Here is a 57,671-nt window from a genome sequence, read left to right as displayed (position 1 = left end):
CGTCCAGCACTTCGGGCACAAAATAGGCCCGCTTATCCAGAGGCACATAGCCTACCGCTTCGCCACGCTGTGAGAGTTCGGCACAGGCCGCATGCAGCAAATGGCTGCGTCCCCCACCTTCACGTGACCAGAAATAGATGTAGCTACCATGCTCCTGACGGACTGCGGATTGGATCGCGGCTAATAAGGATGGGTTCTCACCCGGATAAAAACTGGCAAAAGTTTCATCATCGGGTAGATAAAGTGGCAGTGAAAGCTGTGCCGGCGTATTCAGAAAAGCACCTCAACCAAAACTGGCAGGAAAACGCGCCCAGTCTAACACAGAAAGTGACTGCTGTTGAACCCACAGTGAGAACTACGGGCTCGCAGTCAGAGTTTGCATGTTTTTTAATCATATTGCTGTTTGCAAGACCGGCGTGTTCAAAAAATAACCCATCTACCTTGCGGCTACTTAAATACATCTCGGCTACTGGCTTATATATTAAAGAGCAATCATTCACACCTTGAATTTAAAAGTAATCCTATAACACACCCTCCACCTCTTTATTATTAGAAATGCGATCGGCACCCTATTTTTATTTAAATTAGCACCTATAATCGCAGCCAAATAAACATAAATAGAGGGTAACCTGATGTTTGGTTTTAAAAAAGTAATTGCTTTATTAATAACATTTCTTGGCGCAATATCCGTATCCACAGTCAATGCAACCGAATTATCAGCCTGGCCAACAGAACAGGCTAAAATGCTAAATCAGCTGATTACTGAACGTGCCAATAAAGGCGACTTTGCCGTGTTTGATATGGATAACACCACCTATAAAAACGACTTGGAAGAGTCGCTGCTCCCCTACCTGGAAAATAAGGGGCTATTGATGCGGGAAAAAATCGATCCTTCATTAATGCTGATCCCCTTCAATGATAGTCTTGGCGAACCCGAAAGCCTTTACAGCTACTATCATCGCCTGTGCGAGATGGACGATTTGATCTGCTACCCCTGGGCGGCACAGATATTTTCCGGCTTTACCTTAAGGGAGTTAAATCAACATGTTGACGACCTGATGGCGCTGAAAGAGAAAATACCGGCCAACTTTATTCAGGACAATAAACTACACCAGAAGGACGTGGAACCACCACGCCCGCTGCGCGGAATGCAACAGCTGTTTGCCAAACTGCAAGAAAATGGTATTGAAGTCTACATCATGAGTGCCGCACATGAAGAGCTGGTACGCATGATCGCCAGCAACCCGAAATATGGCTACAACGTCAAGCCACAAAATGTAATTGGCGTAAATACCCTGTTGGCAAACCGCAAAACCGGCGAATTGACTACGGCACGCAAGCAAATAAAAGCAGGGAATTACCACCCGGAAAAAAACCTGGACTTGGCGATAACACCTTATATCGTCAACCCAATGACCTGGTTTGAAGGCAAAGCCGGCGGTATTTTAGGCTATATCGACCAGTGGAAAAAACCGATTTTAGTCGGCGGTGATACCCTCTACTCTGACACCTATATGTTATTCAACAGCACCGATACGCAAATCGGCCAACGGCTCTGGATCAGCAGAAATCCGGCAACCTTAAAACAGTTGAAACAACTGCAACAAGATGCTGCCGCCCAGCAGAAAAAAGTGGGCCAGCCAGTTACCGCCGATAAAAACTGGATCGTAGTTAATCAGCAAGATATTGAGTAACGGCTGAGCAGATAGCACAGCGATGGTGGTGAACAATTAGACACCATCAACGATAAAGCGATCTATTTTGTTGTCGGATTTGTCTTATCCCGCCAAGCTGTTCTAAGATCAATCTCACAAACTCTGATGACCGAAAGGAGCTAGACCGTGAAATCGTGGAATAAAGTGCTATTGGCCTCAATGGTGGGCTTACTGCTGGTGGGCTGCGATGATGCCAAGGTTGATTCCCATCTGGATAAGGCCAAAGACAGTGCCGAACAAATGAAAGATGCGGCAGCAAAGAAAGCGGATCAACTGACCGACGATGCCAAAGCCAAAGCGGATGAGATCAAGCAGGCAGCGGCGGCCCAGACGGAACAGCTGAAGGACCAAGCCTCCGCCATTAAAGAGGACGCAGCCAAGCACGCAGATGCCCTTACTGATGATGCCAAGGCCAAGGCCGCAGCGATCAAACAGGATGTAGACAAGCAAAGCCAGCAGCTGATCGACCAAGCCAAAAACATCAAGACCGATGCGATTAACGGAGCTAACGATCTGGCGCAGCAGGCCAAAGCAAAAACCGAACAGCTCAAAAACAGTATGGACAATAAAGCTCAACAGGCCGACGGTAAAACCGAACAACCGGCCCAGCCCGCCAATCAATAAAAAGATTTGCTCTATATGGGCGCGGCACACATGCTGCGCCCTGTTTAGCTACCCGACCGTCATTTCTTTCCGGCCTTCCCACCAGCTTGATTTACCAAAACCGGTGATAAAGTGTCTGATATGCCCACCATCAATTAAGAAAAAATCTCGGAGCTTTAGGCAATAGATAGAAAGATTATTAAAACCACGCCACGACTCGGATTTTATATCCACAAACGTTGAACAGATGGCGGATGAATTTCAATGCACAGAAAATCGAGCATCACTTAATAAACAAGTGAACAATAACCTGCTGAAATCATCAAGAAATGCGAACATCCCCACTCAGTTTGAGAGCTCATCCGGGTAGCATAAGCTACGTTATCTCATGCCGTTTATTATTAGCCTGATCTTCTTATTGGTTTATAGCTAACCGTTAAATAATGACTCTCTCTCACATCAAGATGGAAACTGTATTACTCTCTATAGCTATCCTGATCATTTATCCCCAACTTATGTCAATTCAAGAGAACACGGCAGTAAAGTCGTGTGCCAACGCCCCAAAAAACATAGCGAAAATGGTATGTCGAGTGACACGAAATGCCAAGTTGGCAACAAAAATCTCTGGTAGACCAGAGCGATGCCACACTATTGTACTGTTCCCGCATCTGATACGCAGGCAATATGGAAAACTGGAGTAAGGGTAAACCTCCTCCGCTCCTTTCTACTGCAGCAAAGCTCTGCACCTGAGCGCCTCACGTTACCCGCTTACTCTTAGGCACTATATGGATGTCAAATTAAAGTGGGATAAGACTTTACTTATAATGGGAATAATCCTATCCTTATAAGTGGAATTCATTACTCAGAGGATTGAGATGGTTGGTTACTACTTGATAGATAAAAAGATAATTTTCAATATTGTTGACGGGGAAATTTTCAACCTTAATGAGCCAGAAGTAAAAGTAAAGCTTTCCAACCCGGCGGCTAAATGCTTACAGAAAATCATTGATGCAGATCATGAAATTGTCTCTCCAGATGAATTTATCGATGACATTTGGGGACAAAAAGGCGTCATTGTAGGCACTAATACCCTATATCAGCATATCTATATTCTGAGAAAACACCTTTGCTCACTGGGGTTAGATAAAAACATTATTAAAACAACTCCGCGTTCCGGGTTTAATATCCCGCAAGAATTTATTACTGAGCCATTTCAGTATGAAGTTGAATGCGTAAAGCAAGAAAATCCTCAAGAACAACCCCAAGAGGTGGAAGAAAAACCAGCATTAGTAATCAATGAGTTACCTAAGAAAAATCACAGTTTTCCAAGAAAACGCAGCCTCTATTATTTAGTGATGATTTTCACCCTTATCACTGCCTTATCAATTTATATTTACAACACCAAAAAATCTTTAGAAGTCAATTACACATTAATAGGAAAGTATCAATATTGTAATATCTATAGAGAAGATGGGCAATTCACCCTCTCAGATATCAAATCAAGAATTGATATTCACAACATACAGTGCAATAAAGAAGGGAACCAGTCTTTGTATTACTTTGGAAATCCTACAATTAAAAGAGAATCAATTTTCTTATGTGATAATCGCATTGATAGTGATGCTAGAAGCAATTGTAAATCATATCATTGGACTGGCTATGAAAACTAAAGTCATCATTCCATTAGTAATGTTAATATGTGCTATTCTAGCCGTAGCGTATTACTTTTTTTACGCAGAAAATAAAACGAAAACTATCTCTTGCGAATCTAAGCTTTACTTTAAATTTTTCGTACCAAAACCTGAGGTGGTTGCCAATTACAATATAATAGTAAACTTAAAAGGCGACAGCGAAAAAAATGATGGAAGAGGTAAATTCTCAATAACTGCAAACTTCTATGATGGGAAGAACACGTACTATATCAGGCGTGATATCATTGTAAGCTACGAAGTTGATGATAATGGGTTATATTTCTTTAAAACCCTCTATATCAATAAATATGCCAGAGATACCATCCCTGAAATTATTGAAAAACGCCTTGTGCCAGATGTTTTTTCCAAAATAAACAGCTTGTCAGGCTACACCATACGCCCAGCAGGTAAGCAAGGGTACTTTATCTATGAAACCGATATTCCGGTCTTTTACTGTAATCGGTTATAATCAGGCAACCTTTGGCAGATGCACTACCCTGTTGCCCAATTATCCGTGCCAACAACCCGCTATCAAGGCGCAGAAAGCAGGCGATAGCGGGCCAAGAGACATCACCTGGCCATAAAGCCAATATTCCCATCGTTAAGGTGGACAATATTGGCACAATAATGACCAGCAGGCTAACGGGCCTTTGCCGGCTATTTATGGTCCAGTCGCTCTTCTGGCACATCGATCACTTCTTCTTCCTTGCGGTACAGGCTGATCAGTTTGAACAGCAGGCTCAGGCCGATACCGACGATGGTCGCCAATGCCATACCTTTCAGCTCCGCCGCACCGATATGCACTTTCGCGCCGCTAACGCCGATAATCAGGATCACCGAAGTCAGGATCAGGTTCTGCGCCTTGTTGTAATCCACCTTGGATTCGATCAATACGCGGATCCCCGAAGCGCCAATGACACCATACAGCAACAGGGAAACGCCGCCCATCACCGGCACCGGCACCACCTGGATCGCCGCCGCCAGCTTGCCTACGCAGGAAAGCAGAATGGCCAGAATAGCCGCTCCACCGATCACCCAGGTGCTGTAAACCTTGGTGATGGCCATGACACCGATGTTCTCACCATAGGTGGTGTTAGGTGTAGAGCCAAAGAAGCCGGAGATCACGGTAGAAATCCCGTTGGCAAACATTGAGCGGTGCAGACCGGGGTCGCGCAACAGGTCTTTCTTAACGATGTTCGCCGTGACGACCAAATGGCCAACGTGTTCGGCAATCACCACCAATGCCGCCGGCAGAATAGTGAAAATGGCAAACCACTCAAAGCGTGGCGTGTAGAAGGTCGGCAAGGCAAACCAGTGTGCTTCACGGATAGGCGTCAGATCCACCACGCCCATAAAGAACGACAGCGCATAACCTACCAACACCCCGATCAGGATCGGGATAATCGCCAGGAAACCACGGAACAGCACCGAACCCAATACGGTAACGCCCAACGTCACCAGTGAAATAGTGATGGTTGTGCTGTCTGCGGAGGAGCCTTCCGCCGGTAACAGCCCGGCCATGTTGGCCGCCACGCCCGCCAGTTCCAAACCGATGACGGCAACGATTGCGCCCATCGCCGCAGGCGGAAACATCACGTCCAGCCAGCCGGTTCCAGCCTTCTTGACGATCAGCGCTACCAGGCAGAACAGCACGCCACACATGATAAAGCCACCCAGTGCGACCTCATACCCCAGCGGCAACAACAGCAACACCGGTGAAATAAACGCAAAGCTGGAACCCAGATAGGCGGGTATCTTGCCCTTACAGATAAAGAGATACAGCAATGTCCCCACGCCGTTGAACAGCAGCACCGTCGCCGGGTTTATCTTGAACAGGATCGGCACCAGCACGGTGGCCCCGAACATGGCAAACAGATGCTGGAAGCTGAGTGGGATGGTCTGGAACAGCGGTGGGCGTTCACTAACGCCGATGGCGCGACGGGTCATGGGGTGTTTTTCCTCTGAGTTAGTATCAGTTGTGTTGGCTTGGTGATAAATGCTCAATGGATTGCCAGGCTTGGCAGTACAAAGGGCATTAAAAAGCCGACTCTCAGGTCGGCTTATTTATTATTTGGTACCAAATATCTTATCGCCTGCATCACCCAGGCCAGGCACGATGTACCCTTTGTCATTCAGACATTGATCGATCGAAGCGGTATACAGCTCAACATCCGGATGCGCTTTCTCCAGCGCGGCGATCCCTTCAGGCGCAGCGACCAGCACCAGCACCTTGATGCTGCTGCAACCGGCCTTCTTCAGCAGGTCGATAGTGGCGATCATCGAACCACCGGTAGCCAGCATTGGGTCAACCACCAGCGCCATGCGCTCGTCAATGTTGGAAACCAGTTTCTGGAAATAAGGCACCGGCTCCAGGGTTTCTTCATCACGATAAACACCAACCACGCTGATACGAGCGCTCGGCACGTGCTCCAGCACTCCTTCCATCATGCCCAGACCGGCACGCAGGATTGGCACTACGGTAATTTTTTTCCCTTTAATCTGCTCAACTTCAACCGGCCCACACCAGCCTTCGATGGTGACTTTCTCTGTCACCAGATCGGCGGTCGCTTCATAGGTCAGCAAACTACCCACTTCAGAAGCCAGCTCACGAAAGCGTTTGGTGCTGATATCGTGTTCGCGCATCAGACCAAGCTTGTGCTTAACCAGCGGGTGCTTCACCTCAACGATCTTCATCATTTTTCTCCTATTAAGGTGGTTGACGGCCAAAAAAATCGCCGGATTATACCGCCTTTTTCTCCCGACGCCACTACCAATAGCCGGATCGAGATCAACAAAAGAGTGATCAACAGTATAGAAGACGAAAAGTTCGAGTGGGTTCACATGGTTCTCGCAAACGTTTGCTTGCGCTGTTAGAATTGCCGCGCCTGGTTCCGGCATCACCGCCGGAAGCACCGTTCTCAAACCGCAAACCGTCGTGGGGATCGCGCAGTGACCGACAAAACCTCTCTCAGCTATAAAGACGCAGGTGTCGATATCGATGCTGGCAACGCATTGGTAGACCGCATCAAAGGTGTAGTGAAACAGACCCGCCGCCCGGAAGTCATGGGTGGGCTGGGCGGTTTTGGCGCCCTGTGCGCGTTGCCGCAGAAATACCGCGAGCCGATACTGGTTTCCGGCACCGACGGCGTAGGCACCAAGCTGCGTCTGGCGATGGATTTAAAACGCCACGACACCATCGGTATCGATCTGGTGGCGATGTGTGTTAACGATCTGGTGGTTCAGGGCGCTGAGCCGCTGTTCTTCCTCGATTACTTCGCCACCGGCAAGCTGGATGTGGATACCGCTGCCAGCGTGATCACCGGGATTGCCGAAGGGTGTAAACAGTCCGGCTGTGCGTTAGTGGGTGGTGAGACCGCCGAAATGCCCGGCATGTACCATGGTGAAGACTATGACGTCGCCGGTTTCTGCGTGGGCGTGGTTGAGAAATCAGAAATCATCGACGGCAGCAAAGTACAGTCTGGCGATGCGCTGATCGCACTGGGCGCTTCAGGCCCACACTCCAATGGTTATTCGCTGGTGCGCAAGATCCTGGAAGTGAGCAAGACCGATCCCACAACCACCGACCTGGCAGGCAAACCGCTGGCAGATCACCTGCTCGAGCCGACCAGAATTTATGTCAAATCGGTACTGGAATTGATCGAGAAAGTGGAGGTGCACGCGATTGCTCACCTGACCGGCGGCGGTTTCTGGGAAAATATCCCACGCGTGTTACCAGAAGGGATGCAGGCGGTGATCGACGAGTCGAGCTGGCAGTGGCCTGCCGTGTTTAGTTGGTTGCAGCAGGCAGGCAACGTGAGCCGTCATGAAATGTACCGTACCTTTAACTGCGGTGTCGGTATGGTGATCGCGCTGCCACAGGAGTCGGTAGAAAAAGCCATCGCAATATTGACCGCCGCAGGTGAAAAAGCCTGGCAGATTGGTAAACTGACCGCTTCTTCTGACGAACAACAAGTGGTCATCCAGTGATGAAAAAGATTGTGGTGTTGGTCTCCGGCCAGGGGAGTAATCTCCAGGCGCTGATCGACGCCTGCCAACAGGGCCGGATCGCCGCCACTATCGTGGCGGTATTCAGCAATAACGCGCAGGCTTATGGCCTGCAGCGTGCCGAAGAGGCTGGCATTGCCGCTCAAGCGCTGGATGCCAAAGCCTTTGCCGATCGCGAAGCCTTTGACGCCGCGCTGGCGCAAGCTATCGACCAATACCAACCCGATTTGGTGGTGCTGGCCGGTTATATGCGCATTCTCAGCAACGCCTTTGTGCAGCACTATGCCGGGCGCATGCTGAATATCCACCCTTCCCTGCTGCCGAAATACCCCGGATTGCATACCCATCGTCAGGCTATCGACAACGGCGACGCCGAGCATGGCACTTCGGTGCATTTCGTCACGGAGCAGCTCGACGGTGGCCCGGTGATCCTGCAAGCCAAGGTACCGATCTTCCCCGGTGACGAGGAAGATGAGGTCATTGAGCGGGTGCAAACCCAGGAACACACCATATACCCTCTGGTGGTGAGCTGGTTTATCGAAGGGCGGCTGGCAATGCGCGATAACGCAGCCTGGCTGGATGGTGAACGCCTGCCAGCACAAGGTTATGCCGCCGACTGACCCGCAATTTAACCGCAATCTAAACGGTGCCTTTCACGGTACCGTTTTTTTTCGCCTTCAATCCGCTCCTGAGGTTATACTTTTGCCAGATTAATGATCTCGAGGAGAATGTATGTCGAGCACCACCAACGTCAGACTACGCCCGCTGGAACGGGAAGATCTGGCGTTTGTTCACCAGATGGATAACAACGCCAGCGTCATGCGCTACTGGTTCGAAGAACCATATGAAGCCTTTGTCGAGCTTTCCGATCTGTACGATAAACACATTCACGACCAGAGCGAACGGCGTTTTATCATCGAGCATGAAGGGGCCAAGGTCGGGCTGGTTGAACTGGTAGAGATCGACCATATTCACCGCCGCGCCGAATTCCAGATCATCATCGATCCGGCGCATCAGGGCAAAGGCTATGCCAGCACCGCCGCCAAGCTGGCGATGGACTACGGCTTCTCGGTACTTAACCTGTATAAACTGTATCTGATCGTCGATAAAGAAAACCCGAAGGCGATCCATATTTACAGCAAGCTGGGCTTTGAGGTGGAAGGCGAGCTGATTGACGAATTCTTCGTGAGTGGCGCATACCGCACCGTGCTGCGTATGTGCATCTTCCAGCCGCAGTATTTGGCGAAGTTCAAGACTGCCCAGTCTGGCGACAAGCCCCTGGTGAAGTAACTGGAAACCAGGGGGCGATGAATCTCCCCCTGATTACAGATAGGTGAAGATCAACAGGAAATCTTGTCAGTTTGAGCCAGTTAATAGTTTATGCCCAATCGACGCTAATATATTAAAAAAAATCAATTCATTATAGTGAATCATACAAATAATAAATTAATTTCCGCATTGCCATAGACTCGGATTGACCAACCGAGTGGTGAATTAGGCGACAATATTAGGTATCATCATCCGCTTCTACGGATAGCCTACAGGAACCGTCACGCTGGTTGCCGCCTGGCATCCCGCACTTTCGCGGCAAATGGACTTCAAACGGCCTGAAAAACATGCGTAATTACAACTTATTATGGTGTGTCTGGGGATTATGGGCGCTGTCCATCGTTCTCTGGCTGACAGGGATCAGCTTCACCGGTATCTACCTAAAACGCGCACTGCTCACCGCCTTGGTCCTGGCGCTGCTGACAACGCTGGCGTTTATCTACAAAATAACAAGGATGAATCAAATGCTGTCATTCAATAAGAAAAATAAAGCCGTTAATGAGGAAAAAACCCAGGAGCTTATCGATCAGCTCCTGCCTCAGCCGGTTGCTCACTCTGAGCCAAACCTCCTGTCTGAAGTTGCCGACGCCATCAAGCCAATCCGTGCCAAAAAGGACACCTTTATCTCCAATGGTGCGCTATTCACCGGAGTGATCGAAGGCGATGGCAATATCATTGTCGAAGGCCGGGTTGACGGGAACATCAGTTGCAGCCACATGGTGCGCATTGAAACCAGCGGTCATGTCAAAGGCGAGATCCGCGCCCAGCAGATCATAATCAATGGTCCGGTTGAAGGCCGTTGCTTCGCCGACTCACTGTCAATCCAGCCTAAGGGCAGCATGCGCGGGGATATTTTCGCCGACGAAATCTCTATTGAGAAAGGCGGCCTGTTTATTGGCCAGTCGCAGCTGATGCAAAAAACATCTCCTCAGGCCCAGCCCGCTCAAGCAAAAGTGACCGCACTGAAAAAGGTTGAACCTGAACAGCAGGAACAACTGCCCCCACAGCCGCACAAACATAGCAATTAAGCTCCTCGCCCGTTAACCATAGCGGCCAGTAATGTAATCCTCTGTGCGGCGTTGACGTGGCGAAGTAAAAATCGCATCGGTATCGTTATATTCCACCAGCGTCCCCTGGTGGATAAACGCCGTATAGTCGGAAACCCGCGCGGCCTGCTGCATGTTGTGGGTCACCAGTACCACGCTGTAGCGCTGTTTCAGCGCCGAAATCAGCTCCTCGATGGTTAAGGTAGAAATCGGATCCAGCGCAGAGGTCGGCTCATCGAGCAGCAACACCTCCGGTTCAACCGCGATCGCCCGTGCAATCACCAACCGCTGTTGTTGACCGCTGGAAAGGCGGAACGCATTTTCCCTTAGCCGATCTTTCACCTCGTGCCACAGCGCGGCGGCCCGCAAAGACCGCTCCACGGCTTCATCAAGAATACGTCTGTCACGGACTCCCTGTAAGCGCAGGCCGTAAACCACGTTTTCGTAGATCGATTTCGGGAACGGGTTTGGCCGCTGGAATACCATGCCCACGCGCCGCCGCAAAGCGGCAACGTCAATCTGCGGGCCGGAAATGGTTTCGCCATCAAGCTGCAGTTCACCGTCAATCCGGCAGCGATCCACCAGATCGTTCATCCGGTTAAAGCAGCGCAATAGCGTCGACTTGCCGCAGCCGGAAGGGCCGATCAACGCCGTCACCCGGTGCTTGGGAATACGCAGGGAAATATTGTGCAGCACCTGCTTGTCACCGTAAAACAGATCCAGGCCGTTGACCGCCAGCGCGGTATGCTCATCGGCAAGCTGCTGGACATCCAGCCGGGGTAGGCTGCCCGGCGTTATCAGACTCATTTGGCACTCCCTAAAAGATCCAACCTTGTTACTGCGACCATGCTTTATACCGCTCCCTTAGCGAATGCCGAATGCCCATTGCCGTCAGGTTCAGCCCAACGACGATCAGCACCAGCAGGAATGCCGTGGCAAACACCAGGGGCCGCGCCGCTTCTACGCTGGGGCTCTGAAATGCCATATCGTAGATTTGGAAGCTCAGGTGCATGAATTTACGTTCCAGGTGCAAATAGGGGAAAATATCGTCCACCGGCAGCACCGGTACCGATTTCACCACGCCAACCAGCATCAGCGGTGCCGTTTCCCCCGCCGCTCGCGCTACGGCCAGGATCAGGCCGGTCATCATCGCCGGTGCCGCCATCGGCAGCACGATCCGCCAAAGGGTTTCCGCCTGGGTGGCTCCCAGAGCCAACGACCCCTGGCGCAACGAAACGGGAATACGCGACAGCCCTTCTTCAGTGGCAACAATCACCACCGGCAAGGTCAGCAATGCCAGGGTCAATGCGGCCCACAGCACGCCCGGTGTACCGAACGTCGGGTTGGGCAAGGAGTCAGCGTAAAACAGCCGATCGAGCGAGCCACCCACCATATAGACAAAGAATCCCAGACCAAATACGCCGTAGACGATCGACGGCACCCCCGCCAGATTCACTACGGAGATGCGGATCAGCCGTGTCAGCAGATTATTACCGGCATACTCGTGCAGATAGACGGCGGCAATCACGCCAAACGGCATCACGACGATCGACATCAGGATCACCATCAGCACAGTGCCAAAGATCGCCGGGAATACGCCCCCTTCGGTATTGGCTTCCCGTGGGCTGTCGGTCAGGAATTTTTGTATTTGCTTGCTCCAGTGCACCCACTTCTGACCACTGCTCATGTCGTTGGGATACCAGGCATCGCGCACCTGGCTCAGGGCAATGGTGTGAACCTGCCCGTGCATGTCGCGCAGCAGCAAGGCATCACGCTGGCGATCGCGTTCCAACCCTTGCAGTTTGCCTGCAAGCTGGCGGTATTGGCGTTGCAACTCCTGCCGTTCGGCACGGATAGAGGCTTGCCAGCGCGCATCCAGCTTATTCTCACGCTGCAGGCTCTTTTCATGCAGGCGTAAATGTTCAAATTGTTCGTTGATCTGCGCCATATCGCGGAACTGAATATCGCGCGCCTGCCGCGTCAGCGCCGCAATCTGCGGTAAGCGCTGTTGTAACGCCTGGCTCAGATCGCTGCCGGTCAACGGTTGGCCATCTTCCAGTAAACCGGCCAGGTAGCCGTAAGCGGCGCCGTGGCTGTTACGCTCCAACACCAGTAAATCGCGTGGGGTGGTCATTTTACTGACGTCACTGGCCAGCAAAGTACGGAAGTCCTGCCCTTCGTTTTCCCGGTTCCCCACTTTGATCAAATAACGGGTAAAGCTTTGCGCTTCTCCTGGTGGCAATGCCACACCGGCGTCTTGCAGTTGCTGGCGCGAGATCGTCTGCCGTTGATACAGCTCACCCACTAGCGTTACCGGGCCTGCTGCCGTCTGATTCAGTTCGAACTGATAGACCGGGCTGGGCCAGAAATAACGCGTCCCTTGCCCGGCCAACAGCAGTAAAATGCCAATCAGCGCCAGCAGGCTGATGGCCACCGATGCCGCCGTCAACCAAATCCACGGGGAGCCGCTTTTCACCCAGCTTCTCATGGTGTCTCCTGGTTCAGCGTATAGCACTTACGCAGGCGTAAACGTACCGCCTCCGCCAGCGTGTTGAATACAAAGGTAAAGATAAACAGCACCAACGCGGTCAGGAACAGGACCCGATAATGGCTGCTGCCCGTGACGGCCTCTGGCATTTCGATCGCGATATTGGCCGCCATCGCCCGTAAGCCCTGGAACAGGCTGCCGTCAATCAACGGTGTGTTGCCGGTGGCCATCAGCACGATCATGGTTTCCCCCACCGCGCGGCCAAAACCGATCATCAGCGCGGAGAAAATTCCGGCGCTGGCAGAAGGCAACACCACACGCAATACGGTTTGCCATTGGGTGGCCCCCAAGGCCAATGAACCCCGGCTAAGCGAGGCTGGCACGCTGAACAACGCATCCTCTGCCAGCGAAAAGATAATCGGCACCAGTGCGAAGCCCATCGCCACGCCCACCACCAGCGTATTGCGCTGATCGAAATCTTCGCCCAACCAGAAATGCAACGGCTCACCAAACAGCTTAAGTTCCAGCCAAGGTCCTACGGCAAGCGCCAGCCAAACCGTTACCACCACCACCGGTAACAGCAACAGTAAATCCCAACCCGGTGACCAAGGCCGCGCCGTAAATCGGTTAACCAGCCAACTGCATAACAGCACGGCCCCAGCCAACAGGAACGGCAAGGCCAACACGGCCAGCAGATAACGCTCGATCATCGGTGCCAGCCAGATACCTGCCACCAGCCCAATCACCACCGTTGGCAACGCGCCCATCACCTCGACCGCCGGTTTGACGGCCCGTCTTAACCCTGCCGACATAAAGCAGGCGGTATAGATCGCACCGGCCAGCGCCAGCGGGATGGCGAATAACATGGAGTACGCTGCCGCCTTGAAGGTGCCAAAGATCACCGGCATCAGGCTGAATTTAGCCTGGTAGCTATCTTCACCCGAGGTGGATTGCCACACATAGGCCGGTTCAGGGTAGTTCTCATACCACAGGCGTTGCCACAGTGAACGCCAGGTGACGTCTGGATAGAGATTATCCACGGCGTAATGCTGCCAACCCTGGGCAGTCTCCAACAATAGCCCGTCGCCACGTGGGGCAAACGCCATCTGTTGTACATTGACGGGGAGCTTGTCCTTTAGCAACGGCTTGGACTGGATACTGGAAAACAAGGCGAACTCGCCCTGCGGCTGCAAGGTTGCGAATACCCGCCGATACGGCTCGGCGACCAACAACTCCTGCGTGGTAGTCTGATGGGCAAATTGCTGTATCGGTGCCAACTGGTAGCGCTGGTTTTTCTCCACGTCAAACCATTCACGCAGGCTACCGTCGCCAGCCTGGATCAATAATGCGCTCCCCCCAGGCAACGCCGTCAGGCGATAGGGAGGATGTTCACCCAAGGTTCGCGTCTCTCGCAACTGCGGCTGTGCCCCTTCAATCTGATAGCGGGCCAGTTGGTTGCCGGTTAACAGATAAAGCTGGCGGCCATCCGGCGTTAGCAACAATTGTTGTGGCGCGGCGGCCAAAGGGATTTCCGTGGGTTGGCCCTGAAGCGTCGGGCTGAAATGCCCAAACAGCAACCGGTTGTCGTCCGTTACCGCCGCCAGCAGGAAATTACCCTGGCGGGCTTGCGCCAGGCTGAGCAATATCAGTGCATGCCCATGGGGATCAAACGCCAAGGGAGCCTGCCCCAACGGAAAACGCCACTGCGGTTCACCACCGCCCGCCGGGGCAAAATCGGCCTGGGCAACCATCAATCGGCCATCCGCGCGCGCCAGAGCAAACAAGTCACGCTCCCCAACCGCCTGAGCCAATAATGTAGGCTGGCTCAATAGCGTTTGCTGTACAGGGCTATTGTTCGGTGCCAGCAACTGATAAAAATGCCCTTCCCCCTGGCGATCGATGCGATAACCAATACGCTGCTGTACGTCCATCCCGATGGCCAGCGCCGGGGAGCTGTAGCTCATTGGCAATACGCGTGAAGTGCCTAGCGAAGCCGGTTTGAACAGCGGTAAAACCGACAGCAAGAGATAGACAAAGATCAGCATCAGCGTCATCAATACCAGCAGTCCGCTGACGGTCACGGCCCGTTGTACGCCACGGTCAACGTGCGCACGCAGGCGATCCCGGGGATGTTGGTTAAGCGTTGTCTGTGCCATTTGCCTGTCGTCGGTTCCGTTGTCGGGCTTGCACCCAAAGATAACCGGGCATCTTATGTCAGTTTTGTGACGTTTGCATGACAAAGTTGCCGGGTGCCATGCTGGACGAATAACAATTTATCGCGAGTAATGCGGCAGGATAACTCCGCAGATATGTTGGACATTGCTGTCAATCTCTCGCAATAATGAAGCAGGACACTAGAGCGGTATTCGGCGATAAGTCCGATCCTTTTCTAAAATTGAACTGGAGTAGCAATGGGTCAGGAAAAGCTCTACATCGACAAAGAATTAAGCTGGTTATCCTTTAATGAACGCGTGTTGCAGGAAGCCGCAGATAAGAGCAATCCCTTGATTGAGCGCATGCGATTTCTGGGCATTTACTCCAACAACCTGGATGAATTCTATAAAGTCCGCTTTGCCGATCTGAAACGGCGCATCTTGATCAGCGAAGAACAGGGTTCGGGTGGCGCTTCACGTCATTTGCTGAAAAAAATTCAGGCCAAGGTGCTGAAGACCGATCAGGAGTTCGACAGCCTGTACAACGATCTGCTGTTGGAAATGGCGCGCAACCAGATCTTCCTGATCAACGAGCGTCAGGTGTCAGAGAACCAGCAAATCTGGCTGCGGCAATACTTCAAGCATCATTTGCGCCAGCACATCACGCCGATCCTGATCAACCACGACACCAATCTGGTGCAGTTCCTGAAGGACGATTACACCTATCTGGCGGTGGAGATCATTCGCGGTACGCGCATCGATTATGCGTTGCTGGAAATTCCTTCCGACAAAGTGCCCCGCTTCGTCAATCTGCCGCCGGAAGCCCCCCGCCGACGCAAGCCGATGATCCTGTTGGATAACATCCTGCGCTATTGCCTGGACGACATCTTCAAGGGCTTCTTCGACTATGACGCGCTCAACGCCTATTCGATGAAAATGACGCGCGATGCAGAATACGATCTGGTGACCGAAATGGAATCCAGCCTGTTGGAACTGATGTCGTCGAGCCTGAAACAGCGCCTGACCGCCGAGCCGGTACGCTTTGTGTATCAGCGCGATATGCCTAACGAGATGGTGGAGTTGCTACGTAACAAGCTGGGGATATCCAACTACGATTCGGTGATCGCCGGTGGGCGCTACCACAATTTTAAAGACTTCATCAGCTTCCCGAACGTCGGTAAGGCCAATCTGGTCAACCGCCCACTACCGCGCCTGCGGCATATCTGGTTCGATAAATTCCGCAACGGCTTCGATGCCATCCGCGAAAAAGACGTGCTGCTGTACTACCCCTATCACACCTTTGAACACGTACTGGAGCTGCTACGTCAGGCGTCGTTCGATCCCAGCGTGCTGGCGATAAAAATCAATATCTATCGGGTAGCCAAAGACTCGCGCATTATCGAATCGATGATCCATGCGGCGCATAACGGCAAGAAAGTGACCGTGGTGGTGGAGCTACAGGCACGCTTCGACGAAGAGGCCAACATCCACTGGGCCAAGCGTTTGACCGAGGCCGGGGTGCACGTGATCTTCTCCGCGCCGGGGTTGAAAATTCACGCCAAACTATTCCTGATCTCGCGCCGTGAAGGCGACGATATTGTGCGCTATGCTCATATTGGTACCGGCAACTTTAACGAAAAAACCGCCCGTATTTACACCGACTACTCGCTGCTGACCGCCGATTCGCGCATCACTAACGAAGTACGCCGGGTATTCAATTTTATTGAAAATCCGTACCGGCCGGTCTCCTTCGACAACCTGATGGTTTCGCCGCAGAACTCCCGCCGCATGCTGTACGATCTGATCGATCGTGAAATTGCCAACGCATTAGCCGGTGAAAACGCCGCTATTATGTTGAAAATAAATAATCTGGTGGATAAAGGGCTGGTAGATCGGTTATATACCGCTGCCGCTGCCGGCGTGAAAATCCGTCTGTTGGTGCGCGGCATGTGTTCGCTGATCCCCAACCTGCCGGGAATTAGTGACAATATTCAGGTTATCAGCATCGTCGACCGTTATCTGGAACACGATCGGGTGTACGTTTTCGAAAACAAAGGTGACAAACGGGTTTATCTCTCTTCCGCTGACTGGATGACCCGCAACATAGATTACCGCATCGAAGTAGCAGTATCGCTGCTGGATCCGGCGCTCAAGCAGCGCGTTCTGGATATTCTGGAGCTGCTGTTTAGCGATACGGTCAAGGCCCGCTATATCGATAAAGAACTGAGCAACCAGTATGTACCGCGTGGCAATCGCCGTAAGGTACGTGCACAGGTGGCCATTTATGAGTATTTAAAAGCTCTGGAACAACCGGACAACTAGGCCAGCAACTATGCCGCTAAAAAGCACTGCAACCAATAATAAGCCACAGGAAATCGCTGCCATCGATCTTGGCTCGAACAGTTTCCATATGGTGATCGCCCGCGTCGTTAACGGCGCCTTACAGGTGTTAGGCCGTTTAAAGCAGCGGGTACACCTTGCCGATGGATTGGACAGCAAAAACGTGCTCAGTGAAGAAGCCATGGAGCGGGGCTTGGCCTGCCTGGCGCTGTTTGCCGAGCGATTACAGGGGTTCCCTGCGGATAACGTCACCATCGTGGGTACCCACACCCTGCGCCAGGCGGTGAATGCCGAGGTGTTCCTCAAGCGGGCGGAAAAAGTGATCCCTTATCCAATCGAAATCATCGCAGGCCAAGAAGAGGCCCGTCTGATTTTTATGGGGGTCGAACATACTCAGCCGGAAAAAGGCCGCAAGCTGGTGATCGACATCGGCGGTGGCTCTACCGAACTGGTGATCGGGGAGGATTTCGAGCCTCTGCTGGCAGAGAGTCGCCGCATGGGCTGCGTGAGCTTTGCCCACCTGTTCTTCCCAGAAGGTGAGATCAGCAAAACCAACTTTAAACGGGCACGCCTGGCCGCCGCACAAAAGTTGGAAACCCTGGCCTGGCAATACCGCATCCAGGGCTGGCAATATGCCTTGGGAGCCTCTGGCACCATCAAGGCCGCTCACGAAGTTTTGGTGGCCATGGGTGAAAAAGACGGCTTGATTACCCTTGAACGGCTGGAGTTGCTGGTCGAGCAGGTGTTGCAGTTTAAAAACTTCAGCGCCCTGAGCCTGCCTGGCCTGTCGGAAGATCGTCAATCGGTGTTTGTGCCGGGGCTGGCGATCCTGTGTGGGGTATTTGATGCGCTGGCTATTCGCGATCTGCGCCTGTCCGACGGCGCCCTGCGCGAAGGCGTGCTGTATGAAATGGAAGGCCGTTTCCGCCACCAGGATATTCGCAGCCGCACGGCCAAAAGCCTGGCGGATCACTATAATATTGACCGCGAGCAGGCCAAGCGCGTACTCGAAACCACCGAGCTGTTGTACGCCCAGTGGATGGCGCAAAATACCAAGCTGGTGCAGCCACAGTTGGAAGCACTGCTGAAATGGGCTGCCATGCTGCATGAGGTGGGTCTGAGTATCAACCATAGCGGCATGCACCGCCACTCCGCCTATATTCTGCAAAATACCAACCTGCCAGGCTTCAACCAGGAACAGCAGTTGCTGCTGTCGGCGCTGGTGCGTTTCCAGCGTAAAGCGATCAAGCTCGAAGAGTTACCCCGCTTGAACCTGTTCAAGAAGAAGTATTATCTGCCGCTGATCCAGCTGTTACGCCTGAGCACCCTGCTTAACAATCAGCGCCAGGCCACCACCACGCCGGAAACCCTGCGCCTGGCAACCGATGACAATCACTGGACGCTGCGCTTCCCTACGGGCTATCTGACGCAGAACAACCTGGTACAGCTCGATTTCGAGCGTGAACAGGAATACTGGAATGACGTAGTTGGCTGGAAACTGGTGATAGAAGAAGAAGGCGAGCAGGACGCGGACGCAAAACCTGCGGCGTAACCCACACCGTATTCAGTACGTTTTGATTGAGATCCTAATGGAGTAGTACCCAGCCGTTTGTTCCCCCTCATCCCAACCCTCTTCTACGGGGAGAGGGAGCTGACCGGAGTGCTTGGTTAGCCTATGCTGCTCCGGTAAATGCGGAGTAAGAAGAACGCGGATGGAGTATGGCTCAGAAAAATCAGCGAACTCGATCGATCCCCTCTCCCTGTGGGAGAGGGTTAGGGTGAGGGGCCATGCTCTCAGTCAGACTCTTCGTCTTCCGGCAGTGGCACCATCGGCACTAGAGACGACAGCAACTGAGGTTTGCCGATAAAGTAGCCCTGCATATAATCCACGCCCAGGCTTTTCAGCGCATCGCGCTGCTCGGCCGACTCGACATATTCCGCCACAATCGACAACCTTCTCATCAGCGCCACCTTACAGATTGACGAAATAATCTGGTAATCCACCTTACTGGTCAGCATATCCTGCACAAAACTGCCGTCGATCTTCAAGATATCGACATGCAGTTCCTTCAGGCGATCGTAGGTGGCATAGCCGGTGCCAAAATCATCCAGAGCAATACGGCAGCCCAATTGGCGCAGCTCTTTCAGCGAGTTCTTGGCATAATTTACATTCTGCACCAGATGAGACTCCGTTACTTCCAGCACCAGTTGATAAGGCTCAATCTGGTATTGCCGCAAGGCATCGCGCACGTCTTGGCACAGGCTAGGGCGACACAGCGAGGACGGCGACAGATTCACGGCAAAGCGCGCGCTAGGCATCCCTTCGCGATGAAGCTCCATAAACTGCAAGGTTTGGCGCAGTACCCACATATCCAACTGGTAAGCCAAACCAAATTCATGCACCACCGGAAGAAATTCGTTGGGAGGAATGACGTTACCTTCATCATCCAGCATACGCAGCAGGATCTCATGGTAGGAATCGCCGCGAACCCCGACAATCGGTTGAGCCATCAACATGAAGCCGTCGTTATCCAGCGAGCGTTGTACCCAGTGCAACAAAGCGACCTTGCGCTTGATTTCATCCTGCACCACATGATGATCGTTCTGCACGTTTTCAGGCCGGCCGCTGGTCAGTGACATTTCCGCCAACGAGCTCAATTCCCCCAGCAGCAGATGCAGGTGTTCCACTTCTGAATAGACGCCACAGTAGCTAATCCCCAGCGGTGGATGGATTGGCAAACCGTTCCACACCAGACGAAACTTCTCCAGCGTGTTGTGGATTTTGGCCACCCGGGCCTCACCGTCGGAACCGTTGAGCCGCAACACCAGATCGTACCCCGGCAGGTGGTAGACATCCTCCCCTTGTTCCAACACCGTGCGCAGGCTGCTCGCCAGTTTCTGTTTGAAACGAATACGCAACTGCATGCCATAGTTACGGCTGAGCAAATCCAGCTCGGAAATTCGCAGGAAGCACAGCGTTGAACGCGGCACCTTGGCCAGATCGCGCTTCAATGCACGCAGGTTGGGTAAGCCGATGACCGGATCTTTCAGCGAGGCGTTTTGCGCCTTGGCATGGTCCATCCGCTGGCGAGTATGCACCGCAGAAGTCAGCAAAATACTGAGGGTGAACGCCAGCATCATTGACGAGATCATGGTCAGGTTATGCAACAGGCTGTCCCACTGCACATAACCCGGATAGTTAAAGAACAGCACCAGCAGGGTCGCCGCCCAGATGATACAGTTGAACAGGTAACCAAAACGCATGGCGCTATACAGCATCACCGGCAATAACAGCGTCAGGCTGTAGTCGGGGACCTGCATCGCGTTGGTATCTGCCGTGTGGTAGGCAAGTATCACCACCAAGGCAATCAGCACCACCAGCCACAGTTGCAGCTCGCTCTTTTTGACCGACGGTGCCATCTCACGGCTGATCCGCCCCCACAGTACGCGGGCAAACTTGGGGTTTTTAACGATCCGCAAGGCGAAATAAAACAGCTGCATGGAAGACAGGCAACCAATCAGGATGGCCTGGAAATTGATCAGTGCGTGTAGATGATTACCGCTACCGGAAAGCATGCCGAGTTCGTCCGGCAACAAATCGAGGCCAATAACCAGCTGTAAACCAAAAATAAACAACACTGGCGGCATCAGCACCAGCCAGATCAGCCGGTGTTTACCCAGCTTCAACTCGGTAAACCCCACACACCAGCGGCGCTGCGACTGGCAGCGATAGCCCCACCAGCAAATGCTCAGACATCCCACATACAACAACGTCATGATCACGTCGACTTCGCTGCTGGAACGGTTGGAATAGCGGACAAGGATAGCCAAAGCTATACCCGGCATGGCACGCCAGTCATAAACCATCAGCAGAGAAAAGCAGACCACCAGCGGTAGATAGACCAGGTACACTTTGCCATCAGGCAGCATCAGGCGTGGCGATAGCCAGCCTGCAAGCGGCACCAGCAGCAGGCTCAGCACTACAGGCTGTCCCCACCAACGGTCACGTAAATTATTCCAGAACTTTAAAATACCCATCAAGACACTGTATCCGCTAAGGCGTGATTCACTTCGTCGCTTAAGCGTTTTAAATCGCAGAAAAAGCAGGATCCGATCCCACCACAGAACCATTCGGGAACCAACTGAGGCATACGGTTCCAGCATCAAGAATGGCTGTGAATTCTATTCTCTGCGATAGCCTAAGATTTGACCACGATCAATTAATTGAGAAAAGGCTAATAAAAATCCATAAGACACTTCATAGGCCGATAATAACCTATTAATACACAACAAAAAATCAGACAAAATCCCTATCTCGCGGATTTCGAGTAACCGCTTAAAAAGTGATGGACCTAAACCCCAGCTAAATTACTCGGTCAAACGCACGGAAATAAATGGACATCTTTTGTCATCAGAGCCTAGAATTCCGTTTACAATTTTAACCAATGTTAGCCGCAGCAGGCATCAAACAACCGTTATCGCCACCATCATTTTCCAGCGGCAGCCCCCAACAGGAAGCTTGAACAATGCCAATGGGAAAAACCGACGGGCTCAATGAACCATGAAAAAGACCGCGACCGGACGCATGACCAAAGTAGTGCTGCTGATCAGTTTCATCATTCTAGTCGGTCGCCTGCTATATGCCGCCATTGCCGCTATCCCCCATCATCAGGAAAAAAGATCGCTGCCTGAACCGCAGAACCAGGAAACCCGCGTGGATAATCGGTGATTATCCTGCCCCACCAAGCGACCGTCACCCTGAGTCACTGGCACACCAAAGCTGCTGACCCTGCACCATCAGATTGATAAAAATCACGCCAACAGCCGCTATGCTCTATCTTTTAAAGATAGTCTAAAAGGAACCCGGTGTGCCAAGTCAGCGTTAAGGAATTCCATGTCCACCGCAACACATAATGTCAAAAAAGTCGCTGAGTATCGTCAGCGCATTCTTAGCCTGTTGTTAAATAATGCCCCTTTGGTTGACGGCATTCTTGGCCGCTCAGGGGATGAGAAACAACTTAGCGAAGGCGAGCTGCTTAATCATACCGCCGAAATCACCCACCTGCTGCAAGATATGCACGCCGCTGACCTGGCGGACCTGCTGGAAGCATTGCCACAAGATGAACGTCTGGCGCTGTGGCGGCTGGTGGATAACAACAAGCGCGGCCAAACCCTGGTGGAAGTGGCCGAGCCCGTCTGGGATAGCCTGATCGAAGAGATGAGCGATAAAGACCTGCTCAAGGCGATCAAAACCCTGGATGTCGATGAACAGGCCTATCTGGCGCAATACCTGCCACGTAACCTGATGGGACGCCTGCTGACCTCACTGGAGCCAGATCGGCGTGAGCAGGTGCGCGAGATGGTGCATTACGGCAAGGATACCGTCGGCTGGATGATGGATTTCGAACTGGTCTCGGTACGCCCGGATGTCTCTTTGGGGGCCGTACACCGCTTCCTGCGTCAACGCAAAACCATCCCGGACGCCACCGATAAACTGTTCGTCACCGATCGCAAAAATACCCTGTTAGGCGAACTGCCGCTGACCGCGATCCTGCTTAACGATCCGCAAACCCCGGTGTTTAAGGTGATGGACAGCGATCCCACCACCTTCCAGCCGGAAGACAAAGCCGAAGCTGCGGCCAGCGCGTTCGAACGTTATGACCTGATCAGCGCACCGGTGATCGATGCCAAAGGCAAACTGATGGGGCGGTTAACCATCGAAGAAATCGTTGACGTAGTTAACGAAGAGAGCGACACCACGCTACGTCGTATGGGCGGGTTAAGCCCGGAAGAAGACGTGTTTGCCCCGGTCAGCAAGGCGGTGAAAACCCGTTGGGCATGGCTGGCAATCAACCTCTGTACCGCCTTTATCGCCTCCAGGGTCATTGGCCTGTTTGAACACACCATTTCACAATTGGTGGCGCTGGCCGCCTTGATGCCCATCGTCGCGGGTATCGGCGGCAATACCGGCAACCAGACCATTACCATGATCGTGCGCGCGCTGGCGCTGCATCAGATTGAAGAGGGCAATATTTCGCGCCTGTTGTTCAGAGAACTGGGCGTAGCCATCATCAACGGGGTTGTCTGGGGGGGCATCATGGGGCTGGTCACCTATCTGCTGTATGGCGATCTGGCGATGGGGGGCGTGATGACGCTGGCCATGATGCTCAACCTGCTGGTCGCCGCGCTGATGGGGGTGATCATACCGATGACCATGCTCAAACTGGGTCGCGATCCTGCAGTCGGCTCCAGCGTACTGATCACCGCCCTGACCGATACCGGCGGCTTCTTTATCTTTCTGGGGCTGGCGACCGTGTTCCTGCTTTAACCCGTGTCACCGATAGGTAGATCAGAACAGAGCCAAGTTGTGCGTAACACTGTGGCTTGTAACAAGACAAGTATATACTTGGGTAGGTATTACTCGCTCCCTGAACTCTCCCTGGTGAGTAAAATGGCGGCAGGTTTTCGTGGTCAATAGCACACAGTGAAGGTTACCGATGGATCTCAGCGCAGCGCAACACCCACTCAAAGCTAAAGGTACCTTGTTCACCCACTCGTTGCTGAGCGCACTGATTGTGTTTCTGCTGGCCTACCTGTGCCTGAAACTGTCTGCAGAATCCAGCCACTTTACCCCGCTGTGGTTCCCGACTGCCGCCGTCATTATGCTGATGTTCCACCTGCCACCGCGCAATTGGCCATTGCACTTGCTCTTCAGCGGGATAGGCATGTGTATTGCCAGTTTCGTGCTATTCGGCCTCAGTTGGTTCCCGGTCAAACTCACGCTGATTAACCTGCTGGAAGCCACCGTCTGTACCCTGCTATTACGGCGAATACTGCTGCCAGACGATCCGTTAAACGGCTTGGCAAGCTGGCTGAAATTTGTTTTCTGCGCCGTGATCTTCACACCCATGTTCAGCGCATTGCTGGCGGCCACCGTGGCGCCCACACCAGGGGAAACCTTTTGGCAGCCTTTCAGCACCTGGTTTATTTCCGAGGCGATCGGCGTACTGGCTTTGGCGCCGATTGGGCTGGTTTATCGCCGCTCCATGTTAAGAACGCTAAACCTGTTCGAACTGCTGCTGGTATTGCTGGGAACGCTGACCTTCAGCTATCTGGCGCTGGTCAACCTGCCCTTCCCGTTTACCTTTGTTATCCTGCCGTTGCTGTGGGCAGCGATCAGCCTGCAGCGGCTCGAAGCCTTTATCATCTGTTTTACCACTACCCTGACGATTACGGTGATGATCTCGTTCGGGCTGGTGCATTTTCAGGATAGAGGGACGTTTTTAAGCGATGTGGAAATCTACCTGCCGCTGATGTTGATCCTGATCCCGGCCCACTCCATGGCGATGGTGATGCATGCTTTCCGGGTGGAAAAAGAGCATATCGTGGAAAGCGAAGCACGTTTTCGTAATGCGTTAGAATATTCGGCCATCGGCATGGCGCTGGTATCGCCGGAAGGGAAGTGGTTACAGGTCAATCAGGCGCTGTGCAAACTACTACGCTATACCCCTGAAACCCTGCGCCGCCTGACGTTTCAAGAAATCACCCACCCCGATGATTTAAATGCCGACCTGACACAGTTACAAGATCTGCTTGATGGCCACATCAGCAGCTACACCATGGAAAAACGCTATATCCGCAGCGACGGTGAGAGCGTCTGGACACTGCTGGCGGTATCCCTGGTGCGCGATCCGCAGGGCCAACCGCTGTACTTTATTTCTCAAGTAGAAGATATCAATGAACTAAAACGTACCGAAGCGGAGAATCGCAGCCTGGTGGAACGCATAACGCTAGCCAACCAGGCCGGTGGGATCGGCGTATGGGAATGGATGCTGGCCGGAGATAAACTCACCTGGGACAAACGGATGTTTGAGCTGTACGAACTGGCACCGGATCAAACTCCCACCCTCGCACTGTGGAGCTCTTTGCTGCTGGAAGAGGATCGCGAACGCATCGGGCGGCAGATGGCGACGCTCACCGAGCAGCACCGGCCGTTTGTGATGGAGTTCCGCATCAAGACCCGATTGGGGGGAGTACGCCATATTCGCGCCCAGGGTAATACCATTTTCGATGAGCACGGCGAGCCGAAGCGGATGATCGGTACCAATATCGACATGACGGAAATCAAATCGCTGGCCGAAGCGCTGCATGAAGAGAAGGAACGTTTGCACATTACGCTGGACGCCATTGGCGAAGGGGTGATCTCCACCGACCGCGAAATGCGCATCACCTTTATGAACCCGGTAGCCGAACAGATGTGCGGTTGGCCGCTGGAGATGGCACTCGGTATGCCGATCAACGGCGTGGTGCGGATGACCAACGGCCAGGATGGCCCAGAGATAGAAAATCCGGTGCAAAACTGTCTGCAAGAGGGTCCCCCCCTGCCAGCGGAATACGCACTGGTACTGCATAGCCGCGACGGCCGCCGCTTCGACGTACAGGAATCGGTATCGCCGCTGAAAACCATCGAGGGCGAGGTGATGGGGACGGTGATGGTATTGCAGGACGTCAGCGCCTCGCGGGAACTGATGAAAAAGCTCAGCTACAACGCCTCACATGATGCGCTGACCAACCTGAAAAACCGCACCAGCTTCGAAAAGCGGCTGAAGGGCGCTGTTGCCAGCGCGGTCGATCACCAGCAACAGCACTCGCTGGTGTTCCTCGATCTCGACAGATTCAAGGCGGTTAACGACAGTGCCGGACATGCGGCAGGCGACGCCTTGCTCAGGGAGATTGGCCAGTTGATGCAACGCCAGCTACGTAACAGCGACTGCCTGGCACGCCTCGGCGGCGACGAATTCGGCCTAATCCTGTTCGACTGTTCGTTGGAACAGGCCAAGCTGCTGATGCAACAGATGATCGAGCAGATCGGCGAACATCCATTCTGCTGGGCAGGCAAGATTTATCATGTCGGCGCCAGCGCCGGTATTACACAAATCGGGGCCACCAGCGGCAAGAGCAGCGAGCTATTGGCACAGGCCGATATCGCCTGTTATACCGCCAAGCACCATGGCCGTGGTCAGGTTTATATCTATGAAGTCCGGCAAAAACAGCAGATGGAGCGCCAGCATGAGCTGCTAACGCGCCAGGAAGTGCTGAACATTATCGATAATCAGCAATTGCTGTTACACGTCAGGGCAGCCTCGCCGCCTAAAACGCCACAGGCGGTCTGTTTTTATCAGTTAAAGCTGCACGTTAGCCCACCCGATGATCGTCTGCTGGCCTCTGAGTCTTATCTCGCCGCCGCCCAGCTCTACGGTCTGCTGCCGGACGTCGATCGCTGGTTGGTAAGCCAGGTACTGAAAAGACACGCCGAAGCTCTACGCCGCAAGGGGCTGGCCATTGCGCTGCCATTGGCCACAGATAGCGTGCTAGATCCTGATTTTCAAAATTATTTGCTGGAGTCACTGGCGGCTTCCGTGCTACCGGCCAGCGCGCTGTATCTGATGGTGGACGAGACTATCGTGCTCGATCACCCAGAGGATGGCGGTGCCTTTATCCGCCGTTTGCAGCAAATGGGCTGCAAGCTGATCGTCAATGGTTTTGGCCGTAACCTGAACACCTTCGATCAGTTAAACAGCCAAACGATCGATTACATCCGCATCGACGAGCGTTTTATCACCGACGTCCACTGCAACCAAATGGATGAGCTGATGGTTTCGATGATCCATGGTGCAGCGCATCGCGTAAATGCCCAAACCCTGGCTGGGCCAGCACATCAACAGGTTACGCTAAGTGCGCTGACGGCCATCGGGGTCGATCTGGTAGACGGTGACACCGTTGCGCTGGAACTACCGCTGAGCGATTTACTCAGCGGCGGCTATTTCGGTATTCACTGAGGGGGCCCAACGATCGTTATGCCACAGATGCAAGGTGGCGTAGGAACGCCAAGGCCGCCAACGTTCGGCATAGCGCTCAATCTGGCGCGGCGTCATGCCGGGGAAACGCTGTTTGATCAGATAGTCCCCCGCCAGAAAAACGTCCGGCCATGACCAGGCCCGCATAGCAATATAGCTGGCGGTCCAACTGCCTATCCCCGGCAGTGCGGTTAACTCTTTGATACCCTTTTCGATATCCAGCACGTTATCCAGTTGCAAATGCCCTTCTGTCACCCTGCGTGCCATTTCAACCAGCGCCGCCGCACGCTTCAGTTGTACGCCCAATGGGCGCAGCTCTTCCGGTTGCAGCTGGGCGATCCGCGCCGCCTGCGGAAAAACATGAGTGATATCGCCATACGGCGGCTCCAGCGCCGTTCCCCAGCGTTCGGCCATCCGTCCGGCAAAGGTAGCCGCCATCTTGACGCTGACCAACTGCCCCAACACCGCACGCGTAGCCTGCTCAAAGCTGCTGACGCAGCCTGGCAAACGTAAACCGGGCGCATCCGCCGCTAGCGCGCCTAACGCCTCGCAAATGCGGTCCGGTGCGGCATCCAGATCGAACAGTTGGCGAATGCGCCGCAGGACTTCGGTCGTCACTCGGCCGAGCGATGGGGCTATTTCCACCCGCACCCGGTTTCGCGCCTCTTCCGGCAGGACGCTCACCCAACCGCAATATTCAACGCCGCCCTGTTCCACCGTGATCGAACGGCTGTATTGTTGACCGGCAACGCTTTCCACACCGCTGACCGCACGTGCCTGTAAGAACCCCAACATTCTCGGCCAATCATAGGGAGGCCGATACCCCAGATGAAACACCAGCCCACTGGTGGCGGCACGCTCACTACAGCCAGCAGTGCTGCGTAATGCCGAAGGGATCAGGCGATAACGGGCTTTAAACAACTCATTGAAACGCCGCAGGCTACCAAACCCGGCGGCAAACGCCACCTCGCTCAGGGGCAAATCGGTATCCGCCAGCAGCCGTTTGGCCTGCAACAGACGGTGCGACTGGGCGTAATCAATGGGGGAAGCGCCGAACTGCTCGGCAAAAATGCGTCGCAGATGGCGATCGGAAATCCCCAGGCGGGTAGCCAGCTGTTCACAGTTGTGCTCTGAAAGATAACCCTGTTCGATCAACTGGACCGCAACCTGAGCATAGCGATTACCCAGATCGATCAGCGCCAGCCCTGGTGCCAATTCGGGGCGGCATTTCAGACAGGGGCGAAAACCGGCCAGTTCGGCGGCGGCGGCGCTGGGGTAAAACGTACAGTTTTCGATTTTCGGCGTGCGGGCGCTACATACTGGCCGACAATAGATACCGGTAGAGGAGACACCGACAAAAAATCGTCCATCAAACTTACGGTCACGCGCACTCAGCGCACTATACAGCGCCTGTTGTTGATTCTTCATGGTATCGCTCGGAGTCAGTTTTTTGTTCATTATGGCGCTCGGACCTGTGGCTGACGTGCGGGAATCGGACATTAACCTGTTTGACATCGCTACCATCAAGTTAACCATGACGCCGCGATTGCCGCTAAATTTTTCGCCAGTTAGCGACCCACTCGTTGCTCGGCAGACCCGTCTCGGGTAAAGTCGCCCCCCTTCATCGGCATGGGGAACAAAAAATGTTTATTGGCTTCGATTATGGCACTGCCAACTGCTCTGTCGCCGTTATGCGCGAGCAGGGTCCTGAATTATTGACGTTGGAGAACAACGACCCCTATCTCCCTTCGATGCTGTGCGCACCGACGCGTGAGGCGGTGAGTGAGTGCCTGCATCGCCACTGGCAGGTGCCAACCGGCAGCGAGGAAAACCAGCAACTGCTGCGCCGCGCCATTACCTTCAACCGCGAGGAAGATATTCCGGTCAACGGCGACAGCGTGCTGTTCGGCCTGCAGGCGCTGGCCCACTACATCGAAGATCCGGAAGATGTGTATTTTGTCCGCTCGCCGAAATCCTTCCTGGGGGCTAACGGCCTGAAGCCGCAACAGATTGCGCTATTTGAAGATCTGGTGTGCGCCATGATGTTCCACATCAAGCGCCAGGCGGAAGGCGTGTTACAAACCAGCATCGATCAGGCCGTCATTGGCCGCCCGATCAACTTCCAGGGTACCGGCGGTGAAGAGGCTAACCAACAGGCGCAGGGGATTTTGCACCGCGCCGCACAACGGGCCGGTTTCAAAGAGATCGAGTTCCAGTTCGAGCCGGTTGCCGCCGGGCTGGACTTTGAAGCGACGTTAAATGAAGAGAAAACCGTGCTGGTGGTCGATATCGGCGGCGGAACCACCGACTGCTCGGTGCTGCTGATGGGGCCACAATGGCGCGATCGTGCCGATCGCCAACAGAGCCTGTTGGGGCACAGCGGATGCCGCGTGGGCGGTAACGATCTGGATATCATGCTGGCATTCAAACAGCTGATGCCGCTGTTCGGTATGGGCGGTGAAACCGAGAAAGGCATCGCCATGCCTGCATTGCCTTACTGGAACGCGGTAGCGACCAACGATGTCCCGGCCCAAATCGATTTCTACAGCACGGCCAATGGCCGTATGCTGCGCGATCTGATCCGCGACGCTGCCGAACCCGAGAAGGTGAAACGTCTGTTGAAAGTCCATCAACAGCGCCTGAGCTATCGGCTGGTACGTGCGGCGGAAGAGAGTAAAATCGCGCTATCGGGTCAGACAAGCATCAGCGCCCAACTGGATTTTGTGCAGCCGGAACTGGCAGAGATGATCAGCCAGGAGCAGTTGGCCGATGCCATTGCCCAACCTCTGCTGCGTATTCAGGAACAGGTTAGCGCCGCCCTGGCCACCAGCCAAAGCACGCCGCAGGTCATTTACCTGACCGGTGGTAGCGCACGCTCACCGCTGCTGCGAACCGCACTGCAACAGCAGTTGCCGGGGATCCCGATCGTCGGCGGCAACGATTTTGGCTCGGTCACCGCCGGGTTGGCACGCTGGGCACAGACGCTGTTTCGTTGATTAACGCAGGGGCGGCTAACGCCCCTGACAATGGAGCATTATGGCTATCATCACTGGTGAAACACCCAGATTGCTGCTGCGCGGTTGGCAAGATAGCGATCTGCCCGCCTTTGCCGCGCTCAATAGCGCCCCAGAGGTGATGAAATACTTCCCGACAACGCTAAGCCACGCTGAAAGCGACGCTCAGGCCAATCGCATCCGCCAATTTATGCAACAACACGGCTGGGGATTGTGGGCCGTCGAGGTGAAGCATCAAGCCGCCTTTATCGGCTTTGTGGGGCTAGCCATTCCTGGCGACGATTTGCCCTGCTCGCCCTGCGTGGAAATTGGCTGGCGGTTGGCGAAGGAGCATTGGGGCCAAGGCTATGCCAGCGAAGCGGCCCGTTGCGCGCTGGATATCGCTTTTAATAGGCTGCAACTGTCAGAAGTAGTGTCCTTTACTGCTGAAATTAATCTCCCTTCCCGCCGAGTGATGGAGCGCATCGGGATGACCTTCAGCGGTGAAACCTTCGAGCATCCCCGTTTACCTCTGGGCCACCCGCTGCGCAAGCATGTGTTATATCGTAAACTGTCGCCAAACAAATGAAGTACGATTGTAACTTATTGAATAATAATTGATATCACCTCACCCTAACCCTCTCCCAAAGGGAGAGGGGACTGAACGTGCCACAGTTTGACGCCTGCGTCTGACCGCAACACAATCCAGACCAGAAAAGCCTAGGTGATTGAAAATTATATAAATCATCACCACTCTAACTCCCTCTCCCTGAGGGAGGTGGGGGGACTTAACGTGCCACAGTTTGGCGCCTGCGTCTGACCGCAACACAATCCAGACCAGAAAATCCTAGGTGATTGAAAATTATATAAATCATCACCACTCCAACTCCCTCTCCCTGTGGGAGAGGGTTGGGGTGAGGGGCATCGCAGAAACTTACCAGGCACTTGCCTCATCCAGCGTCTTGATATCCTCGGCAGCCAATTGCAGCCGTGTGGCACTCACCAACTCATCCAACTGGGTTAACGAGGTGGCGCTGACGATTGGTGCGGTGATACTTGGCCGAGCAATCAGCCAGGCTAACGAGATCTGCGCAGGTGTGGTCTGGTGCTTCTCTGCCAACAGATCGAGCGCCGCCAGAATGCGGAAACCGCGTGGATTAAGATAGCGCGATACGATTGTGTCCCCGCGCTGGCTCTTGCCCACATCCTGTGCGCTGCGATATTTGCCGGTGAGGAAACCGCTGGCCAGCGAGAAGAAGTTGATCACCCCCAACCCCTGTTGCTGCACCACCGCTTCCAGCGCCTGCTCATAGCCTTCACGGGCATACAGATTATATTCCGGTTGCAGGGTTTCATAGCGTGCCAGCCCGTTTTGCTCGCTGACTTTCAGCGCTTCCACCAGCCGGTCTGCCTGATAGTTGGAAGCGCCAATGGCTCGCACCTTCCCGGCCTTGATCAGTTCATCAAACGCCGCCAGGGTTTCCGCCAGCGGGGTGTCCTGGTCGTCATCATGGGACTGATAAAGATCGATATAATCGGTTTGCAGGCGGCGCAACGAATCCTCTACGGCCTGACGAATATAGCGTGGTGACAAGCCTTGCTTGCCTTCCCCCATCGGTTTACCCACCTTGGTAGCGATGATCACCTGGTCGCGTTTGCCGCTTTTCTTCAGCCAGTTGCCAATCACCGTTTCTGATTCACCGCCTTGATTGCCCGGTGCCCAGCTCGAATAGACGTCGGCGGTATCGATAAAATTCAGCTGATTGGCTACCAGAGCATCCAGCAGGCTGAAAGACGTGGCTTCGTCTGCCGTCCAGCCAAATACGTTGCCGCCAAAGGTCAGTTGCGGGACCTGAATGCCTGAACGGCCCAACGGTTTCTTGCTCATGATGTGGCTCCTGAAGGAAAAGAATAAATTCGCCCTAAATTATTAGCGCGAAAACGGCTGGAACGCTAAAACGAATCGGTCATATGTCAGAAAATGTCTAGCTAAGCGTTGTTTGGATTAAATATACATTCTCCGCCGATAAACCTGACGCTTCCTCCATATTTCCTTCATTTTTACACCGTGACGGCTCGCTAAACTAGTATCCTGTAAGGAGTATCACTTTTGGCAACTGATTGCCCGCACGACTGTCTCTGGAGAGAATGCCCAACGCCATGAATACAAAACCCAAACGCCGCTCACTGCTCCTGCGCCTGCTAGCCATAGTTATCGTGGTGCTTGCCGCCATTCTGATCTGGCGTCACTTTAGCGCGCCACAGGCTACCGATGCAGCGCCAGGTGCGCACCAGGCAGGTTCAGGCCCAACAGGAGGCGCAGGCAGAGCCGGTGGTAGACGAGGGGCCCCGATGTCTCCGGTACAGGCCGCCACCGCCACAGTGCAGAGCGTGCCGCGTTTCCTCTCGGGATTGGGCACCGCCACCGCAGCCAACACCGTGACCGTCACCAGCCGCGTCGATGGCCAACTGATGGCGATCCACTTTACCGAAGGCCAACAGGTCAAGGCGGGAGACCTGCTGGTTGAGATCGACCCACGCCCTTACGAAGTGCAATTAACTCAGGCTCTGGGGCAATTAGCCAAAGATCAGGCGACGTTGGCCAATGCCAGACGTGACCTCGCCCGTTACCAACAGTTGGCGAAAACCAACCTGGTATCGCGCCAGGAGCTGGATACCCAGGAGTCGCTGGTTCGTCAGACCGAAGGGGCGATCAAGGCCGACCAAGGGGCGGTGGACAGCGCCAAACTGCAAATAACCTACAGTAAGATCACCGCACCGATTGATGGCCGCGTGGGGCTTAAGCTGGTTGATGTGGGCAATTACATCGCCAGCGGCAGCACTACCGGCATCGTGGTGATCACCCAAACGCATCCGATCGATGTGGTCTTCACCCTGCCGGAGAGCAATATCGCCGATCTGGTCAAAGCGCAGAAAGCTGGCCCGGTGAACGTCGAGGCTTGGGACCGCACCAACCAGCAGTTGTTAACCACCGGCGAGTTATTGAGCCTGGATAACCAGATCGATACCGCCACCGGCACCATCAAACTGAAGGCTCGCTTCGACAATCAGGACGATGCGCTGTTCCCGAATCAGTTCGTTAACGCCCGGCTGAAAGTCGCCACCTTGCAAAATGCGGTGGTGATCCCTACCGCCGCACTGCAAATGGGCAACGAAGGCAACTTCGTCTGGCTGCTGAGCACAGACAATAAGGTCAGCAAACATCGGGTTACCGCCGGTATTCAGGATAGCCAGCAGGTGGTGATTAGCGCCGGTGTCAATGCGGGTGACCGCGTCGTTACCGATGGGATCGACCGCCTGACCGAAGGCATGCAGGTTGAAGTGGTGGCCCCTCATACAACGGCGGCCACCCCGAATGCAGAACAACCGAAACACCGCGCTAAACCTCAGGGGAATTCCTGATGCAGTCGCTGTCCCCCCATAGCGGCGGTGGGCCTTCCCGCCTGTTTATTCTTCGCCCGGTAGCCACCACGCTGTTTATGCTGGCTATCATGCTGGCCGGGATCATTGGCTATCGTTCGCTGCCGGTTTCCGCCCTGCCGGAGGTGGATTACCCAACGATCCAGATCGTCACGCTTTACCCGGGAGCCAGCCCGGATGTCGTCACCTCGGCGATCACCGCGCCGTTGGAGCGCCAGTTCGGCCAGATGTCCGGCCTTAAGCAGATGGCCTCGCAGAGTTCCGGTGGCGCCTCGGTGATCACCCTGCAATTCCAGCTTGAACTGCCGCTGGACGTTGCCGAACAGGAAGTACAGGCTGCCATCAATGCTGCTACCAACCTGCTGCCCAACGATCTGCCCTACCCGCCGATTTACAGCAAGGTTAACCCGGCCGATCCGCCGATCCTGACGCTGGCCGTCACCTCGAGTGCCATGCCGATGACCCAGGTAGAAGACATGGTGGAAACCCGGGTGGCGCAAAAGATTTCTCAGGTGACCGGGGTCGGGCTGGTCACCATTTCCGGTGGCCAGCGCCCGGCCGTGCGGGTGAAGCTCAATGCCACGGCGGTGGCCGCCTATGGGCTGGATAGCGAAACCATTCGCACCGCCATCAGTAACGCCAACGTCAACTCGGCCAAAGGTAGCCTGGATGGCCCGACGCGTTCGGTCACGCTCTCTGCCAACGATCAGATGAAAACCGCTGAGGATTACCGCCAACTGATTATCGCCTATCAGAACGGCGCGGCTATCCGTCTGCAAGATATTGCCACCATTGAGCAAGGTGCGGAGAACAACCGCCTGGCGGCATGGGCCAATAAAGACCAGGCCATCGTGCTGAATATTCAGCGCCAGCCGGGTGCCAACGTCATCACCACCGCCGACAGCATCCGCGAGATGCTGCCAGAGCTGATCAAGAGCCTGCCAAAGTCGGTAGATGTGAAGGTGCTGACCGACCGCACCACCACCATCCGGGCCTCGGTCAGCGACGTACAGTTTGAGCTGTTGCTGGCGATCGCCCTGGTCATCATGGTGATCTATGTCTTCCTGCGTAACGTTCCCGCCACCATTATCCCGAGCGTGGCGGTACCGCTTTCTCTGGTGGGCACCTTTGCCGCCATGTATTTCCTCGATTTCTCCATCAACAACCTGACGCTGATGGCACTGACCATCGCCACCGGTTTTGTGGTGGATGACGCCATCGTGGTGATCGAGAACATCTCCCGCTATATCGAAAAAGGCGAAAAACCGCTCGACGCGGCGCTGAAAGGGGCCGGTGAGATCGGCTTTACCATTATCTCGCTGACCTTCTCGCTGGTGGCAGTGCTTATCCCTCTGCTGTTTATGGGCGATATCGTCGGCCGTCTGTTCCGCGAGTTTGCGGTGACATTGGCAGTGGCGATCCTGATCTCCGCACTGGTGTCGCTGACGCTGACGCCGATGATGTGCGCCCGGATGCTTAGCCATGAATCGCTGCGCAAACAAAACCGTTTCTCCCGTGCTTCCGAGCGTTTCTTTGACCAGGTGATCGCCCAATATGGCGTCTGGTTGAAAGTGGTCCTGAACCACCAGTGGCTGACGTTAGGCGTCGTCTTCGGCACCATGGCGCTGACCGTGTTGCTGTATCTGCTGATGCCGAAAGGCTTCTTCCCGGTGCAGGATAACGGCATCATTCAGGGCACGCTGGAAGCGCCACAGAGCGTTTCATTCAGTAACATGGCCGAACGTCAACAGCAGGTTGCTGCCGAAATCCTCAAGGATCCGGCGGTAGAGAGCCTGACGTCCTTTGTCGGCGTGGACGGCAGCAACGCCACGCTCAACAGCGGCCGTTTACAGATCAACCTTAAACCGCTGAGCGAGCGAAGCGATCGCATCCCGGCGATCATTACCCGCCTGCAACAACAGACGGCGCAGTTCCCCGGCGTGAAGCTGTATCTGCAACCGGTGCAGGATCTGACCATCGATACGCAGGTGAGCCGCACTCAGTACCAGTTCACCCTCCAGGCTATGTCACTGGATGAACTCAGCCTGTGGGTGCCAAAGCTGATGACTGAATTGCAGCAGGTACCGCAACTGGCCGAAGTGACCAGCAATTGGCAGGATCAGGGGCTGGTGGCCTATGTGAATGTGGATCGAGACTCGGCCTCGCGCCTTGGCATCACCATGAGCGATGTCGACAGCGCATTGTATAACGCCTTCGGTCAGCGCCTGATCTCGACCATTTACACCCAGGCCAACCAATATCGGGTGGTGTTGGAGCATGATGTCTCCAGTACCCCGGGGCTTTCCGCGTTAAACGATATCCGCCTGACCAGCAGCACCGGCACCATAGTGCCGTTAAGCACCATCGCCAAAATAGAAGAGCGCTTCGCCCCGCTGTCGATCAACCATCTCGATCAGTTCCCGTCGGCCACCGTGTCGTTTAACGTGGCCGCTAATTACTCGCTCGGGGAAGCGGTAGAGGCCATTACTCAGGCTGAGAAAGACCTCAACATGCCCAAAGACATCACCACCCAGTTCCAGGGGGCCACGCTGGCGTTCCAGGCTGCGCTTGGCAGCACGCTGTGGCTGATCCTGGCGGCGGTGGTGGCGATGTATATCGTGCTGGGCGTGCTGTATGAGAGCTTTATCCACCCGGTGACCATTCTTTCGACCCTGCCAACCGCCGGTGTCGGTGCGCTGCTGGCACTGATGCTCTCTGGGCATGAACTGGATGTGATCGCCATTATCGGCATCATCTTGCTGATCGGCATCGTCAAAAAGAACGCCATTATGATGATCGACTTTGCGCTGGCCGCCGAGCGTGAGCAAGGGATGACGCCGTTTGATGCCATCTATCAGGCCTGTCTGCTGCGTTTTCGCCCGATCCTGATGACCACACTGGCCGCGCTGCTGGGGGCATTGCCGCTGATGCTGAGTACCGGCGTCGGGGCCGAGCTGCGCCGCCCGCTGGGCGTCTGTATGGTCGGTGGCCTGGTGATGAGCCAGATCCTGACGCTGTTCACCACGCCGGTAATTTACCTGCTGTTTGATAAATTGGCGCGCAATACCCGCCGCCAGCCAGAACCGCAGGAGCTACCGTGAAATTCTTCGCCCTGTTTATCTATCGGCCGGTCGCCACGACGCTGTTGACGCTGGCGATCACCATCGCCGGGGTGATTGGCTTTCGGCTGCTGCCGGTATCGCCGCTGCCGCAGGTGGATTTCCCTGTCATTCTGGTAAGCGCATCCTTGCCTGGCGCCGATCCGGAAACCATGGCCTCCTCGGTGGCTACACCGCTGGAACGGGCCCTGGGCCGGATCGCCGGGGTTAATGAAATGACCTCGACGAGTTCTCTTGGCAGCACCAGGGTGATCCTGCAGTTCGATCTCGAGCGCGATATCAACGGGGCTGCACGTGACGTACAGGCAGCGATTAACGCCGCCCAAAGCCTGTTGCCCACCGGGATGCCAAGCCGCCCCACCTATCGCAAGATCAACCCGTCCGACGCGCCAATCATGATCCTGACGCTGACTTCGGATACCCATAACCAAGGGCAGCTGTATGACTTCGCTTCCACGCAGTTGGCGCAAAAAATTGCCCAGACGGAAGGCGTAGGCGATGTCTCGGTCGGCGGGAGTTCCCTACCTGCGGTACGCGTGGAGCTTAATCCCGGCGCTCTGTTCAATCAGGGGATTTCACTGGATGCGGTACGGCAAACCATCGCCAACGCCAACGTCCGCCGCCCACAAGGCGCGGTGGATGACCCACAGCAGCGCTGGCAGATCCAGGCCAACGACGAATTGAAAACCGCAGCGGCCTATCAGCCGTTGGTCATCCACTACAACAATGGCGCGGCGGTACGGCTGAGCGACGTGGCCAACGTCATCGATTCGGTACAGGACGTACGCAACGCCGGGATGACCAATGCCAAACCGGCCATCATTCTGACCATCAGCCGCGCCCCCGGCGCCAATATCATTCAAACCGTGGATCGTATCCGCGCCGAGTTGCCCGCGTTGCGGGAGAACATCCCCGCCTCGATCGAACTGAGTATTGCCCAGGATCGCTCGCCGACGATCCGTGCCTCGCTGGCCGAGGTGGAGCAATCTTTGGTAATAGCCATCGGGCTGGTGATCCTGGTGGTCTTCATCTTCCTGCGCTCTGGCCGCGCAACGCTGATCCCGGCAGTGGCCGTACCGGTTTCCCTGATCGGTTCCTTCGCCGCCATGTATCTGTGCGGCTTCAGCCTGAACAACCTGTCGCTGATGGCGCTCACCATCGCCACCGGCTTTGTGGTGGATGACGCCATCGTGGTGCTGGAAAACATTTCGCGCCACGTCGAGGCCGGAATGAAACCGATCAAGGCCGCCCTGCAAGGGGTGCGAGAGGTCGGCTTCACCGTGCTTTCCATGAGCGTATCGCTGGTGGCGGTGTTTATCCCCTTGCTGTTTATGGCCGGTTTGCCAGGCAGGCTGTTCCGTGAATTTGCCGTGACGCTTTCGGTGTCGATCGGGCTTTCATTGCTGATTTCACTGACGCTGACGCCGATGATGTGCGCCTATCTGCTGCGCTACCGGCCACCGCGCGAACAGCGGCGTATTCGGGGTTTTGGCCGGATGTTGCTGGGTTTACAGCAGGGCTATGGCCGCTCGCTCAACTGGGTATTGGGCCATTCCCGCTGGGTATTGGCAGTGTTCCTGGCCACTATCGCTCTCAACGTCTGGCTGTATATCAGTATTCCAAAAACCTTCTTCCCCGAGCAGGATACCGGCCGCCTGATGGGCTTTATCCAGGCCGATCAGAGCATTTCGTTTCAGGCGATGCGTGGCAAACTGCAAGATTTTATGCAGATCGTGCGGGAAGACAAGGACGTGGATAACGTCACCGGTTTCACCGGTGGTTCGCGTACCAACAGCGGCTCGATGTTTATCTCCCTCAAACCTTTGTCGGAACGCACCGATGATGCCCAGAAGGTAATCGCTCGCCTGCGTGCCAAACTGGCACAAGAGCCGGGTGCCAATCTGTTCCTGATGGCGGTGCAAGATATTCGCGTCGGCGGACGGCAAGCCAACGCCAGCTATCAATACACGCTGTTGGCCGACGATCTTGGCGAACTGCGCGAATGGGAGCCGAAGATCCGTACCGCACTGGCGGCGTTGCCAGAGCTGGCGGACGTCAACTCCGATCAGCAGGACAAAGGTTCGGAAATGGACCTGACCTACGATCGCGAAACCATGTCGCGGCTGGGCATTTCAGTCAACGACGCCAACAACCTGCTCAACAACGCCTTCGGACAGCGCCAGATTTCCACCATCTATCAGCCGCTGAACCAATACAAAGTGGTGATGGAGGTGGCTCCGCCCTATACCCAGGACGTGAGTTCGCTGGACAAAATGTTTGTGATCAACAGCAGCGGCCAGCCGATCCCGCTGTCTTACTTTGCCCAATGGCGGCCAGCCAACGCACCGCTGGCGGTGAACCATCAAGGGCTGTCGGCAGCCTCCACCATCTCATTCAACCTGCCGGACGGTGGCAGCCTGTCCGAGGCGACAGCGGCCATCGAACGGACCATGACGCAGTTGGGAGTCCCCTCCACCGTGCGAGGTTCCTTTGCCGGTACCGCGCAGGTGTTCCAGGAAACGCTGAAATCACAGCTGTTCCTGATCGCTGCGGCCATCGCCACGGTATATATCGTGCTGGGTATTTTGTATGAGAGCTATATCCATCCGCTGACCATCCTGTCTACGCTGCCTTCTGCCGGAGTCGGGGCACTATTGGCGCTGGAACTGTTTGACGCGCCGTTTAGTCTGATTGCGCTAATCGGCATTATGCTGTTGATTGGTATCGTCAAAAAGAACGCCATCATGATGGTCGACTTTGCCCTGGATGCACAACGCAACGGCGGGATCAGCGCCCGTGAGGCTATCTTTCAGGCCAGCCTGCTGCGTTTTCGCCCTATCATGATGACGACGTTGGCGGCCCTGTTTGGTGCCTTGCCACTGGTTTTGACCAGCGGCGACGGGGCGGAGCTGCGACAGCCGTTGGGGATCACCATCGCCGGGGGGCTGTTGATGAGCCAATTGCTGACGCTGTATACCACGCCGGTGATCTATCTGTACTTTGACCGCTTACAGATGAAGTTCCGTCACGGTATAAAACTGACGCCGCTGCCTCACTGATCGGCAGCAATGCGGGAGATAAAGGACCTATGAGTTGAACATCAAACCCAGCGCCCCGCCAGGGGCCACCTCGGTGCAATGGCTGCTGTGGATCGTGGCTTTCGGCTTCCTTATGCAGACGTTGGATACCACCATCGTCAATACCACGTTGACCAAAGAGCCGGGCACCGGCTCCACGAGGACACAATGAGAATTGGCATAACCGGCAAGCTGTTTATGGCGATCTTCGCCACCTGCATGTTGGTGTTGATCACCATGCACTGGGGCGTACGCGTCAGCTTTGAACGGGGTTTTATCGATTACATCAAGCACAGCAATGAGCAACGCATCAGCATGCTCGGCGACGCGTTGGAAGATCAGTATCGCCGCCATGGCAACTGGGAATTTCTGCGTAACAACGATCAGGTGGTGTATCAGATCATGCGTTCGTTTGAGCAGAACAGCGACAGCAGCCACAATCTGCCCCCCAAGGGTTGGCGCACCCAATTCTGGGTGGTGGACAGCCAGTATAACCGGCTGGTGGGTCATTCCGGCCCGATCCCTAAAGAGAGCACCCGCCACCCGATCCATTACAATAATCAGACCGTCGGTTGGGTGGTAGCGACCCCGCCGGAAAAACTGACGCGCAATGCGGACATCAATTTCGATCGCCAACAACGGCGCACCAGTTGGATGATCGTTGGGCTATCCACCTTGTTGGCGGCGGCAGTAACCTGGCTGATGTCGCGCGGCCTGCTGGCACCGGTTAAACGCCTGGTCGGCGGCACCCATCGGCTGGCAGCGGGTGATTTCAGTGCTCGGGTAGCGGTCAGCAGCCAGGATGAGCTGGGCCGGCTGGCGCAGGATTTCAACCAGCTTGCCACCTCGTTGGAAAAAAACGAACAGATGCGGCGGGCGTTAATGGCGGATGTTTCGCACGAGTTACGCACCCCGCTGGCGGTACTGCGTGGCGAGTTGGAAGCATTGCAAGACGGCGTTCGCCAACCCACACCTGCCTCGCTAAGTTCGCTACAGGCGGAGGTTTCCACTCTCACCAAATTGGTGGACGATCTGCACCAACTGTCACTCTCCGATCTCGGTGCCCTCGCCTACCGTAAATTACCCGTAGATTGCGTGCATCTGGTGCAGATCGCAGTGGCTGCCTTCCGTGAACGTTTTCATGCCAAGCAGTTGGAAATCGTCACCTATCTGCCAGAACAGATGCCACTGTTTGGCGACCCCGACCGACTGCTCCAGTTATTCAACAACCTGTTGGAAAACAGCCAGCGCTATACCGATGCCGGTGGTCGGCTGGAGATTGGTATCGAACGCCTACCGGGAACGGTACGGATTTACTGGCAGGACAGTGCCCCAGGAGTGAACGATGAGCAGCTTGCTCTCATCTTCGAACGCTTTTATCGCACCGAAGGATCGCGTAACCGCGCCAGCGGCGGTTCAGGGTTGGGACTCTCCATCTGTCAGAACATTGTGGAAGCACACGGTGGCGAGATCCGCGCACAACACTCGCCTTTAGGCGGCGTGCGCATTACAGTAGATTTCCCCACCTCTGGTGAATAACTAAGGTTGTTTGATGGAAAACCAAAATCAGCCACTACAGATCATGATTGTGGAAGATGAACCCAAACTGGGTCAGCTTTTGGTAGATTATCTGCAGGCTGCTGGCTACGCCACCCGCTGGCTGAGCAACGGCAGCGAGGTGATCCCGGCGGTGCATGAGCATCCACCGGCGCTTATTTTGCTGGATTTGATGCTGCCAGGCTGCGATGGCTTAACCGTTTGCCGTGAGCTACGCCGCTTTACCGATATCCCCGTCATTATGGTGACCGCCAAAATCGAGGAGATCGACCGCCTGCTGGGGCTGGAAATCGGGGCGGATGACTACATCTGCAAGCCTTACAGCCCACGCGAAGTGGTTGCCAGGGTGAAAACCATTCTGCGCCGTTGCTATCGTCCCCAGGAACCTAGCGAGGATGATTCACTGTTGCATATTGATGAACCGCGCTTTCAGGCCAGCTATCAGGGCCATATCCTGGATCTGACACCAGCGGAATTCCGCCTGCTGAAAACCCTGGCCTGCCAGCCGGGCAACGTGTTTTCACGCGAACAACTGCTGAACAATCTGTACGACGATTACCGGGTGGTGACCGATCGCACCATCGATAGCCATATCAAGAACCTGCGCCGCAAGCTGGAACTGATCGACGGCGACAAGGCATTTATCCGTTCGGTTTACGGGGTGGGCTATCGCTGGGAAGCCGAACCGTGCCGGCTGGTCAACGGGTTGTGACGCTTACTGAGTCCAGTCTTCCACCTCAAGCTCCGCGACCATAGAGAAAGCCCGATCGCTGGTCACTATGGTTGCACCACGGCTTACCGCATGTGCGGCAATCAGCTGATCCAACGCCCCCATCGGTCTGCCTTGTTTTTCCATGCTTGCGCGCATGACACCATAGCAATGTGCCGCCGCAGAGTCCCAGGAGTAAACGGTGACAGCGTCCAGGAACATCATCACCGTCTGTTTTAGCGCCTTGTTCTGCCGCTTGGCTACGCCATAAAGCAGTTCCGCCTGGGTGATGCTGGAAATACACACCGACGATGGCGGTACCCGGCCCATCGCCGCAAGCAGCCGGGGATGTTGACGAAAAAGCTGGCTCACCGTGTTAGTGTCGAACATATACATGACTTACTGTTCCTCCTTGAACGGATCCCGCTCTGCGACCCCTTGCTGGCGATCGTCAGCAGTCAGGAAGTCAGCAGGAACCACCACATTTTGCAGCATGGTCAGCAGCGGTTGCCAGGAATCCAATTTCATTGGATGCTTCGACAAGATCACGTTGCCCTGCTCATCCCGGCGAATATAAACCTGATCGACATCGAATTCGAATTCCACTGGCAATCTCACCGCCTGATTTCTACCGTTTTTAAAAAGCTTGGCGACCCTTTCCATATTGCACCTCCTCACGCTGGCATAGGCCAAAGCATATGCCTATTTTGAGTGGATGCCAAGGCCAAGCTGCCTGTTTTTTGTTCGCATAAGGAATGCGGATATCAGCCACCCTACCCTCTCAAGGTAGCCAAATCATCTGCCGTCGAACGTTTTGTGCCAACGATGCGAACCGTTACGCATTCGCCAAGGCAACCAGGGCAACCTATCACCAACCCGCAAGACCATGAGCACAAAAAGCCACCCATTTCTGTGCGCCGGCACGCATTACTTCACCGTTAAAAAAACGCTTGCCGAGACATTAGCTACACTTATCTCACTTATTGGCACTAATCAGGAGCAGGACCATGGCAAGCGGACATTATGAGCTGACAAAATCGAGCAACGGGCAGTATCACTTCAATCTGAAGGCCAGCAATGGCGAGATCATTCTCTCCAGCGAGATGTATGCCAGCAAAGCCTCGGCGGAAAATGGCATTGCATCCGTGCAAACCAATTCGCCTCATGAGGCGCAGTTTGAAGTGAAAATCAGCAGCAACAACAAGCCCTATTTCGTGCTGAAAGCCAAAAACCATCAGGTGATTGGCACCAGCCAGATGTACAGCTCGGATAGCGCAGCGAAAAGCGGTATTCAGTCGGTGATCAAGAATGGCCCTACCACCGACGTGCGCGATTTAAGCGCATAAATCTCATCCAGCCTGCGCGCGGTATCCGCTACCGCGCGTTTTTTCTGATGATGAAGATCAATCTCCCTTGAGAATTTCCGGTTAATTGCTGATTTCTTGCCGGGCTGCCGTTACAATCCCCCCGCTTTCACTGCGCCATTGGGTGGCGTGGTGCTGACCTGAAATCAGACCGAGACTCACTATGTTTACACCAGAACTTCTCTCCCCGGCGGGAACGCTGAAAAACATGCGTTACGCCTTTGCCTATGGGGCCGATGCGGTTTACGCTGGCCAGCCGCGTTACAGCCTGCGGGTACGCAATAACGAATTTAACCACGAGAACCTACAGCTTGGGATTAACGAAGCCCATGCGCTAGGCAAAAGATTCTACGTGGTGGTCAACATCGCGCCACACAACGCCAAGCTGAAAACCTTCCTGCGTGACCTGAAACCGGTGATCGACATGGGTCCGGACGCGCTGATCATGTCCGACCCCGGTTTGATCATGATGGTACGCGAAGCCTTCCCGCAGATGGATATTCACCTCTCGGTGCAGGCTAACGCGGTCAACTGGGCAACGGTGAAGTTCTGGCAGCAGATGGGCTTGACGCGGGTGATCCTTTCCCGCGAGCTGTCGCTGGATGAAGTAGCGGAAATCCGTAGCCAGGTGCCAGAGATGGAACTGGAGATCTTCGTTCATGGCGCACTGTGCATGGCCTATTCCGGCCGCTGCCTGCTTTCCGGTTACATCAACAAACGCGATCCCAACCAGGGTACCTGCACCAATGCCTGCCGCTGGCAGTACAAGGCAGAAGAAGGCAAAGAAGACGACACCGGCAGCATCGTGCATCTGCATGAGCCCATCGCGGTGCAAAACGTTGAGCCGACGCTGGGCATTGGCGCGCCAACCGATAAAGTCTTTATGCTTTCCGAAGCGCAGAAACCCGGCGAGTACATGAGCGCGTTTGAGGACGAGCACGGCACCTACATCATGAACTCAAAAGATCTGCGAGCCATCCAGCACGTAGAGCGGCTCACCCAGTTGGGCGTACATTCGCTGAAGATTGAAGGCCGTACCAAGTCGTTTTATTACTGCGCCCGCACCGCACAGGTTTATCGCCGTGCCATTGACGATGCCGTTGCCGGTAAACCCTTCGATCCTAGCCTGCTAACCACGCTGGAAGGTCTGGCTCATCGTGGCTATACCGAAGGTTTCCTGCGCCGCCATACGCACGATGCCCACCAGAACTATGATTACGGCTCCTCCATTTCCGAACTGCAACAGTTTGTCGGGGAGTTTACCGGGGTGCGCCGTGACGGTTGGGCGGAGGTGGATGTAAAAAATAAATTCCTGGTCGGTGATAGCGTAGAGATGATGACGCCAGGGGGTAACATATTGTTTACTCTGGAAAGCCTGCAAAACAAGAAGGGCGAGACGATCGATGTCGCTCCGGGCAACGGCCATATCGTTTATTTGCCGATCCCCGAGGATATCGACCTCAATTATGCGTTGTTGATCCGCAATTTGCCGCAGGACGATAGCCAGAACGGTTAAGACTTTATCGCCACCCGCCTGGGTGGCAATTTTTGGCAAATATTAGAATCAGATCACATCAATTAGCGCGCAGCTTGGTTATTATCAGGCTGCTTAAAACTAATAACGAAAATATTTGCATAGCAATACTAGGAACCACCTCCTTAGCCAGCCCAATCTCCCTTGGGTTGGCCTTTTCTTTTTTACCCCCTTTAATTTCAATTAGCAGAGAATTTCATTGGTGTTATTTAGGATATTTCTTGCATTACGCCAAGTGGCTCACCATGTTCCCTGCAATATATAAATTATTCTATAGCGATTAATTAAGTCATTAATACCAACGCTTAATTCGCATGAGCGAAAGGTATTACCCTCATTGGGCATTGACTCTATAAATACCTTGTAGCAGCCAAACTCGGCATTACCTGAATATTCTTATGGCCCGTTACCGGGTTGTAGTTTATCGTTAACGGCTTGGGTTAGGGGTTTAGTTACTGGGAACCTATCTGGCCCCCCTTTTGACAGCCGATTCGTTTTTCGCCATAAGGATCAGGAATGCACCAATATGCACCAGCACTGCTTATCATCAATGGTAAAAGCTCCGGCAACGAGGAAATTCGCGCAGCGGTGAGCCTGCTACGCAATGAGGGCCAAACCCTACATGTCCGCGTCACCTGGGAACTGGGAGATGCCGCTCGTTACGTCAAAGAGGCTAGCCAACTGAAGGTTGAAACCGTGATCGCCGGTGGTGGCGACGGTACCATCAACGAAGTTGCCGCCGCATTGGCACAGCTCCCCGCAGAATGTCGCCCAATACTCGGCATATTACCACAGGGCACCGCCAACGACTTTGCTACCGCCTGCGCTATTCCCCTACAGCCAGATTTGGCCTTGCAGCTAGCCATCAAGGGCCGAGCGGTGCCGATCGATCTGGCCAAAGTCAATGACGAGCGCTATTTCATCAATATGACGACCGGCGGCTTTGGCACCCGTATCACCACCGAAACCCCGGAAAAACTGAAGGCTGCGCTGGGGGGCGTTTCTTATTTCATCCATGGGTTGCTACGCCTGGATGCGCTGAAAGCCGACAGCTGCGAGATCCGCGGGCCAGATTTCCATTGGGCCGGAGAAGCGCTGGTGATCGGCATCGGTAACGGCAGGCAGGCCGGGGGTGGGCAGAAACTTTGCCCCGGCGCGCTGATCAACGATGGTTTATTGCAGGTGCGCCTGCTCACCGCCGAAGAGTTGCTACCTACGCTGGTCAATATCCTATTCAGCGGTGAGGAAAACAGCAACGTGGTCGATGCCTCATTACCATGGTTGGAAATCGCCGCGCCGCATGAAATCACCTTTAACCTTGATGGTGAGCCGCTGAAGGGTCGCAATTTCCGCATCGAGGTGCTGCCTAATGCTATCGAGTGCCGCTTACCGCCAAATTGCGATCTGCTGGGATAAGCAATGTGCTCAGATCGAGCAAGCTTTAGCCAGGCGTCACTCCCCTCACCCTTGCCCTCTCCCCAAGGAGAGGGGACAGTACGTGCTACAAATTAGATCCTGCGCTCAACCACTGTATCGTATAAACACCCTCTCCAACGGAGGGATTTAATATCAGGCAACCTCACCCCGTCCCCCACCGCATCATCGAATCAGCTCCCAACCTCAGATGAATTTACCGTGCTGCAAATTTACATCTACACCTGACCACATCACCGAATCAGCTCCCTCTCCCTGTGGGAGAGGGTTGGGGTGAGGGGTTGGTGCTACAAATTAACTCCCGCTCCTGAACACGCCCTGCGAACCAACACCCCTCTTTTGACCTCAAGATAAAACCGCCAGCCCGTGTCTGCGATCCACCGATAAATGTGATCTCCAGCGGCAATTCTCACAAATCATACTTGTATGGTAGTTAGCTCAAGGTTAATTTCCGCCCATACGTTATCAGCAACAGCAGGATGTGGAAGTCATGAAAATTGTTAAAGCCGAGGTATTTGTCACCTGCCCGGGGAGAAATTTCGTCACCCTGAAGATCACTACCGACTGCGGACTAACCGGGATCGGCGATGCGACCCTGAACGGCCGCGAACTGCCGGTCGCCTCTTACCTGGAAGATCACGTCTGCCCGCAGCTGATTGGCCGCGATGCTCACCAGATTGAAGATATCTGGCAGTACTTCTACAAGGGGGCTTACTGGCGCCGTGGCCCGGTGACCATGTCGGCTATCTCTGCGGTGGATACCGCGCTGTGGGATATCAAGGCCAAAGCGGCCAATATGCCGCTGTACCAGTTGCTGGGCGGCGCTTCACGTACCGGCGTCATGGTGTATTGCCACACTACCGGCCACTCGATTGACGAAGTGCTGGACGATTATGCCAAGCACAAAGAGCTGGGCTTCAAGGCGATCCGCGCACAATGCGGCGTACCAGGGATGAAAACCACCTACGGCATGGCCAAGGGCAAAGGCCTGGCATATGAGCCCGCGACCAAAGGCAACTGGCCGGAAGAGCAGCTATGGTCAACCGAGAAATACCTCGATTTCACCCCTAAACTGTTTGCAGCCGTGCGTGACAAATTCGGTTTTGACGAGCACCTGCTGCACGACATGCATCACCGCCTGACGCCAATTGAAGCGGCCCGCTTTGGCAAAAGCGTCGAGCAATACCGCCTGTTCTGGATGGAGGATCCTACCCCGGCCGAAAACCAGGAGTGCTTCCGCCTGATCCGCCAACATACCGTGACCCCGATTGCGGTCGGTGAGGTGTTCAACAGCATCTGGGATTGCAAACAGCTGATTGAAGAGCAGCTGATCGATTACATCCGTACCACCATCACCCACGCCGGGGGCATCACCGGCATGCGCCGCATCGCCGATTTCGCTTCGCTGTATCAGGTGCGTACCGGCTCACACGGCCCTTCCGATCTTTCACCAATCTGCATGGCGGCGGCGTTGCATTTTGACCTGTGGGTACCGAATTTCGGCGTGCAGGAATATATGGGCTATTCCGAACAGATGTTGGAAGTGTTCCCACATAGCTGGACGTTCGACAACGGCTATATGCATCCAGGCGAAAAACCAGGCTTGGGGATCGAGTTTGACGAAAAACTGGCTGCCAAATATCCCTACGATCCAGCCTACCTGCCGGTAGCACGCCTGGAAGACGGTACCCTGTGGAACTGGTAAACCGAGGAATTTCTATGAAAAGCATTACTGTGCAACAGCCAGGGCAATTGGTGATTGAAGAACGCCCGTTGCCTTCACCGCAGCAGGGTGAAGTCCGGATCCGTGTGGCTAGCGCCGGGATCTGCGGTTCCGACGTGCATATCTATCGGGGCCATAATCCGTTTGCCAAATATCCACGCGTGATAGGCCATGAGTTCTTTGGCCATATCGACGCTGTCGGCGAAGGTGTTGACCCGTCACGCATCGGAGAACGCGTGGTGGGCGATCCGGTTGTCAGTTGCGGCCATTGCTATCCTTGCTCGGTGGGCAGACCAAACGTCTGCACTGAACTGCAAGTCATCGGAGTACACCGTGACGGCGGGTTCAGCGAGTATGTGACGCTACCAGCCAAAAATGCCCATCCAGTACCGGACAGCATTCCAGACAACGAAGCCACGATGGTCGAACCCTTCACCATTGCTGCCAACATCTGTAGCCAACTGCAACCTGGCCCGTTAGATGTGGCCTTGGTGTATGGTGCCGGGCCGATGGGCCTCACCTCTATCCAGGCGCTGCGCGGCGTTTACGGCGTTAAACAGATTGTAGTGGCCGACCGTATCAATGAACGTCTGGCTATGGCCACCGCCAACGGCGCGGACGTAGTGATCAACAACAACCATCTTGATTTGGCCAGCGAGTTACAAAAACTCGGCATTCGGCCAACGCTGATCATCGATGCTGCCTGCCACCCGAGCATTTTGCCGGAGGCGATCGGCCTGGCTTCTCCCGCTGCACGCATTGGCATTATGGGCTTCTCTGCCGAGCCCTGCGTGATCAGCCAACAGGCCATTACCAGCAAAGAGATCTCGATTTACAGCTCACGCCTCAACAGCAACCGCTTCCCGCTGGTGATTGCCTGGATGACACAACGCCAGATCCAACCGGAGAAGTTGATCACCCATCAGTTTACGTTTACCCAAGTGCTTGAAGCGATGGAGATCTTCGAAAAAGACCAAAAGCAGTGCTGTAAGGTTTTATTGAAATTCTGACCTGACCACTTTCCAGCTACGGCCTGCTGTAGCTGGAAGGAAACAGGGGCTTCTGACCCTCATCTTTGCCGTCCTTACAACAACAATTTGCAGAGAACAGAACCATGATGAACGCAAAAATTGACAACACTCAGCCGGAAAGAAGTACCTCGGATCTGATCAAGGCGGCCGTTTCCGGCTGGCTTGGTACCGCACTGGAATTTATGGATTTTCAGCTTTATTCGCTAGGTGCAGCATTAGTCTTCCATGAAATATTTTTCCCGGAACAGTCCGCCGCCATGGCGTTAATCTTGGCGATGGGAACCTACGGCGCGGGTTATATCGCCCGTATCGCGGGTGCTTTCTTCTTTGGACGCATGGGGGATACCATCGGCCGTAAAAGGGTGCTGTTTATTACCATTACCATGATGGGGATCTGCACCACCTTAATCGGCGTGCTGCCAACCTATGCGCAAATCGGTATTTTCGCCCCTTTGTTACTGGTGTTACTGCGTATTATTCAGGGGCTGGGAGCAGGCGCGGAAATATCCGGAGCAGGAACCATGCTGGCAGAATATGCGCCTAAGGGTAAACGCGGGATTATCTCCTCACTGGTAGCCATGGGCACCAATTGCGGCACGCTGTCGGCAACTGCTATCTGGGCCGTGATGTTCTTCTTCCTGTCGAAAGAAGAGCTGCTGGCCTGGGGCTGGCGCGTACCTTTCCTGGCCAGCGTGGTCGTCATGCTGTTCGCCATCTGGCTGCGTATGAACCTGAAAGAAAGCCCGGTGTTTGAAAAGGTTAACGACGACAGCGCCAGCGCAACACCGGCTAACGCCGTGGTTGACAGCACCCATTCGCTGTCGGCGATGTTCAGCAGCAAATCCTTCTGGCTGGCTACCGGGCTGCGTTTTGGCCAGGCAGGCAACTCCGGTCTGATCCAGACTTTCCTGGCCGGTTATCTGGTGCAAACCCTGCTGTTTGAGAAGGCTATCCCAACCGACGCGTTGATGATCAGTTCCGCCATCGGCTTTATTACCATCCCGTTCCTTGGCTGGCTCTCCGACAGGATCGGCCGCCGGGTGCCTTATATCCTGGTCAATATCTCCGCCATCATTCTGGCTTACCCAATGATTTCGATGATTGTGGATAAGAGCAATGAGGTGAACGTGATTATGGCCTCGATCATTATTATCCATAACGTCGCGGTGCTGGGCCTGTTTGCGCTGGAAAACATCACCATGGCGGAAATGTTTGGTTCACGTAACCGTTTTACCCGCATGGCGATCTCCAAAGAGGCCGGTGGTTTGGTGGCGGTCGGCTTCGGCCCGGTATTAGCCGGTATCTTCTGCAATATGACCGACTCCTGGTGGCCAATCGCCGTCATGATGATCCTGTACTCCGCCATCGGCTTGTTGGCAGCGATATTGATGCCAGAAGTCAGAGATCGCGACCTGAGCCTGGCTGAAGATGCCGCTGAAAACCCAGCCCTGCCGTTGGCCCAGCGCGTCAGCAGTCATTAATCCCCTTCAATCCTCTGCCGCAGAGAAAGTTCTGCGGCAATCAAACCATCACACAGTGAGTTTTAACATGGATACCAAGCTGTTAGCAGCCAACGCCATTGTCCCGCAGTACGATCGTAGCAAACTGGTTCCGCGCCTGGTTCATCTGGGCTTTGGTGCCTTTCATCGCGCCCACCAGGCGGTATACGCCGATATCCTGGCGCAGGAGCACGGCAGCGACTGGGGATATTGCGAAATCAACCTGATCGGTGGCGAACAGCAAATCGCCGATCTCAAACAGCAAGACATGCTCTACAGCGTGGCCGAGATGTCAGCCGATGCCTGGCAATGCCGGGTGGTGGGCGTAGTAAAACAGGCGCTGCATGCGCAAGTCGACGGGCTGGACGCGGTGTTCCAGGCCCTGGCCCAGCCCGAAGTGGCGATTGTGTCCATGACCATCACCGAAAAAGGCTACTGTCATTCCCCCGCCACCGGCCAGTTGCAGCTTGATCATCCGCTGATTGTGCGGGATCTGGCTAATCCGCATCACCCACAAAGCGCAGTTGGGGTCATCGTCGCAGCCTTGGCGCAGCGTAAAGCGGCCGGGCAACCTGCGTTCAGCGTGATGTCTTGCGACAATATGCCGGAAAACGGCCATGTAACGCGTAACGTAATCACCGCCTATGCTAAAGCGCTCGATCCGGCTTTGGCTATATGGATCGAAACCCACGTCAGCTTCCCTTCCACCATGGTCGACCGCATCGTGCCAGCCGTGACGCCAGACACCCTGGCCCAGGTCGCACAGCACACCGGCGTACAGGATCCGGCAGCCGTAGCCTGCGAACCGTTCCGCCAATGGGTGATTGAGGACAACTTTGTCGCAGGCCGCCCAGCCTGGGAACAAGCCGGTGCCGAACTGGTCAGCGATGTCTTGCCGTTCGAAGAGATGAAGCTGCGTATGCTGAACGGCAGCCACTCGTTCCTGGCCTATCTGGGTTATCTGGCAGGTTACCCACACATCAGCGACTGTATGCAGGATGGGCATTACGTCAATGCCGCCCGCCATCTGATGCTGGCTGAACAGGCTCCAACGCTCAACACGCCGGGCACCGATCTGGAGAAATACGCCGATTCCCTGCTGGCACGTTATCGCAACACGGCATTGAAACACCGCACCTGGCAGATCGCCATGGACGGTACGCAAAAGCTGCCGCAGCGCATGCTGGATCCGGTGCGCTGGCATCTGGCCAACGGCAGTGATTTTGATTGCCTGGCGCTGGGCATAGCGGGTTGGATGCGTTACGTCGGGGGTAAGGATGAACAGGGTCAACCGATCGACATCAGCGATCCATTGCGTGAGGAAATTGCCCAGCGCGTCGCCAACAGTGCTGAAGGTGAGCCTCGCGTGACGGCGTTACTGCAAATGACCTCGGTGTTCGGACGCGACCTGCCGGATAATCAACGCTTCGTCAATGCCGTGACCAGTGCTTATCTGGCGCTGTTGGCGCGGGGAGCTAAAGCGACGTTGGCAAGAGTACTGGCGCGTTAATAGAAAAGCATGGAATGTGGGTGGATTTATCCGCCCTCTTTCACGGGTTAATCTGCTAGTATGGTGGCATTCACTATTACCCTCATATATTGATTGTCGCCATGTCAGAATCGTACATCCTCACGAATAACGTCCCGGTCAATCAGCAGATCTATCGTTTCCTGCGCAAAGATATTGTCGATTGCACCATCCCACCGGGCACGTTGCTTTCCGAGAAAGAGATCTCCACCCGTTTCAGTGTTTCACGCCAGCCGGTGCGCGAAGCCTTTATCAAACTGGCCGAAGCGGGACTGGTGCAGATCTTGCCGCAGCGCGGCACCTTCGTGATGAAAATTTCCGCCAAACGGGTGGCCGACGGGCGCTTTATCCGTCAGGCGGTGGAGTGTGCCATCGTGCGACGCGTTGCCACCAGCATCACCCCCGAGCAACTGATGACGCTGGAGCATAACCTGCATCGTCAGGAGCTGGCGGCACAGAATAATCAGATCCGCGAGTTTTTGGCGCTGGACGACGAATTCCACCATCTGCTGACGCAAATGGCCAACTGTGCCCTGGCGTGGGAAACCATCGAGACCATCAAAGCGACGATGGACCGGGTGCGCTTCCTCAGCCTGAGCGAAGTGTCACCGCCGGAGAATCTGATCCACCAGCATTACCGCATTTTTGAGGCACTGAAAGCCCAGGATCCGGATGCCGCGGAGCGGGCCATTCACGAGCATTTGCAGGAGATGATCTACTCGATCACCCCAATTGCCCTGCAAAATACCGACTGGTTTGAAGCCGAGTAAAAGCTGTTCCCCTCTCCGACCAGGAAAGGGGACGCCATCAACAAGCGCTCACTCGCAAATTTTGCCTTCTAAATAGCATTTCTTCTCAATCGCATCTATTGTCTCTTCGCATCATCAGGTTTTGATTAGTATCTTTTGCATAGCTTCAATCACCGCTTTTGACTACGCCGGTGGCCAAATACCCAGAGTTACCGGTGTATAAAGAAGCTTTAACGGGAGTGAATCATGACGGATATTGCACAATTGTTAGGTAGGGAAGCGGAAAACCTTTTGCAACATCGCTGTACTACCATCCCTGCTGAAAATCTGTATCTGCCCGGTGGCGATTTCGTTGATCGAGTGATGATCGATAACAACCGCCCAAACAGCGTGCTGCGCTCAATGCAAACCTTGCTGAACCATGGCCGCCTGGCGGGCACCGGGTACCTGTCGATCCTGCCGGTCGATCAGGGCGTGGAGCACTCTGCCGGGGCCTCATTTGCCGCCAACCCACTCTATTTTGATCCGAAAAATATCGTTGAGCTGGCAATCGAAGCTGGCTGTAACTGCGTGGCTTCCACTTACGGCGTGCTGGCTTCGGTCTCCCGCCGCTACGCCCATAAGATCCCGTTCCTGGTCAAACTGAACCACAACGAAACCCTGAGCTATCCAACACAATACGACCAGACCCTGTATGCCAGCGTTGAGCAGGCATTCAATATGGGCGCGGTGGCGGTTGGTGCAACCATTTACTTCGGTTCCGAGCAATCACGCCGCCAGATTGAAGAGATCTCGATCGCCTTTGAGCGCGCTCACGAACTGGGCATGGTGACCGTATTGTGGGCCTATCTACGTAACCCTGCGTTCAACAAGGATGGCGTCGATTATCATTCCAGCGCCGATCTGACCGGCCAAGCCAACCACATTGCGGCCACCATCGGTGCCGATATCGTTAAACAGAAAATGGCCGAGAACAACGGCGGCTACCGTGCGGTCAAATTCGGTTATACCGACGATCGCGTCTATGACAAGCTGACCACCGATCACCCAATCGATCTGGTGCGCTACCAGTTGGCAAACTGCTACATGGGCCGTGCTGGTTTAATCAACTCTGGCGGCGCGGCAGGGGAAAACGATCTGCAAGAGTCAGTGCGTACCGCCGTGATCAACAAGCGGGCTGGCGGGATGGGCCTGATCCTGGGGCGTAAAGCGTTCAAGAAATCGATGAAGGATGGCATCGCCCTGATCAATGCCGTGCAAGACACCTACCTCGACAGCAGCGTCACCATCGCTTAATCGCTATATTTCATAATGTTAGTCATCAAGGCTCAGCACTGCTGGGCCTTTTTTCATTCCCTCATACCCACTGCCTTTGCATTTATATTTTCTTTTCTTTCAAATCAATCTTTCACAATAAAATATTTATCTTTCAAAATGTGATCTATTTAAAACAATAATAGCTATAAAGTGATTACTGTAGGGTCATGGCGACAGAGCCGCAGTTCGCTCCAGGCCATAGCATCCATCACAGGAGAATAAAATGATTGAGCTAATAACCCACGGAGCCGAATGGTTTATCGGCCTGTTCCAAAAAGGCGGGGAAGTGTTTGTCGGTATGGTGACCGGCATTTTACCGTTGTTGATCAGCCTGTTAGTTATCATGAACGCGTTGATCAAGTTTGTTGGCCAGGAACGTATCGAACGTTTGGCACAGCGCTGTGCCGGTAACCCGGTTTCACGCTACCTGCTACTCCCCTTGATCGGCACCTTTGTGTTTTGTAATCCGATGACGTTGAGTCTCGGACGTTTTATGCCAGAGAAATATAAACCCAGTTATTACGCCGCAGCCTCCTACAGTTGCCACTCCATGAACGGCCTGTTCCCCCATATCAACCCTGGCGAACTGTTCGTTTACCTCGGAGTTGCCAGCGGTTTGACCACGCTTGGCCTGCCGTTGGCTCCTCTGGCAGTGAGTTATTTCCTGGTTGGGCTGTTCACCAACTTCTTCCGCGGTTGGATCACCGATCTCACCACCAGCGTGTTTGAACGCAAGATGGGCATCCAACTGGATCGCCAGGTTCAACTTTAATTTGTGGAGTGCAGCATGAGTGCTTACATCCGTATCGAGAAAGGGGCCAGCGGCTGGGGTGGCCCACTGCAGTTGCCCATTACGCCTGGCAAGAAGATCGTCTATATCACCGCCGGTACTCGCCCGGCGATCGTCGACAAACTCAGCGATTTGACCGGCTGGCCTGCGGTAGACGGTTTCAAGGAAGGTGAACCACCGGCGGAAGAAATCGGTCTGGCGATTATCGACTGTGGCGGTACTTTGCGTTGCGGTATCTACCCTAAACGGCGCATTCCGACCATCAATATCCACGCGACCGGCCAGTCTGGCCCGCTGGCGCAGTTTATTCTGGAGGATATTTACGTTTCCGGCGTGCGGGAAAACAATATCAGCCTGGTCGAGATTGCCGAGGGTTCTGAGGCTCCCGCCCCCCAGGCGCAGCCGAAAGCCCGCGACTACGACACCAGCAAGAAAATCACCGAACAAAGCGACGGCTTGCTGGCCAAGGTTGGTATGGGCATGGGCTCGGTGGTGGCGGTGTTCTTCCAGGCTGGCCGTGACACCATCGACACCGTGTTGAAAACCATTCTACCGTTTATGGCCTTCGTCTCGGCGCTGATCGGTATCATCATGGCCTCCGGTCTCGGTGACTTTATCGCCCACGGCCTGACGCCGCTGGCCAACAGCCCAATCGGCTTGGTGACATTGGCGCTGATCTGTTCCTTCCCCCTGCTTTCGCCGTTCCTCGGCCCTGGCGCCGTCATCGCTCAGGTCATCGGCGTGTTGGTGGGCGTACAGATTGGTCTTGGCCATATCCCCCCTCAGTTGGCACTCCCGGCGCTGTTCGCCATTAACGCCCAGGCCGCCTGTGACTTTATCCCGGTGGGTCTGTCCCTGGCAGAGGCCAAGCAGGATACGGTGCGTGTCGGCGTCCCTTCGGTACTGGTTGGGCGCTTCCTCACTGGCGCACCTACGGTACTGATCACCTGGGCCGCATCGGCCTTTATCTATCAATAAATTGCCCGGAGGAAAACCATGAGCACCATTTTCCAGACCACCATCACCCAGATTGGCGGCTGCGCCCGTGACGCACTGCTGGACAACATGCTGATCACCTTCCGAGAAGGCGCACCGGCAGATATTGAAGAGTATTGCTTCATCCACCAGCACGGCGAGACCGCCGGTGAATTACAAACCGGGGACGTAATGGAGCTTGGCGATCGGCGCTACCCCATCACCGCCGTCGGAGAAGTTGCCACCCAGAACCTGCGCGAACTGGGCCATATCACCGTGCGTTTTGATGGCGAAACTCAGGCCGAATTCCCTGGCACGATCCACGTAACAGGCAGCACGCCCGCTGATATCCCGTTAGGCAGCACACTGAAATTTATCGCATAAGGAGTAGATCATGTCTGAAGTAGCTGTAGTGATTGGCGGTGGCCAAACGTTGGGTGCTTTCCTGTGCCATGGCCTGGCTGAAGCGGGTTATCGCGTTGCGGTCGCCGATTTGAATGCCGACAACGCCAATCTGGTGGCACAGCACATCAATCAGGAGTTCGGGGCCGATCGCGCCATCGGTTTCCAGGCCGATGCCACCGATGAGGCCAGCGTTATCGCGCTGGCTGGTGCGGTCGACCGGGCTTTCGGTCAGACAAACCTGTTGGTGTACAGCGCCGGGATTGCCAAAGCCGCGCCGATCACCGATTTCCCATTGGGGGATTTTGACCGCTCCTTGCAGGTGAACCTGGTGGGTTATTTCCTGTGTGCCCGCGAGTTCTCTCGCCTGATGATCCGCGACGGTATCGCCGGGCGCATCATTCAAATCAACTCTAAATCCGGCAAGGTCGGCAGCAAGCATAATTCCGGCTACAGCGCTGCCAAGTTCGGTGGCGTTGGATTGACGCAGTCGCTGGCGCTCGATCTGGCAGATTACGGTATCACCGTGCACTCCCTGATGCTCGGTAACCTGTTAAAGTCGCCGATGTTCCAGTCGCTATTGCCGCAATATGCGCAGAAGCTGGGCATCAAGCCTGAAGAGGTCGAGAAGTATTACACCGATAAGGTGCCGCTGAAACGCGGTTGTGACTACCAGGACGTGCTGAACACGCTGCTGTTTTATGCCAGCGAGAAAGCCTCTTACTGCACCGGCCAGTCGATCAACATTACCGGTGGCCAGGTGATGTTCTGATTTACGGGTTGGGAATAAAGGCTAACTAGAATATGTACCTAACAGCCCCTCACCCCCACCCTCTCCCAATGCATAGACCGTGCTCCTCATGGACACCTGTTTTAGGGAGAGGGAGCCAGTTCGGTGTCGCGGTAAGGTGCTGGAGATCATCTGTGGCATAGGCTCAATGGCTAGGTACGAAAGTTAATTCGTAGCACGTACAGTCCCCTCTCCCTGTGGGAGAGGGTTAGGGTGAGGGGACGATCATCGAACTCTCTCCCTTTATTTTCATACAGGAGAACAACCGTATGACCAGCGCATTAATCACTTTCGCCGTTATCGCCTGGCTGATGCAAATCGCCCTGGGTTGGTGGCAGATCCAGCGCTTTAACCGCGCGTTCGATCGCTTATGCCAGTTGGGCACCGTCGGCGTTGGCCGCTCTGGGGGGCG

At 54.6% G+C, this 57,671-nt stretch carries 46 protein-coding genes (2 of these 46 running past the window's edge); 35 read left to right on the top strand and 11 right to left on the bottom strand.

Annotated elements, in window-relative coordinates:
• On the bottom strand, window positions 1-274 hold the start of the coding sequence (gene hda / locus ABIE29_RS15355) for a DnaA inactivator Hda (RefSeq protein WP_024484905.1). 428 nt of this gene lie to the left of the window's left edge; the window shows 274 of its 702 coding nt (coding positions 1-274); the start codon lies at window positions 272-274; the stop codon falls past the left edge of the window.
• Between the two features lie 358 nt (window positions 275-632).
• Between hda and ABIE29_RS15350 the strand changes: the two genes are divergently transcribed.
• The 4 genes from ABIE29_RS15350 to ABIE29_RS15335 all read left to right on the top strand — a co-directional run bounded on the left by ABIE29_RS15350 (window position 633) and on the right by ABIE29_RS15335 (window position 4,478).
• A complete protein-coding gene (locus ABIE29_RS15350; protein WP_429619613.1) occupies window positions 633-1,694 on the top strand; it encodes a haloacid dehalogenase-like hydrolase in 1,062 nt (353 codons plus the stop codon).
• Between the two features lie 147 nt (window positions 1,695-1,841).
• Window positions 1,842-2,339 (top strand): E3 ubiquitin--protein ligase, encoded by a 498-nt coding sequence (locus ABIE29_RS15345; protein WP_429619612.1) that lies wholly within the window; start codon window positions 1,842-1,844, stop codon window positions 2,337-2,339.
• An 854-nt stretch (window positions 2,340-3,193) separates the two neighbouring features.
• Window positions 3,194-3,988, top strand: a complete 795-nt coding sequence (locus ABIE29_RS15340) for a winged helix-turn-helix domain-containing protein (protein ID WP_429619611.1) — start codon at window positions 3,194-3,196, stop codon at window positions 3,986-3,988.
• A complete protein-coding gene (locus tag ABIE29_RS15335; RefSeq protein ID WP_429619610.1) occupies window positions 3,978-4,478 on the top strand; it encodes a hypothetical protein in 501 nt (166 codons plus the stop codon). The genes ABIE29_RS15340 and ABIE29_RS15335 overlap by 11 nt, the downstream gene beginning before the upstream one ends.
• Before the next feature lie 188 nt (window positions 4,479-4,666).
• On the opposite strand, the gene uraA is transcribed toward ABIE29_RS15335, so the two are convergent.
• Together uraA and upp are read right to left on the bottom strand one after the other, a co-directional pair.
• Window positions 4,667-5,956 (bottom strand): uracil permease, encoded by a 1,290-nt coding sequence (gene uraA / locus ABIE29_RS15330; RefSeq protein WP_429619609.1) that lies wholly within the window; start codon window positions 5,954-5,956, stop codon window positions 4,667-4,669.
• Window positions 5,957-6,076: 120 nt separating this feature from the next.
• Window positions 6,077-6,703, bottom strand: a complete 627-nt coding sequence (gene upp, locus ABIE29_RS15325; RefSeq protein WP_024484908.1) for a uracil phosphoribosyltransferase — start codon at window positions 6,701-6,703, stop codon at window positions 6,077-6,079.
• Between the two features lie 255 nt (window positions 6,704-6,958).
• On the opposite strand from upp, the gene purM reads away from it, so the two are divergent.
• From purM to ABIE29_RS15305, 4 genes are all read left to right on the top strand, one after another.
• Window positions 6,959-7,996: a phosphoribosylformylglycinamidine cyclo-ligase gene (purM, locus tag ABIE29_RS15320; protein ID WP_024527056.1), complete on the top strand. Its 1,038-nt coding sequence runs from the start codon at window positions 6,959-6,961 to the stop codon at window positions 7,994-7,996.
• A complete protein-coding gene (purN, locus tag ABIE29_RS15315; RefSeq protein WP_429619636.1) occupies window positions 7,996-8,634 on the top strand; it encodes a phosphoribosylglycinamide formyltransferase in 639 nt (212 codons plus the stop codon). The genes purM and purN overlap by 1 nt, the downstream gene beginning before the upstream one ends.
• Before the next feature lie 112 nt (window positions 8,635-8,746).
• Window positions 8,747-9,304 carry a spermidine N1-acetyltransferase gene (speG, locus tag ABIE29_RS15310; protein WP_024527054.1) on the top strand — a complete coding sequence of 186 codons (558 nt, stop codon included), beginning with the start codon at window positions 8,747-8,749 and terminating at the stop codon, window positions 9,302-9,304.
• Window positions 9,305-9,630: 326 nt separating this feature from the next.
• Window positions 9,631-10,371, top strand: a complete 741-nt coding sequence (locus ABIE29_RS15305; protein ID WP_429619608.1) for a bactofilin family protein — start codon at window positions 9,631-9,633, stop codon at window positions 10,369-10,371.
• A gap of 12 nt (window positions 10,372-10,383) precedes the next feature.
• On the opposite strand, the gene pstB is transcribed toward ABIE29_RS15305, so the two are convergent.
• Genes pstB through ABIE29_RS15290 form a run of 3 tightly spaced genes read right to left on the bottom strand, consistent with a single transcriptional unit; the run spans window position 10,384 to window position 15,033 of the window.
• Entirely contained in the window at window positions 10,384-11,196 is an 813-nt protein-coding gene (gene pstB / locus ABIE29_RS15300; RefSeq protein ID WP_429619607.1) for a phosphate ABC transporter ATP-binding protein PstB, read from the bottom strand.
• A 28-nt stretch (window positions 11,197-11,224) separates the two neighbouring features.
• Window positions 11,225-12,877 carry a phosphate ABC transporter permease PstA gene (pstA, locus tag ABIE29_RS15295; protein ID WP_429619606.1) on the bottom strand — a complete coding sequence of 551 codons (1,653 nt, stop codon included), beginning with the start codon at window positions 12,875-12,877 and terminating at the stop codon, window positions 11,225-11,227.
• Window positions 12,874-15,033, bottom strand: coding sequence for an ABC transporter permease subunit (locus ABIE29_RS15290; RefSeq protein ID WP_429619605.1), 2,160 nt, complete (start codon window positions 15,031-15,033; stop codon window positions 12,874-12,876). The genes pstA and ABIE29_RS15290 overlap by 4 nt, the downstream gene beginning before the upstream one ends.
• A 255-nt stretch (window positions 15,034-15,288) precedes the next feature.
• Between ABIE29_RS15290 and ppk1 the strand changes: the two genes are divergently transcribed.
• Together ppk1 and ppx are read left to right on the top strand one after the other, a co-directional pair.
• Complete coding sequence (ppk1, locus tag ABIE29_RS15285; protein WP_021807129.1) at window positions 15,289-17,352, top strand: polyphosphate kinase 1; 2,064 nt, start codon at window positions 15,289-15,291, stop codon at window positions 17,350-17,352.
• Between the two features lie 10 nt (window positions 17,353-17,362).
• Complete coding sequence (gene ppx / locus ABIE29_RS15280) at window positions 17,363-18,922, top strand: exopolyphosphatase (RefSeq protein ID WP_429619604.1); 1,560 nt, start codon at window positions 17,363-17,365, stop codon at window positions 18,920-18,922.
• Between the two features lie 242 nt (window positions 18,923-19,164).
• Here the strand turns inward: ppx and ABIE29_RS15275 are convergent, their stop codons facing one another.
• A complete protein-coding gene (locus ABIE29_RS15275; RefSeq protein ID WP_429619603.1) occupies window positions 19,165-21,408 on the bottom strand; it encodes an EAL domain-containing protein in 2,244 nt (747 codons plus the stop codon).
• A 523-nt stretch (window positions 21,409-21,931) separates the two neighbouring features.
• Between ABIE29_RS15275 and ABIE29_RS15270 the strand changes: the two genes are divergently transcribed.
• From ABIE29_RS15270 to ABIE29_RS15260, 3 genes are all read left to right on the top strand, one after another.
• Entirely contained in the window at window positions 21,932-22,099 is a 168-nt protein-coding gene (locus ABIE29_RS15270; protein ID WP_429619602.1) for a YfgG family protein, read from the top strand.
• Between the two features lie 165 nt (window positions 22,100-22,264).
• A complete protein-coding gene (mgtE, locus tag ABIE29_RS15265) occupies window positions 22,265-23,698 on the top strand; it encodes a magnesium transporter (protein ID WP_429619601.1) in 1,434 nt (477 codons plus the stop codon).
• Window positions 23,699-23,867: 169 nt separating this feature from the next.
• Entirely contained in the window at window positions 23,868-27,209 is a 3,342-nt protein-coding gene (locus tag ABIE29_RS15260; RefSeq protein WP_429619600.1) for a diguanylate cyclase, read from the top strand.
• Here the strand turns inward: ABIE29_RS15260 and alkA are convergent.
• Window positions 27,177-28,685 (bottom strand): DNA-3-methyladenine glycosylase 2, encoded by a 1,509-nt coding sequence (gene alkA / locus ABIE29_RS15255; protein WP_429619599.1) that lies wholly within the window; start codon window positions 28,683-28,685, stop codon window positions 27,177-27,179. The genes ABIE29_RS15260 and alkA overlap by 33 nt on opposite strands.
• Window positions 28,686-28,870: 185 nt before the next feature.
• On the opposite strand from alkA, the gene yegD reads away from it, so the two are divergent.
• Both yegD and ABIE29_RS15245 read left to right on the top strand, forming a co-directional pair.
• A complete protein-coding gene (gene yegD / locus ABIE29_RS15250) occupies window positions 28,871-30,223 on the top strand; it encodes a molecular chaperone (RefSeq protein WP_429619597.1) in 1,353 nt (450 codons plus the stop codon).
• 40 nt (window positions 30,224-30,263) lie between these two features.
• Window positions 30,264-30,809: a GNAT family N-acetyltransferase gene (locus tag ABIE29_RS15245; protein ID WP_429619595.1), complete on the top strand. Its 546-nt coding sequence runs from the start codon at window positions 30,264-30,266 to the stop codon at window positions 30,807-30,809.
• 345 nt (window positions 30,810-31,154) lie between these two features.
• Here the strand turns inward: ABIE29_RS15245 and ABIE29_RS15240 are convergent, their stop codons facing one another.
• A complete protein-coding gene (locus ABIE29_RS15240; protein WP_429619593.1) occupies window positions 31,155-32,108 on the bottom strand; it encodes an aldo/keto reductase in 954 nt (317 codons plus the stop codon).
• Window positions 32,109-32,380: 272 nt separating this feature from the next.
• On the opposite strand from ABIE29_RS15240, the gene ABIE29_RS15235 reads away from it, so the two are divergent.
• The 6 genes from ABIE29_RS15235 to baeR are packed head-to-tail and all read left to right on the top strand — an operon-like array spanning window position 32,381 to window position 42,126.
• Window positions 32,381-33,643: an MdtA/MuxA family multidrug efflux RND transporter periplasmic adaptor subunit gene (locus tag ABIE29_RS15235; RefSeq protein WP_429619591.1), complete on the top strand. Its 1,263-nt coding sequence runs from the start codon at window positions 32,381-32,383 to the stop codon at window positions 33,641-33,643.
• Window positions 33,643-36,762: an MdtB/MuxB family multidrug efflux RND transporter permease subunit gene (locus ABIE29_RS15230; protein ID WP_429619589.1), complete on the top strand. Its 3,120-nt coding sequence runs from the start codon at window positions 33,643-33,645 to the stop codon at window positions 36,760-36,762. The genes ABIE29_RS15235 and ABIE29_RS15230 overlap by 1 nt, the downstream gene beginning before the upstream one ends.
• A complete protein-coding gene (gene mdtC, locus ABIE29_RS15225; protein WP_429619587.1) occupies window positions 36,759-39,839 on the top strand; it encodes a multidrug efflux RND transporter permease subunit MdtC in 3,081 nt (1,026 codons plus the stop codon). Before ABIE29_RS15230 ends, mdtC begins: the two co-directional genes overlap by 4 nt.
• A 34-nt stretch (window positions 39,840-39,873) precedes the next feature.
• Complete coding sequence (locus ABIE29_RS15220; protein ID WP_429619638.1) at window positions 39,874-40,029, top strand: hypothetical protein; 156 nt, start codon at window positions 39,874-39,876, stop codon at window positions 40,027-40,029.
• Complete coding sequence (baeS, locus tag ABIE29_RS15215; RefSeq protein ID WP_429619585.1) at window positions 40,026-41,396, top strand: two-component system sensor histidine kinase BaeS; 1,371 nt, start codon at window positions 40,026-40,028, stop codon at window positions 41,394-41,396. The genes ABIE29_RS15220 and baeS overlap by 4 nt, the downstream gene beginning before the upstream one ends.
• 13 nt (window positions 41,397-41,409) lie before the next feature.
• Window positions 41,410-42,126 carry a two-component system response regulator BaeR gene (gene baeR, locus ABIE29_RS15210; RefSeq protein ID WP_429619583.1) on the top strand — a complete coding sequence of 239 codons (717 nt, stop codon included), beginning with the start codon at window positions 41,410-41,412 and terminating at the stop codon, window positions 42,124-42,126.
• A 3-nt stretch (window positions 42,127-42,129) separates the two neighbouring features.
• Here baeR and ABIE29_RS15205 read toward each other — a convergent pair whose 3' ends face one another.
• A complete protein-coding gene (locus ABIE29_RS15205) occupies window positions 42,130-42,519 on the bottom strand; it encodes a type II toxin-antitoxin system VapC family toxin (protein ID WP_429619581.1) in 390 nt (129 codons plus the stop codon).
• Window positions 42,520-42,522: 3 nt separating this feature from the next.
• Complete coding sequence (locus tag ABIE29_RS15200) at window positions 42,523-42,786, bottom strand: antitoxin (RefSeq protein ID WP_429619580.1); 264 nt, start codon at window positions 42,784-42,786, stop codon at window positions 42,523-42,525.
• 344 nt (window positions 42,787-43,130) lie between these two features.
• Here ABIE29_RS15200 and ABIE29_RS15195 point away from each other — a divergent pair, with 344 nt between their 5' ends.
• The 14 genes from ABIE29_RS15195 to gutM form a co-directional block, all read left to right on the top strand.
• Complete coding sequence (locus ABIE29_RS15195) at window positions 43,131-43,469, top strand: YegP family protein (RefSeq protein ID WP_024486176.1); 339 nt, start codon at window positions 43,131-43,133, stop codon at window positions 43,467-43,469.
• 181 nt (window positions 43,470-43,650) lie between these two features.
• A complete protein-coding gene (yegQ, locus tag ABIE29_RS15190; protein WP_429619578.1) occupies window positions 43,651-45,003 on the top strand; it encodes a tRNA 5-hydroxyuridine modification protein YegQ in 1,353 nt (450 codons plus the stop codon).
• Window positions 45,004-45,537: 534 nt separating this feature from the next.
• On the top strand, window positions 45,538-46,437 hold the full coding sequence (yegS, locus tag ABIE29_RS15185; RefSeq protein ID WP_429619577.1) for a lipid kinase YegS: 900 nt from the start codon (window positions 45,538-45,540) through the stop codon (window positions 46,435-46,437).
• 508 nt (window positions 46,438-46,945) lie between these two features.
• Window positions 46,946-48,160 carry a D-mannonate dehydratase ManD gene (gene manD / locus ABIE29_RS15180; RefSeq protein WP_429619576.1) on the top strand — a complete coding sequence of 405 codons (1,215 nt, stop codon included), beginning with the start codon at window positions 46,946-46,948 and terminating at the stop codon, window positions 48,158-48,160.
• Window positions 48,161-48,174: 14 nt separating this feature from the next.
• Complete coding sequence (locus ABIE29_RS15175) at window positions 48,175-49,188, top strand: Zn-dependent oxidoreductase (protein ID WP_429619575.1); 1,014 nt, start codon at window positions 48,175-48,177, stop codon at window positions 49,186-49,188.
• Between the two features lie 107 nt (window positions 49,189-49,295).
• Entirely contained in the window at window positions 49,296-50,690 is a 1,395-nt protein-coding gene (locus tag ABIE29_RS15170) for an MFS transporter (RefSeq protein WP_429619635.1), read from the top strand.
• Window positions 50,691-50,757: 67 nt separating this feature from the next.
• On the top strand, window positions 50,758-52,218 hold the full coding sequence (locus ABIE29_RS15165) for a mannitol dehydrogenase family protein (protein WP_429619574.1): 1,461 nt from the start codon (window positions 50,758-50,760) through the stop codon (window positions 52,216-52,218).
• A gap of 101 nt (window positions 52,219-52,319) precedes the next feature.
• On the top strand, window positions 52,320-53,006 hold the full coding sequence (locus ABIE29_RS15160) for a GntR family transcriptional regulator (protein WP_248946202.1): 687 nt from the start codon (window positions 52,320-52,322) through the stop codon (window positions 53,004-53,006).
• Window positions 53,007-53,231: 225 nt separating this feature from the next.
• Window positions 53,232-54,281, top strand: coding sequence for a class I fructose-bisphosphate aldolase (gene fbaB, locus ABIE29_RS15155; RefSeq protein WP_429619573.1), 1,050 nt, complete (start codon window positions 53,232-53,234; stop codon window positions 54,279-54,281).
• A 244-nt stretch (window positions 54,282-54,525) separates the two neighbouring features.
• Window positions 54,526-55,074, top strand: a complete 549-nt coding sequence (gene srlA, locus ABIE29_RS15150) for a PTS glucitol/sorbitol transporter subunit IIC (RefSeq protein ID WP_429619572.1) — start codon at window positions 54,526-54,528, stop codon at window positions 55,072-55,074.
• Between the two features lie 15 nt (window positions 55,075-55,089).
• On the top strand, window positions 55,090-56,070 hold the full coding sequence (gene srlE, locus ABIE29_RS15145) for a PTS glucitol/sorbitol transporter subunit IIB (protein WP_429619571.1): 981 nt from the start codon (window positions 55,090-55,092) through the stop codon (window positions 56,068-56,070).
• 18 nt (window positions 56,071-56,088) lie between these two features.
• A complete protein-coding gene (gene srlB, locus ABIE29_RS15140; RefSeq protein WP_429619570.1) occupies window positions 56,089-56,451 on the top strand; it encodes a PTS glucitol/sorbitol transporter subunit IIA in 363 nt (120 codons plus the stop codon).
• 10 nt (window positions 56,452-56,461) lie between these two features.
• Window positions 56,462-57,241 carry a sorbitol-6-phosphate dehydrogenase gene (gene srlD, locus ABIE29_RS15135; protein WP_429619569.1) on the top strand — a complete coding sequence of 260 codons (780 nt, stop codon included), beginning with the start codon at window positions 56,462-56,464 and terminating at the stop codon, window positions 57,239-57,241.
• 287 nt (window positions 57,242-57,528) lie between these two features.
• Window positions 57,529-57,671, top strand: partial view of a transcriptional regulator GutM gene (gutM, locus tag ABIE29_RS15130; protein ID WP_429619567.1) — the start only. 214 nt of this gene lie beyond the right edge of the window; only the first 143 of its 357 coding nucleotides appear in the window; it begins with the start codon at window positions 57,529-57,531; its stop codon lies off the right edge, out of view.

This window comes from Serratia sp. 2723 (genome assembly GCF_050434425.1).
GTDB lineage: Bacteria > Pseudomonadota > Gammaproteobacteria > Enterobacterales > Enterobacteriaceae > Chania.
The sequence above is the reverse complement of the archived record's forward strand: the minus strand, read 5'-3'. Positions and strand labels throughout refer to the sequence as shown.

Bases quoted from the DNA above. Each gene is read 5' to 3' on its own strand.
- ppk1 (WP_021807129.1), top strand. From the start codon at position 15,289: ATGGGTCAGGAAAAGCTCTACATCGACAAAGAATTAAGCTGGTTATCC.
- ABIE29_RS15270 (WP_429619602.1), top strand. From the start codon at position 21,932: ATGAAAAAGACCGCGACCGGACGCATGACCAAAGTAGTGCTGCTGATC.
- ABIE29_RS15245 (WP_429619595.1), top strand. From the start codon at position 30,264: ATGGCTATCATCACTGGTGAAACACCCAGATTGCTGCTGCGCGGTTGG.
- mgtE (WP_429619601.1), top strand. From the start codon at position 22,265: ATGTCCACCGCAACACATAATGTCAAAAAAGTCGCTGAGTATCGTCAG.
- ABIE29_RS15350 (WP_429619613.1), top strand. From the start codon at position 633: ATGTTTGGTTTTAAAAAAGTAATTGCTTTATTAATAACATTTCTTGGC.
- baeR (WP_429619583.1), top strand. From the start codon at position 41,410: ATGGAAAACCAAAATCAGCCACTACAGATCATGATTGTGGAAGATGAA.
- ABIE29_RS15230 (WP_429619589.1), top strand. From the start codon at position 33,643: ATGCAGTCGCTGTCCCCCCATAGCGGCGGTGGGCCTTCCCGCCTGTTT.
- pstA (WP_429619606.1), bottom strand. From the start codon at position 12,877: ATGAGAAGCTGGGTGAAAAGCGGCTCCCCGTGGATTTGGTTGACGGCG.
- manD (WP_429619576.1), top strand. From the start codon at position 46,946: ATGAAAATTGTTAAAGCCGAGGTATTTGTCACCTGCCCGGGGAGAAAT.
- ABIE29_RS15205 (WP_429619581.1), bottom strand. From the start codon at position 42,519: ATGTATATGTTCGACACTAACACGGTGAGCCAGCTTTTTCGTCAACAT.
- srlE (WP_429619571.1), top strand. From the start codon at position 55,090: ATGAGTGCTTACATCCGTATCGAGAAAGGGGCCAGCGGCTGGGGTGGC.
- ABIE29_RS15235 (WP_429619591.1), top strand. From the start codon at position 32,381: ATGAATACAAAACCCAAACGCCGCTCACTGCTCCTGCGCCTGCTAGCC.
- ABIE29_RS15175 (WP_429619575.1), top strand. From the start codon at position 48,175: ATGAAAAGCATTACTGTGCAACAGCCAGGGCAATTGGTGATTGAAGAA.
- srlD (WP_429619569.1), top strand. From the start codon at position 56,462: ATGTCTGAAGTAGCTGTAGTGATTGGCGGTGGCCAAACGTTGGGTGCT.
- yegS (WP_429619577.1), top strand. From the start codon at position 45,538: ATGCACCAATATGCACCAGCACTGCTTATCATCAATGGTAAAAGCTCC.
- fbaB (WP_429619573.1), top strand. From the start codon at position 53,232: ATGACGGATATTGCACAATTGTTAGGTAGGGAAGCGGAAAACCTTTTG.
- yegD (WP_429619597.1), top strand. From the start codon at position 28,871: ATGTTTATTGGCTTCGATTATGGCACTGCCAACTGCTCTGTCGCCGTT.
- ABIE29_RS15335 (WP_429619610.1), top strand. From the start codon at position 3,978: ATGAAAACTAAAGTCATCATTCCATTAGTAATGTTAATATGTGCTATT.
- ABIE29_RS15240 (WP_429619593.1), bottom strand. From the start codon at position 32,108: ATGAGCAAGAAACCGTTGGGCCGTTCAGGCATTCAGGTCCCGCAACTG.
- srlA (WP_429619572.1), top strand. From the start codon at position 54,526: ATGATTGAGCTAATAACCCACGGAGCCGAATGGTTTATCGGCCTGTTC.
- yegQ (WP_429619578.1), top strand. From the start codon at position 43,651: ATGTTTACACCAGAACTTCTCTCCCCGGCGGGAACGCTGAAAAACATG.
- ABIE29_RS15170 (WP_429619635.1), top strand. From the start codon at position 49,296: ATGAACGCAAAAATTGACAACACTCAGCCGGAAAGAAGTACCTCGGAT.
- alkA (WP_429619599.1), bottom strand. From the start codon at position 28,685: ATGAACAAAAAACTGACTCCGAGCGATACCATGAAGAATCAACAACAG.
- speG (WP_024527054.1), top strand. From the start codon at position 8,747: ATGTCGAGCACCACCAACGTCAGACTACGCCCGCTGGAACGGGAAGAT.
- upp (WP_024484908.1), bottom strand. From the start codon at position 6,703: ATGAAGATCGTTGAGGTGAAGCACCCGCTGGTTAAGCACAAGCTTGGT.
- ABIE29_RS15260 (WP_429619600.1), top strand. From the start codon at position 23,868: ATGGATCTCAGCGCAGCGCAACACCCACTCAAAGCTAAAGGTACCTTG.
- ABIE29_RS15200 (WP_429619580.1), bottom strand. From the start codon at position 42,786: ATGGAAAGGGTCGCCAAGCTTTTTAAAAACGGTAGAAATCAGGCGGTG.
- ABIE29_RS15305 (WP_429619608.1), top strand. From the start codon at position 9,631: ATGCGTAATTACAACTTATTATGGTGTGTCTGGGGATTATGGGCGCTG.
- ABIE29_RS15160 (WP_248946202.1), top strand. From the start codon at position 52,320: ATGTCAGAATCGTACATCCTCACGAATAACGTCCCGGTCAATCAGCAG.
- ABIE29_RS15165 (WP_429619574.1), top strand. From the start codon at position 50,758: ATGGATACCAAGCTGTTAGCAGCCAACGCCATTGTCCCGCAGTACGAT.
- ABIE29_RS15290 (WP_429619605.1), bottom strand. From the start codon at position 15,033: ATGGCACAGACAACGCTTAACCAACATCCCCGGGATCGCCTGCGTGCG.
- ABIE29_RS15340 (WP_429619611.1), top strand. From the start codon at position 3,194: ATGGTTGGTTACTACTTGATAGATAAAAAGATAATTTTCAATATTGTT.
- purN (WP_429619636.1), top strand. From the start codon at position 7,996: ATGAAAAAGATTGTGGTGTTGGTCTCCGGCCAGGGGAGTAATCTCCAG.
- baeS (WP_429619585.1), top strand. From the start codon at position 40,026: ATGAGAATTGGCATAACCGGCAAGCTGTTTATGGCGATCTTCGCCACC.
- ABIE29_RS15195 (WP_024486176.1), top strand. From the start codon at position 43,131: ATGGCAAGCGGACATTATGAGCTGACAAAATCGAGCAACGGGCAGTAT.
- pstB (WP_429619607.1), bottom strand. From the start codon at position 11,196: ATGAGTCTGATAACGCCGGGCAGCCTACCCCGGCTGGATGTCCAGCAG.
- ABIE29_RS15275 (WP_429619603.1), bottom strand. From the start codon at position 21,408: ATGGGTATTTTAAAGTTCTGGAATAATTTACGTGACCGTTGGTGGGGA.
- ppx (WP_429619604.1), top strand. From the start codon at position 17,363: ATGCCGCTAAAAAGCACTGCAACCAATAATAAGCCACAGGAAATCGCT.
- srlB (WP_429619570.1), top strand. From the start codon at position 56,089: ATGAGCACCATTTTCCAGACCACCATCACCCAGATTGGCGGCTGCGCC.
- uraA (WP_429619609.1), bottom strand. From the start codon at position 5,956: ATGACCCGTCGCGCCATCGGCGTTAGTGAACGCCCACCGCTGTTCCAG.